Here is a 56,504-nt window from a genome sequence, read left to right on the forward strand (position 1 = left end):
CCGATGCCGTTGGGCATCACGACGGCGCCACGGACGACCTGGTCCGACTTCTTGGCGTCGACACCCAGCTGGATCGACACGTCGATGGCTTCATCGAACTTGGCGGTGGCGCATTCCTTGACCAGGTTGAGCGCGTCGGACAACGCGTACAGCTTGGTCGATTCCACCTTGCCCTGCAGGGCTTGTTGACGCTTGGTCAGCTTGGCCATGTCAGACACCTTCCACGATGATGCCCATCGAGCGGGCGGAGCCGGCGATGGTACGGACTGCGGCATCCATGTCGGCGGCCGTCAGGTCCTTCTGCTTGGTCTTGGCGATCTCTTCCAGCTGGGCGCGGGTCAGCTTGCCGACCTTGTCCAGATGGGGGCGCTGCGAGCCCTTGTCGATCTTGGCTGCCTTCTTGATCAGCACGGTCGCCGGGGGCGACTTGATGATGAAGGTGAAGCTCTTGTCCGCGAAGGCGGTGATCACGACGGGCAGCTTGAGGCCCGGCTCATAGCTCTGCGTCTGGGCGTTGAACGCCTTGCAGAATTCCATGATGTTCAGACCACGCTGACCCAGCGCGGGACCGACCGGCGGCGACGGGTTCGCCTTGCCAGCCGGGATTTGCAGCTTGATGTAGCCGACAATCTTCTTGGCCATGTTTTCTCCTGATGGCAACGCGACGGCCTCGCCGCATCGCCTGAGTGCTAACGCAAGGGGCTGGTCAGAGACTTACCCTTGCTCCTCTTGTCCGCCTCTCGTTGCGGACTGGTCACGGAAGGTTGTGCCGGCTTGCGCCGCCGAGCACCTTCAAGCTCATATTCCTGAAACGACCGATGGCGGCCGAGGCCGCCATGACGCTTCTTGCGCGATCAGACCTTCTCGACCTGGGCAAAGTCCAGTTCGACGGGGGTCGCACGGCCGAAGATCGTGACCGAGACGCGCAGCTTCGACTTGTCGTAATTGACTTCCTCGATGCTGCCGTTGAAGTCGGTGAACGGGCCTTCCTTGACGCGGACAACCTCGCCGACGATCCACTCGACCTTGGGACGCGGCTTGTCCACGCCCTCTTGCATCTGGTTGACGATCTTCATGACCTCGGCTTCCGAGATCGGCGCCGGGCGGTTCTTCGCGCCACCGACGAAGCCGGTGACCTTGGACGTGTGCTTGACCAGATGCCAGCTGTCGTCGTCCATGAACATCTCGACCAGCACGTAGCCGGGGAAGAAGCGGCGCTCGGTCACGGCCTTCTTGCCGTTCTTCAGCTCGACGACTTCTTCGGTCGGCACCAGGATGCGGCCGAACTTGTCCTGCATGCCGGCACGATCGATGCGTTCACGCAGATTGCGCTCCACTGCCTTTTCCATGCCGGAATAGGCGTGGACGACGTACCAGCGCTTGGCCGGGCCAGCGGGCGCGGTCGACTCGGTCGCAACGACGTTTTGATCTTCGCTCATCTTGGTCCCTATCCGTTCTCGCTCAGCGCTTCCAACCCAGGATCAGGTCGTAGAACACCCACTCCAGCGTCTTGTCGGTGAGCCACAGGAACAGCGCCATCACCACGACGAACACGAACACGTACAACGTCATCTGGCCGGCTTCCTTGCGGGTCGGCCAGACCACCTTGCCCACTTCCTTGATCGAATCCTGCCCGTAGGCGATCAGCGACTTGCCGGACTCCGACGTGAAGAACGCGGCCACTGCCGCAGCCAGCAACGCCAGCAGGGCGCCCCACTGCACCCACGGACCTTGCTTGCTCAGCACGTAGAACGCCACGATCGCCGCGATCAGCAGCACCACGGCGCCGGCCAGCTTGACCTTGTCGGCGCCCGTCGTGACGGTTTCGACTTGAGGATTGGACATTGAACTCACTTCCGTGCCACGACCCGCGTCGCGGCATTCATCCACCCAAACATTTGAGCGGATCCACCAGCACCAAAGCCCGCCGAGATGACTCCCGCGGGCTTGGCTTGACCACTAGGACCAACGTTCGCTTATCGCTGATCGTTGGCAGGGGCAGAGGGTCTCGAACCCCCAACCTTCGGTTTTGGAGACCGACGCTCTGCCAATTGAGCTATGCCCCTGTGGCCTCTAACTGAATTACTCGATGATCGTCGCCACGACGCCCGAGCCGACGGTACGACCGCCTTCACGGATGGCGAAGCGCAGACCCTGCTCCATGGCGATCGGAGCGATCAGCTTCACGGTGATGCTGACGTTGTCGCCAGGCATGACCATTTCCTTGTCCTTCGGCAGCTCCACGGCACCGGTCACGTCCGTCGTGCGGAAGTAGAACTGGGGACGGTAGTTGTTGAAGAACGGGGTGTGACGGCCGCCCTCTTCCTTGCTCAGAACATAGATCTCAGCGGTGAAGTGGGTGTGCGGCTTGATCGAGCCGGGCTTGGCCAGCACTTGGCCGCGCTCGACGTCTTCACGCTTGGTGCCGCGCAGCAGGATACCGACGTTGTCGCCAGCCTGACCCTGATCCAGCAGCTTGCGGAACATTTCCACGCCGGTCACGGTCGTCTTCTGGACTTCGCGGATACCGACGATCTCGATTTCCTCGCCGACCTTGATGATGCCGCGCTCGACACGACCCGTCACCACGGTGCCGCGGCCCGAGATCGAGAACACGTCTTCCACCGGCAGCAGGAACGCGCCGTCAACGGCACGGTCAGGCTGGGGGATGTAGGTGTCCAGCGCGTCAGCCAGGCGCATGATGGCCTGCTCGCCCAGGTCGCCCGTGTCGCCTTCCAGCGCCAGCTTGGCCGAACCCTTGATGATCGGGGTGTCGTCGCCGGGGAAGTCGTACTTGCTCAGCAGCTCGCGGACTTCCATTTCCACCAGCTCCAGCAGCTCGGCGTCGTCCACCATGTCGCACTTGTTCAGGAAGACGATGATGAACTTCACACCGACCTGACGTGCCAGCAGGATGTGCTCGCGGGTCTGGGGCATCGGGCCGTCAGCGGCCGAGCACACCAGGATCGCGCCGTCCATCTGTGCCGCGCCCGTGATCATGTTCTTCACATAGTCAGCGTGGCCCGGGCAGTCAACGTGCGCGTAGTGGCGGTTGGCCGTCTCGTACTCGACGTGCGCGGTGTTGATCGTGATGCCACGCGCCTTTTCTTCCGGCGCCGCGTCGATCTGGTCGTACGCCTTCGCTTCGCCGCCGAACTTCTTCGACAGCACGGTCGCGATCGCGGCCGTCAGCGTGGTCTTGCCATGGTCAACGTGGCCAATCGTGCCCACGTTCACGTGCGGCTTGGTACGTTCAAACTTGCCTTTTGCCATCATGCGCTCCTGGCGATCAGATCAATCAAGAAACGGGATAGAAGAGAGGTGGTGCCCATGGCGCGGATCGAACGCGCGACCTCTCCCTTACCAAGGGAGTGCTCTACCACTGAGCCACATGGGCATCGACACAGGATTGATGACCTTATCAGCAAACCTGTGTCGATCTCTCGACACAACACCTTCAACTTCCGATGGAGCGGGAAACGGGAATCGAACCCGTGTCATTAGCTTGGAAGGCTAAGGTTCTACCATTGAACTACTCCCGCCCGGGAGTTTTCCAATCCCAACCGCTCGAACCGCGAAGCGGGTGACGATCACCCGCTTCGTTGCTCTTGCATTGGTCTGCCTTGGTGGAGGAGGCTGGATTCGAACCAGCGTACGCGTTAGCGGGCAGATTTACAGTCTGCTGCCTTTAACCACTCGGCCACCCCTCCAAGGCAAGCCCACGACTATAGCACCGTTATTTTTTGGCGCAAACAAAAATTGCTCCGAAAACGGTCTGCGTGCGATTGACGCCCTCTCCAGCCGGCGCAGACACATCGCCACCAGATAGAGACGCATCGCCACGGAATGTGCCCCAGCGCACGCACAACCGCAGGGTGGCGCGGACCACTCTTAATACCAATCTGTGACCAAGTGGTCTCATCCACCCACCCAGCCAGCGGGGGCACCACTCGGATGGATACACACCCGGACACCGCTGTCCATGCGGGTCGCGGCGATGCCACAGCAGGGAAAACACCGGCGTCGAACTGGTAGCAAAGTGGCTTTACCGCTCGTTATAGTGGCATGGCATTGGTTGCATTGAGGTGTATCGGGGGCGCCAGCTGCATGCCACTCCGCCGAAGGGTGTCGTGATTTCAGGTGCCAAGTCTTCATCACGGCCACAACTCCCTGGCCACTCGAGGAGCAGTTCATCATGAAGGTCAACAAGACCCCAATCGCGGCGGCGGTGACGCTGGCGCTGCTTGGCGCGGCGTTTGCCGTGCAGGCGCAAGAACAGAAAAAAGACGAGAAGAGCGACAAGAAGGCGGACAGCCAACTGGAACAGGTGATCGTCACCGGCATCCGCGCCTCCGTCCAGCAGTCGCTGAATCAGAAGCGCAATGCCGAATCGCTGGTGGAAGTGATCACCGCCGAGGACGTGGGCAAGATGCCCGACAAGAACATCGCCGATTCGCTGCAGCGCGTGCCTGGCGTGTCGACGACCAGCGCCGGCTCGAACGAAGGCTCCTTCGGCGAGAACGAGCACGTGCAGATGCGCGGCATCCACTCGCAGTACACGCTGACGACGTTGAACGGCCACCTGGTCTCGACAGGCGACTGGTACGGCCCGAACATCTCGGCCGGCGGCCGCAGCGTCACGTTCACGCTGCTGCCCTCCGACCTGATCGGCCGCGTGATCGTTCACAAGTCTTCCCAGGCTGATCTGCCGGAAGGCGGCGCCGCGGGCACGGTGGACATCCAGACCCGTCACCCGCTGGACTTCAAGGAAAGCTTCGGTGGCGTGGTGTCGGCGGAAGTGGCCCGCTCCGACGCGGCCAAGAAGAACGATCCGGCCCTGAGCGCCCTGCTCCACTGGAAGAACGAGTCCAACACCTTCGGCATCATGGGCCAGGTGTTCTCGCAGGAGCGCCATCTGCAGCGCGCCGGCTCCGAAGGTGTCTGGTGGGACAAGTACCCCGCCAACTATCCGGATCCCGCGCTGGCCGGCAAGAACGTCAGCTACCTGAGCGGCGCCGTGCTGTTCGAACAGGAACGCAAACGCCAGGGCGGCTACATCGAGGCCGAACTGCGCCCGACGAACACGTTGAGCTTCAACCTGTCGGGCTTCTACTCGAAGCTGGACGCCAAGAACTACAACACCAACTTCATGGCCGGGCTGACGAACGCGGCCAATGGCGCGGGCTGGAGCGGCAACTATCCGCTGCCACAGGCCGGGTACACGGTCTCGGGCAATACGGTCACCTCGATCTTCTACCCGGGCAACGCGTTCAACGGTCTGCCGGGCGGCACGGCCGGCGCGTATTCGGCGGTCGAGGACGTCGCGGCTCGTCCTGACGCCAAGACGGACTCCAAGTTCGTCAACCTGGACGGCAAGTGGGTCGTCAACGACGATCTGACCGTCACCGGGAAGATCGGCCACACGCAAGGCAGCGGCCGCACGACCGACGTCGGCTTCGAGCTGCTGAGCGGCTGGGACCAGGGTGCCGGCTACACGCTGCGTCCGGACGGCATCTTCGTGCTGAACGTGCCCGGCGGCAGCAAGTTCACCCCGGCCGGCTTCGGCATCGGTGGCTGGGGCAGCAAGACCAAGTCGGTCGACAAGGAAACCTACGGCCAGTTCGACGCCGACCTGAAGCTGAACAACGAGTACGTCCCGTCGATCCGTTTCGGCGCCCGTGCCACGGACCACCAGCGCAAGGTCGATCGTCTGCTGATGACACTCGCCGCCGGCGCGTCCGACGAGTCGCAGATCCCCAGCAGCGCGATCGGCAACTTCCCGTCGGACTGGTACGGCAGCCTGCCGGCCAACCCCACGCCGGGCTTCTCGCCGTTCAAGGTCAGCAATGCCTACGTCGCGCAATGGGTGGCCAAATACGCCCAGTTCAACACGCCGGCCACGCAGCTGAACTACGACATCAAAGAGGACACGCAAGCGGGCTACGTCATGGCCAACCTGCAGCCCACGGATGCAGTCAGCGGCAACATCGGCGTGCGCATCGTGCGCACCAAGGACGACATCACCGCCTTCCTGCCCGGCGGCCTGCCGCGCTACCAGCAGAGCTTCACCGACGTGCTGCCCAGCCTGAACCTGCGCGGCGAGTTCTCGCGGGACGTGATCGGCCGGTTCTCGATCAACCGTTCGATGTCGCGTCCGGACTACGGCCAGATGGCCGGCAGCGAACTGCGCGACCTGCAGCATGACGGCTCGGCCAGCAACCCGTTCCTGAAGCCGACCAAGGCCACCAACATCGACCTGTCGCTGGAGTGGTACTTCCAGCCCAAGTCGCTGCTGTCTGTTGGCGCCTTCGCCAGCCAGCTCAACGGCGTGATCGGCTACGGCTCGAGCACGATGATGTATGCCAACAACTCCAAGCCGGGCAGCCCGGTGGAGGCCTACAAGGTGTCGACCCCGCTCAACACCAATGGCCGCCTGACGGGGCTGGAGGCGCAGTACCAGCAAGCGCTGTTCGGCGGATTCGGCCTGGACGTGAACCTCACGCACACCAACGGCCGCATCACCCGCAAGGACATGGCGGGCACCTGCAACGGCACCGTGGCCGAGGACTGCTCGCTGTACGGCACCTCGAAGGACGTCTACAACCTGGGCGCCTACTTCGAGAACGACCTGCTGAGCGCCCGCCTGGCCTACAGCCACCGGTCGGCCTACAAGCTGGGCAACCGCGGCGGCGCGGACTACTTCCAGAGCGCGGCCGGTCAGCTGAACTTCGCGCTGAACGTCAATTTCTGGAAGGACGCCACCTTCACCTTCGAAGCCCAGAACCTGACCGACCCGCTGCTGACCGTCTACAAGACGGACCGGTCGCAGGTGTCGGGCGTGTACAAGGCCGGCAAGATGTACTACGCCGGCCTGCGCTACAAGTTCTGATCTCAGCCTCGCCGAAACGGAGCTCCCGACAACGGAGCTCCGTTTTTTTCGCCCGCGTCTGGCGATACGCGGGATTTCAACCTCAGGGAAAAGAAGTGAATCCAATGAAGATGAACTTGAAGAAGACGCTGTGCGTCGCGATCGGCGCGATGGCACTTGCCGGCGCGGTCGTGCCGGCACAAGCGCAGTGGACGGAGAAATATCCTGTGACGCCGATCCCGGAGCAGGACGTGATCACGGCATATCTGAAGGCCAACTTCGGGAAGATCGGCGAGATGGCCGGCCAGGCCATCATGAATGCGCTGAAGGATCCCAAGATGCAGGCCAAGATGGCGCAGACGGCCATCACCTACCTGGAAGGGCTGGGCAAGGACAACAGTCGCAGCCAGGACGATCGCGCAAGGGAACTCATCGCCCGCATCGAGGCGGAGATCGCGATCCTGAAGTCGCAAGGCTACGTCAGTGCACCGACCGGTCCGCTGAATACCACCGTCGCCTTCTCTCCAAGCTACAACACCGCCAAGTTGAGCTGGCAGGCGGACCGTCCGGCCCCCTTCACCTGCCAGCTCTTCGATGGTCGGAACATCCAGTTCATCGACGTGCTGCAGGAGGCCGACTACAGGATCTATCGCAACGGCAAACTGATCGCCACCCTCGCCGGGACCAACAACGGCCGCGGGTCGGACCTGCTGAAGGTGCCCACGATCAAGACCAACGGCTTCGCGATCACGCTCTCGTATTCGATGCCCGTCAAGCCTGAGCCCGGCGAGGTCGTCTTCTACGACTACGACCCCTACCAGGGTCAGGTCGGCACGCCCGTGAGCTACCGCGTCGAGGCGCAGCGCCAGGGTTGCGGTGGGTTCTACAACGCGGTCGGCACGATCTACATCGGCGTCAACACCTTCACCACACAGGTCCCGTTCGACGCCGACGGCAACTCGATCCCCGACTTCATTCCCGAGTCCGTGGTTCAGGCCTACCGCATGGGCCCGCCGACACCTGGCAATCCGCCGACGCAACCACCCGTGGGTGGACTGCCCGGCACCGGCAACTACAGTCTGCTGGGCGGCCAGGCGTGCGCCTGCGCCGGAAATCCCAATATCGCGAAGAGCGGCGGATGGAGCGCCTTTGTCAGGGCGGTGAACGCAGATCTGGTGGCCAAGACCGGAGTGGATTCGACCGGATGGCCGCAGATTGCCGCGGCACTGTCGCAATGCAATTCGACTGAAGGCACGTGCACGGTCGGCGGCGTGACGATCAAGCGGGACTTTTCCGTCCCCATCAGCGACGGATTCCGCTACGTGTGGCTCCTGACCAATTGATCGCCGTCCCGGCATGAGATCGGCCGACGCCCTCTGTGCAGGGCGTCGGCCGACGGCGAGGTCCCAGGTCGAGTCTCACACCTTGATGTAGACCCTGCGTGCATCCATCACCCGCACGATCGCCCACCACACGGCGACAAAGACCAGCGCGAAGGCCAGCGAGCGGCCATACGGTCCGACGATCGGCTCCAGCCAGCCGAACCCGCGCTCATAGAGCGGTGCCATCCACCCGAAACCCGCGAGGAACACCGTGCACATCCACGCGCCGGCGTAGGCGGCGATCGCATTGACCCCGAAGCTACGGAACAGCGGCGGCCAGCCGAGTCGATCGATCAGCGCATGCGCGCCGAGCAAGGCCAGCGCGGCGAGGCCACCGGTGAACAGCACGAACGATGGTGTCCACAGGTTCTTGTTGATCGGCATCAGGCCGATCGCGTCGAGCGCGAAGCCCGCGGCGGCGGCCGTGAGCCCGATCGTCGCGAGTTGCTTCAACGCGCCGCTGCGCAGCGCTTCGCCGCAGCGCCAGCCGAGCAACGTCGTTGCGAGCGCGCCCAACGTGGCAACGATGCCTTCCGGGTCATGGCCGAGACCGGTGACCGGATCCCACTCATACCCATGAGGCCCCAGCAGCCACGCATCGACGCGGCTGGCGATGTTGCCGACCTTGTCGAGGGGGCCGCCCCACAGCAGCAGGGCGCCGTAGCCGAGGAGCAGCACGGCCAGCCACAACCGCTGACCGGTCGCCCGCCATCGAATCGCGATCAGTCCGGTGAAGGCGAAGCAGAGACCGATCCGCTGCAGCACGCCGGGAATGCGCAGGGCCGGCTTGTCCATCAACCACCAGGCGAGCGCATGCAGCACCAGGCCGAGCACGAGGATGCGCAGGCCGCGCTTGACCACGGTGCCGCGGAGCGCATCGCCGCCACCCGCCTCGATCCGCGCGCCCATCGCGAGCGACAGCGACACCCCCACGATGAACAGGAAGAACGGGAACACCAGGTCCGTCGGCGTCCAGCCGTTCCAGGCCGCATGCTCCAACGGCGCGTAGACGTAGCCCCAGTCGCCGGGGTTGTTGACCAGCAGCATCGCGGCCACGGCCAGACCACGCAGCGCGTCGACCGACGCGATGCGTTTCGAGGGAGCATTCATGGGAAGCAGGTCGGAAGGATCAGAAGTCGCAGCGGCTCTCGAGCGCCGGCTCGGCGGCCTGCACCTGGTCCAGTCGCGCAACGCCGCCGGCACGCCAGCGCTTCACCTGCGCGTCCACCGCGGCTGGGCTCAGCACCGCGTCCTTCGCATGGAAGACCCAGTCGACGTCCTCTTCGTACACGCGCGGCGGGCCGCCCGCCGGCCCCTGCGGCAGCGGGCCCTCGGGAGAGAACCACAGGTTGAAGTTGATCGACATCGGCACCACCGGATAGTTCCGGCCGCCGTGTTGGTCGACCTTGCGGCCGTCGATGAACCAGTGCGTGCGGCCGTCGGCGACCTGCATCACCAGCGTGTGCCAGTCCTTGCCCGGCGCGCCCAATGGACCGAATTCCTCATGCTGCTGGTTGAAGGCAAGCCAGGGGTCCAACCGCACCGTCTGCCAGGTGATGCCGTAGATCCGCGTCTTCTCGCTGCCCCAGCCACCGTTGGGCAGGTATTCCCAATCCAGCTCGCTGAACTCGGGATCGAAATCGTGCTTCAGCGGGCTCACCACGTAGAAGGTCTGGATCACCGGATCACCGTCGGCGCCGCTCACCGGCTGATCGCTGAAGCGCACACGCGCGGCGTAGGTGCCGCCCAGGTACTTGCGCTGGTGACAGACCTGCACCTGCGTCGTGCCCGCACCGGTGCCGTCGGTCGTGCCGCGCAGGCGAAGCTTGCCGTCGACGAGGCTCAGCGCCTCCGGCGCCCAGCGTGCACCCGGCAGCCCCGGATGGCCAGCCGCGCTGCGCGCCGTCCACCCTTGCTGGAACATTGCCGCCGTGTCGGCGTAGCTGAAGTCGTCGAAGAAGAACTGCGGCGCCGCTGCTTGAGCGCCCGTTGCGGCGACAAGCATCGCCGCGGCCGCCCACCTGCGCAGGCCTGGGCGTTGGCCGCCAAGGCATGGGGCCCCGGCGGCAAGCGCCGAAACCCCACGCCTTGCCGTCCCCCACCACTGCCGCCCTTCGACGGATTTGCTACCGAGGACTTCGGACGGGTTCATGTCGCGCTTTCTATCGGGGTCGGCGCACTGCCGTTGCTCTTGCCATCGCGGGGGTCGTTGCTCTTGTCCTTGGCCTTGCCAGGCATGCGGACGAAGAGCAGCAGGATCAGCGCCGGAGCCCCGCAGCCGATCGTCCACAGGAAGAAGTGCTCGTAACCCATCGCGATCTGGATGTCGCCGCTGATCGTCTTCGACAGGATGAAGCCCAGCTGCATCACGCCCGAACCCAGCGCGTAATGCGCCGTCTGGTACTTGCCCGGCGCGACGGCCTGCATGATGAACAGGATCATGCCGACGAAGCCGAAGCCGTAGCCCAGCATCTCGACCGCGACGGCCAAGCCCACGTGCCACAGGTCCGCCGGCATCGTGACGGCGAGGTAGTAGAAGGTCGCGTTCGGGACCGCCATCGCCACGATCAGGAAGGGCATGGCGCGACGCAGGCTCAGCCAGCTCGTGAAGTACCCGCCGACGATGCTGCCGACCAGGAAGGCCGCCGTGCCCACGGTGCCGTAGATCCCGCCGACCTGCTCCGTCGTCAGGCCCAGTCCGCCCTTCTCGCGCGGCTCGATCAGGAACAGCGGCCCGATCGTCTGCACCTGCCCTTCGGCGAAACGGAACATCACGATGAACAGGATCATCAGCCAGATGCCGGGCTTCTTCAGGAAATCGGCGATCACCTCGCGCAAGGTCTGCCAGACACCCTCGACCGTGAGATCACCGTGATCGGTGTTGAGCGCGCCCGGCAAGGCATAGGCGTTGTAGCTGGCCAGCACGAACAGCAGCACGGCCAGCATCGCAAAGATCACCGACCACGCGTTCATCACGCCGATGCCGCGCTCCAGATGTCCGGCCAGCACGAGCAGCCCGCCGAGCGTCAAGAACTTCGACGCGTTGAAGAACGCGCCCTGCCAGCCGGCGTAGGCCGCCTGCTGCCTGTCGTCGAGCGAAGCCATGTAGAGCCCGTCGCAGGCGATGTCATGCGTCGCCGACGCATAGGCCAGCAGGAACAGCACCGCGATGCTGGCCGCGAACCACATCGGCAGCTGCAGTGCCACCGCCATCAGGCCCAGCCCCACCGCACCGGTGTACTGCCCGGCGACGACGATCAGCTTCTTGCTGCGCGCCAGTTCCAGGAAAGGACTCCACAGCGGCTTGAACGCCCAGGCCAGGCCGAGCAGGCCGGTCCAGCGCGCGATCTGGTCATTCGCGACACCCATGTTCTTGAACATCAGGCCGGCGATCAGCATGACGACGAAGAACTGCATGCCCTGCACGAAGTACAGGCTGGACACCCAGCGGATGGGGCTGCGGTCGCCGCGCGCTCCGGCGGCGGGAGGAATCTTCGAAGAGCTCATGGGGGAGGACCTCGGTGCGGTGCTGTGCGGGGCGGCCTGAGCCGGCTTCAATCCAGCGTGACCGGCGACTGGCCGCCGGCCTCGCCGCGGCCTTGCAGCCAGGCGCCGAGCGCGCCCAGCGCGCCGTCGGCGTAGCCCCAGCTGATCACCGTCGGCGCCGAGACATCCAGCGCCTGGAACGGGTTCCACAGCACCAGATGCAGATCCGGGCGCCACGCGGCGGCGTTGGCGCCGTAACGCGCCCGATGCGTCGAGGCCACGATCGTGAAGCGCCCGTCGGCAGGGACGGCAGCCCAGTCGAGCGCCGCGATGTCGCCGAGCGAGACGAACTCGACGTCGCCGTAGCCTTCGAACAGCGCGCGCACCTGGGCGCCGGTCGGGCCGGCCTCGGACACGCCGTCGGTCGGCACCTCGTCCTGCACCAGCACGCGGATCGGCCGGGCGATCGCCGGCGGCGTCGCACCGCGCAGCGCGCTCAGGCCCGCGGCCCAGGCGCGGCGCATCAGCACGTCGTCGGCCTCGCGCTGCGCGCCCTGGTAGTCATCGAAGCGGACCGGGAAATCGCGCGCCAGCTTGTCCAGCCGCGCTTCGGCCTGGCGACCGCGCTCGACGCTCAAGCCGCCGCGCGACAGCGCGTCCTGCAGCGCATGGATCGCCTGCGCCTGCTCGTCGAGCGAGCCCTGCGCCAGGATCATGTCGGCGCCGGCGTTGATCGCCAGCACCGCCGCCTTCGCATAGCCGTAGCGCTCGGCGATGGCCTTCATCATCAGCGCGTCGGTGATGACGACGCCGTCGTAGCCGTACTCGTCGCGCAGGATGCCGCCCAGGATCGTCTTCGACAGCGTCGCCGGGTACTGCGGGTCGATCTTCGGATAGACGATGTGCGCCGTCATGATCGACGGCGCCACGTCGCGCAGCGCCTGGAAGGGCTTGAGTTCGAGCGCGTCCAGTTCGGCGCGGGACTTCTCGACCGTCGGCAGGTCCAGGTGCGAATCGACGTGCGTGTCGCCGTGCCCCGGGAAGTGCTTGATGCAGCAGGCCACGCCCGCCGCCATCGAGCCCTTCATCCACGCGCCGGCCAGGCGCGTGACGGTGTCCGCGGTCTCGCCGAAGCTGCGCTCGGCGATCACCGGGTTGGCCGGGTTGTTGTTGATGTCGGTGACCGGCGCGAAGTTCCAGTTGATGCCGATGCCGCGCAGGCCGCGCGCCACCGCCGCGCCGACCTGCTCGGCCAGCCCTTCGTCGCCCGCCGCGCCCAGCGCCATCGCCGACGGCGGCTGCGGCAGGAAGGTCGCGCGCACGACGGAGCCGCCCTCCTGGTCGAGTCCGATCAGCGCATCCGCGCCCATCGCTTCGCGCAGATCCCGCGTGAGTTGACGGACCTCCGCCTCGGTACCCAGGTTCTTGCGGAACAGGCACACCGCCCGGATCTTGTTGTCGCGGAGGAAGGCCGCGGTCGTCGCATCCAGCGTCTTGCCCTGGATGTCCACCATCACCAGCCGGCCCGGATGGAATGCTGTCTCGCTCATGTCGCTCTCTTCTGCCTGGCCCGCGGGTCGACGGCTGGGGATGGGGAAATCAACTTGCAATCGATGCGCCGGGGCAGGGATGCGCAGGAGCGCGGCCATGGCCCCGGGCATGCGCCCTCAATGCGTCTTGGTGACCTTGGCCAGATGGCGCGGCTGGTCGGGGTTCAGACCCCGCGCCTGCGCCAGCGCCTCGACCATCGGATAGAAGCTCTGCACCGCCGCGATCGGGTCGAGGTCCTCGTTGCCGGTGCAGGTCAGCGGCAACTCGGCGCCCGGCGTGCCTTCCGGCGCCGCCAGCAGCACGCGCGCACCGCGGCCGCGCATCTCCTCGGCCAGCGCCAGCAGACCCGCCTGCGCGGGACCGCGCGGCGCGAAAACCAGCAGCGGATAGCCCTCCTCCACCAGCGCCATCGGTCCGTGCTTCACTTCCGCGCCGGAGAAGGCCTCGGCCTGGATGCCGCAGGTCTCCTTGAACTTCAGCGCCGCTTCCAGCGCGATCGGCAGCGAGGTACCGCGACCGATGACGAACAGCTTGTCCGCACCCTGGAGCACATCGACCGCCACGTCCCAGCGTTGCTTGGCGGCCTGCTCCATCGCCTGCGGCAAGGTCTGCAACGCGGCCGACAGGTGCTCGTCGCCCTGCCAGGCCGCGACGACGCGCGCACCCGCCACCAATTGCGCGATGTAGCTCTTGGTCGCGGCGACGCTCTGCTCGACGCCGGCATGCAGGCGGAACACGTGCTCGGCCGCGGCCTCCAGCGGCGAGCCGTCGGCGTTCACGAAGGCGACCGTGCGCGCGCCGTTGGCGCGGAAGTACTGCGTCGGCGAGACCAGGTCCGGGCTCTGGCCCGATTGCGAGAACGCGAAGGACACCAGCCCCTGGCTCTGGATCTTGCTCTGGTAGAGCGTGATCAGCGACATCGGCAGCGAGGTCACGAGCCGGCCCAGCCGCGCCATCAGCAGGTAAGCCAGGTAGTGCGACGCGTGGTCCGAGCTGCCGCGCGCGATCGTCAGCAGCGAGGTCGGCGGCTGCTCGCGCAGCGCGTCGCCCAGGGCGGCATAGGCGTTCTGATCGGCGGCCAGTTGACGGGCCACCACCTGCGGCGCGCTCAGCGCCTCATCCAGCATTCGCGAGGTCAATTGCTTCTCCTTCAACGACCACGCACTGCAACTGCAAGCCACGGTCCATCACTACGAAATCCGCCCAGGCGCCCGGAGCCAGACGGCCCCGGTCGTCCAGACCCAAATAGTCCGCCGCGTTCGTCGACACGCGCCGCGACGCGTCCTCGATCGGGAGGCCCAGTTTCAGCACCAGGTTGCGCAGCGCCTGGTCCATCGTCAGCGTCGATCCGGCCAGCGTGCCGTCAGGCAGACGCACGCCGCCCAGGCACTTGGTGACGCGGTGCCGGCCCAGGCTGTACTCGCCGTCGGGCATGCCGGCCGCGGCCGTCGAATCGGTGACGCAGAACAGGTGCGGGATGCTGCGCAGCGCGACGCGGATCGCGCCGGGGTGCACATGCAGCAGGTCCGGAATGACCTCGGCATACTGCGCGTGCGCCAGCGCGGCCCCGACCATGCCGGGCTCGCGGTGGTGCAGGCCCGTCATCGCGTTGAACAGGTGGGTGAAGCCGCCGGCGCCGCGGCCGAGCGCGGCGACGCCGTCTTCATAGGTGCCCAGCGAGTGGCCGATCTGGACCTGGAAGCCGGCCTCGCGCAACTGCGTGACGAGGTCGAGGTGGCCCGGCAGCTCCGGCGCCAGCGTGATCAGGCGGATCGGCGCGATCGCGTGCAGGTCGCGGATCTCGGCGATCGACGCGGCCTTGGCGAAGTCCGGCTGCGCGCCGAGCTTGCCGGGATTGATGTACGGCCCTTCGAGGTGCACGCCCAGCACGCGCGCGCCGCCCTCGGGGCGCACGACGCAGAGCTCGGCCAGGCCGCGCATCGCGTGCCGGATCTCGTCCAGCGGCGCGGTCATCGTCGTCGCGAGCAGCGACGTGGTGCCGTGTTTCGCATGCAGCTTGGCGAGCTGCGCGGCGGCGTCGCCGCCTTCCATCGTGTCGCGGCCGGCGCCGCCGTGGACGTGCGTGTCGATGAAGCCCGGCAGGACGATCGGCAGGTCCTGCGCGCCGTGGCGCACGTCGTACTCCGGCACGGCGGTCCCGTCGATGCGGGTCACTCGGCCTTCTTGATGTTCCAGCACACCGCGGATGAACCCGTCAGGTGTCAGTATGAATCCGTCGATGTGCTGGGTCGTCATCCGTCTCGCCTCATCTCCGCGACGAAGTCGTAGTAGTCGCTGCGGCAGTAGGAATGGGTGAGCTCCACAGCCTGACCCTGGTCGAGGTAGCCCACGCGGGTGATGAAGAGCACCGCCTGCCCCACCGGCACCTGCAGCAGACCCGCCAGGCGCGAGTCGGCATTGATGGCGCGGATGTGCTGCAGCGCGCGCACCGGCGCGCCGCCGTGCTGGGCGAGGTGCTCGTACAGCGAGGACTCGACCTTCTGCGGATCGGGCAGCACGGCCTCGGGCAGGATCGAGAGCTCATAGGCCATGACCACGGCGTCCGCCAGGCGCAGGCGCTCCAGGCGCGCGACGCGCTGGCCGGTCGTCAGGCCGAGCGACAGCTGCTCGTCCGGCGCCGCCATGGCGAAGCCGCGCGTCAGCCAACGGCTGCTGGGCTTGAAGCCGCGCTGGTGGAGTTCCTCCGAGAAGCTGGTCAGGCGCGACAGCGGCTGCTCGAGCTTGGGCGCGATGTAGTTGCCGGAGCCGCGCTTGCGCACGATCAGGCCCTGCTCGACGAGGCGGTCGATCGCCTTGCGGGCGGTGACGCGCGAGAGGTCGAGCGACTCCGAGAGCACGCGCTCCGACGGCAGGGCCTCGTCGGCCTGGTACTGGCCTTCGCGGATCGCCTGTGCCAGCTTGTGGGCCAGCTGCATGTACAGCGGCGACGCGGCGGCGGGATCGGGCTTGAACTGGAAGGGCAGCTTGGTGCTCATCGGGCTTCTCATCTTCAACGGGGGTCGGAGAGAGCGCCGCGGACCAGCCGCAGCGCGCCGTCGGCCGAGTCGCCCTGGGGCGACACGCAACGGGCCCGAATGTTGCCTGAGAAAAGCGCGGCGAGCCGCTGTGCCACGCTGCCCGCGAGCGACAGCGGCAGCTGCCGCGTCGGATCGAGCGCGAGCGCGAGCAGCTCCAGCTCCGCGACGGCCTGCGCGACGAGCGCCGCGGCGGCCGGATCGGATTCCGATTGTTCGAACACGAGCGGCGCCAGTTGCGCGTAGGCATGCTGGCCGGCCTGGGCGACCCAGGCGTTGATGGCGTCGCGGTCCTGGTCGTCCTGGCAGCCGGCGGCGGCCCACACGGCGCGGGCCAGCGCTCCGGCCTCCACGCGACCGTCCATCGCCTTCTGTGCGAGGCGCATCGCCTGGATGCCGAGCCACGCGCCGCTGCCTTCGTCGCCGCCGATCCAGCCCCAGCCGCTGACACAGACCATCGAACCATCGGCGCGCAGCGCCTCGCCCACCGTGCCGGTGCCGGCCGCGATCACGCCGCCGGGCCGGCCCGCATGCGCACCGATGACGGACGTGGTGCCGTCGTTCACGAGTTCGATGTGGGCGTAGCCGGGCTGCTGTGCGACGAAGGCCTGCGCCTGTGAGGCGACGCCGGCGCCGGAGAGGCCGAGACCGATGGCGGTCTCGCCGAGCGGCAGGCGCTCGATGCCCGCCTTGGCGGCGGCTTCCTGCACGGCCATCTGGATGTGGCGCCAGGCCTGGGCGATGCCCTGCCCCAATGCCGACGGCCCCGCCCAGCCCTGTCCGAGCAGCTGTCCGTGGACATCGCTCAGCCGGACCCGCGTGCCGGTGCCACCGCCATCCACTCCCACCAGGAAGCGGACGCCCGCGAAGTGCGGCTGCAGAGGAGCGGACCAGGCGTCCGCCAGGGGGTGGCTTGTCATGATTAATACCAGTTTAGTACCAAAAAACGCAGAGCGTCAATTGGTAGCGCACTGGACTTAACCCTGATGCCGGAGCCCCTTTCAAAGGGGTTACGTGGTTATGACCACCAACGTACCAGTTATGGCTCTGCAGGAAATCGGGAGGAGCACTTAGCCGGTAGCCTGCCAAGGCCGCTGCAGGACGGTCAATCCAGGGACCAGCCCAGCTCGACGCCCTGCCCTTTGAGCCAGTCGCGCGCAGCTGAGAAGTGTCCGCAGCCGATGAAGGGCGCGGGACCTCGCGTGGCGGACAACGGCGACGGATGGTTGGCCTGCAGCACGAGATGCCGATGGCCGGCCGCCTCGATCAACGGCGCCTTCGCCTGCGCATGGGCGCCCCACAGCAGATAGACCTTGGGGGCCGGGTCTTGCGCGGTGGCCGCGATGAGCGCATCCGTCAGCGATTCCCAGCCCTTCTTCGCATGCGAGGCGGCGGCGCCGTCCTCGACGGTGAGGCTGGTGTTGAGCAGCAGCACGCCGCGCCGCGCCCATTCACCGAGGTGCCCGGACATCGCCGGCTGCTGCCCCAGGTCGCGCTGCAGCTCCTTGAAGATGTTGCGCAGCGAGGGCGGCAGCTTCTCCCCCACCGGCACGGAGAACGACAGCCCCTCCGCCTGCCCCGGCCCGTGATACGGGTCCTGGCCGACGATGACGACCTTCACGTTCGTCAGCGGCGTGAGGCGCAGCGCGCGCAGCGGGTCGGGCGGGTAGATCACCGCGCCTTCAGCAAGCCGCGTCTTCAGCAGCGCCTCGATGCGCTGACCATCGGCGCTCGCGCGCCACGCGTCGATGAGCGGCTGCCAGCCATCGCCAGCCGACCAGTCGAGGGACTTGAGCGTCGCGGACATCAGCGGAACAGCGCCGACAACGCCGCACCCGGATCGGGGGCGCGCATGAAGGCCTCGCCGACGAGGAAGGCGTTGACCTGCGCGTCGCGCATGCGCTGCACGTCGGCCGGGCCGAGGATGCCGGACTCGGTCACCAGGAGACGATCCGCCGGCACGTTTTTCAGCAGCCCGAGCGTCGTGTCCAGCGTGACCTCGAAGGTCTTCAGGTTGCGGTTGTTGATGCCGACCATCGGTGTCTTCAAACGCAGCGCGCGCTCCAGTTCCGCGCCGTCGTGCACCTCGACCAGCACGTCCAGGCCGAGGCCCAGCGCGCAGTCCTCGAGCTCGGCCATCAGACCGTCGTCCAGGCTTGCCGCGATCAGCAGGATGCAATCCGCGCCCATCGCGCGCGCTTCGTAGACCTGGTACGGATCGATCATGAAGTCCTTGCGCAGCACCGGCAGCGCGCAGGCCGCGCGGGCCTGCTTCAAGAACTCGACCGAGCCCTGGAAGTGCGGTGCGTCGGTCAGCACGCTCAGGCAGGCCGCGCCGTGCTGCTCGTAGCTGCGGGCGATGTCGGCGGGACGGAAGTCCTCGCGCAGCACGCCCTTGCTCGGACTGGCCTTCTTCACCTCGGCGATGACGCCGCTGTGGCCGGCGTCGATCTTGGCGCGCAGCGCGTCCACGAAACCGCGCGTCGGCTCGGTCCGCGATTCGGCTTCAGCACGCAGCGCGGTCAACGGCACGCGGGCCGACGCGGCGGCGACTTCCTCGCGCTTGACGGCGTTGATGCGATCCAGGATGTCAGACATACGACTTTCTTTTCAGGCGTTCGCGGCGGCCTGCCGCTGCGTCTCGGCGACGAACTGGTCCAGCTTCGCACGCGCGGCACCGGACTCGATCGCCACGCGCGCCTTCGCGATGCCGTCGGCGATCGACTCGACCACGTTGGCCGCATACAGCGTCGCGCCGGCGTTCAGCAGCACGATGTCGCGCGCCGCGCCGGGATCGTTGCCGAGCACGCCCAGCAGCACCTGCCGGCTCTCCTCCGGACCGCTGACGCGCAGGTTGCGGCTCGCGACCATCGGCATGCCGAAGTCCTCGGGGTGGATCTCGTACTCGCGGATCTCGCCGTTCCTGAGTTCGCCGACCAGCGTCGCCGCGCCCAGCGAGATCTCGTCCATGTTGTCCTTGCCGTAGACGACCACGGCGTGCTGAGCGCCGAGGCGCTGCATCACGCGGACCTGGATGCCGACGAGGTCCGGATGGAACACGCCCATCAGGATGTTGGGCGCGTCGGCCGGGTTGGTCAGCGGCCCCAGGATGTTGAAGATCGTGCGCACGCCCAGCTCCTTGCGGACGGGCGCGATGTTCTTCATCGCCGGATGGTGGTTGGGCGCGAACATGAAACCGATGCCGGTCTGGCGCACGCACTCGGCGACCGCCTGCGGCGGTAGCGACAGCGTCACGCCGAGCGCCTCCAGCACGTCCGCACTGCCGGTCTTGGACGACACGCTGCGGTTGCCGTGCTTGGCGACCTGCGCGCCCGCCGCGGCCGCGACGAACATCGAGCAGGTCGAGATGTTGAAGGTGTGCGCGCCGTCGCCGCCGGTGCCGACGACGTCGACCAGATGCGGGCCCGGCTCGATCGGCACCTTGACGGAGAACTCGCGCATCACCTGCGCGGCGGCGGTGATCTCGCCGATGGTCTCCTTCTTGACGCGAAGACCGATCAGGATCGCCGCGGCGGTGACCGGCGAGATGTCGCCGCTCATGATGCGGCGCATCAGCGACAGCATCTCGTCGTGGAAGATCTCGCGGTGCTCGATGACGCGGGTCAGCGCCTCGTTGTCGGTGATGGGCATGAGGATCTCCCGCTCAGGCGTTGAAGAACCGGCACGTGGCCGCGACGGCGCGGTCGACGCCCGCAGCGTCCACGTCGAGGTGGGTCACGAAGCGCAGCTTGTACAGCCCGGTCGTGAGCACGCCTTCGGTCTTCAGATGCTCGACCAGCTTCGCCGCGATGCCCTTGTCGACGTCGCAGAAGACGATGTTGGTCTGCGGCGCCTCGACCGTCAGACCCGGCAGGCCCTGCAGTCCTTCGGCGAGGCGCTTGGCCAGCGCGTGGTCTTCGCCCAGGCGCTTCACCTGGTGGTCGAGCGCGTAGTGCGCCGCCGACGCGAGCAGCCCGGCCTGGCGCATGCCGCCGCCGAGCATCTTGCGCCAGCGGTGGGCGCTCTTGATGAGCTCGCGCGTGCCGCACAGCACCGAGCCGACCGGCGCGCCCAGTCCCTTGGAGAAGCAGACTGACACGCTGTCGAAGTGCGAGCAGATGCGTCTGGCGGCGTCGTACGGATCGCTCCCGTCGCGCGCGGCGACCGCGACCGCCGCATTGAACAGGCGCGCGCCGTCGAGGTGGCGCGACAGGCCGTGGCGCTTCGCCAGCTCCGAGGCGGCCGCGAGGTAGTCCATCGGCAGCACCTTGCCGCCGATCGTGTTCTCCAGCGCCAGCAGCCGCGTGCGCGCGAAGTGCGCGTCGTCGGGCTTGATGTTGGCTTCGATGTCGGCCAGCGGCAGCGAGCCGTCCGGCGCGTGGTTCAGCGGCTGCGGCTGGATGGAGCCCAGCACTGCGGCGCCGCCGCCTTCCCAGCGGTAGGTGTGCGCGAACTGGCCGACGATGTATTCGTCGCCGCGCTGGCAGTGCGCCATCAGCGCGCAGAGGTTGCTCTGCGTGCCGGTGGGCATGAAGAGCGCCGCCTCGAAGCCGAGCCGCTCCGCCAGCGCCACCTGCAGCGCATTGACGCTCGGGTCGTCGCCGAAGACGTCGTCGCCCAGCGGCGCGGACGCCATGGCGGCGCGCATGCCCGCGGTCGGCTGGGTGACGGTATCGCTGCGCAGATCGACGATCGCGCCGATGTTGCCGCCGCTCTGACCTGCTGCCTTGCTGCCTTCGTTCATCGTGCCAACTCCAGGAAGTTCTTGAGCATCGCGTGACCGTGCTCCGAGAGGATGGATTCGGGATGGAACTGGACGCCTTCCAGCGGCGTCGCGGTGCCGGCGAGCGCGCGATGACGCACGCCCATGATCTCGCCGTCCTCGCTGCGGGCGCTGATCTCCAGCTCCGGGGGAATCGTCGATTCCTCGATCGCCAGCGAGTGGTAGCGGATCACGTCGAAGCGGTCGGGCAGACCGCTGAAGACGCCCTGCGTGTCGGTCGTGATCGTCGAGGACTTGCCGTGCATCTGCACCCTCGCGCGGACGATGTGGCCGCCCAGCGCGGCACCGATGCTCTGGTGCCCGAGGCACACGCCCAGGATCGGCAGCTTGCCGATGAAGCGCTGGATCGCCGGCACGCAGACGCCGGCTTCCTTGGGCGTGCACGGTCCGGGCGAGAGCACCAGATGCGTCGGGTTGAGCGCGGCGATCTCGTCGAGCGTGATCTGGTCGTTGCGGACCGTCTTCACCTCGGCGCCGAGCTCGGCGAAGTACTGCACCAGGTTGAAGGTGAAGCTGTCGTAGTTGTCGATCATCAGCAGCATGTTCTTGCTCCTTCGTTCACTTCAGCTTCAGAAACCTTCTTCGACCAGTTCCGCAGCGCGCAGCAGCGCGCGCGCCTTGGCCTCGGTCTCCTTCCATTCGAGCTCGGGGACCGAGTCCGCCACGATGCCCGCCGCCGCCTGCACGTACAGCACCTGGTCCATGACGATGCCGGTGCGGATCGCGATGGCCAGGTCCATGTCGCCGCCGAAGCTCAGGTAGCCGCAGGCGCCGCCGTAGATGCCGCGCTTGACGGGCTCGAGCTCGTCGATGATCTCCATCGCGCGGATCTTGGGCGCGCCCGACAGCGTGCCGGCCGGGAAGCTGGCGCGGAACACGTCCATGTTGCCGACGCCGGGTTTCAGGATGCCCTCGACGTTGCTGACGATGTGCATCACGTGCGAGTAGCGTTCGACGGCGAAGGCGTCCGTCACCTTCACGCTGCCGGTATGCGCGATGCGGCCGGTGTCGTTGCGGGCCAGGTCGATCAGCATCAGGTGCTCGGCGCGCTCCTTCGGATCGGCCTTGAGCTCGACCTCGAGCGCCTGGTCCTGCTCCGGCGTGCCACCGCGCGGACGCGTGCCGGCCAGCGGGCGGATCGTGACCTTGCGGCCCTCGGGCGTCTGCTCCTGGCGCACCAGGATCTCCGGCGAGGCGCCGACGATCTGGAAGTCCCCCATGTCGTAGAAGTACATGTAAGGGCTGGGATTCAGCGAACGCAGCGCGCGGTAGAGGCTCAGCGGCGACTCGGTGTAGCGCTTCTTCAGCCGCTGGCCGAAGACGATCTGCATGCAGTCGCCGGCGGCGATGTAGGCCTTGGCCTTGTCGACCGAGGCCAGGAAGTCGGCCTTCGCGAACTCGCGCTCGACCGGATGCGCCTGGGCGCGCGCGACGCGCGGCGCGGCGACCGAGTAGCCCAGCTTGTCCTTCAGCTCGGTGAGGCGCTTCTTCGCCTTGAAGTAGGCCTCGGGCTGGCCGGGGTCGGCGTAGACGATCAGGTAGAGCTTGCCCGACAGGTTGTCGATGACGGCCAGTTCCTCGCACTGCAGCAGCATCACGTCGGGCGTCGGCAGGCCGCCCTGCGGCGTGGAGTCGGCCAGGCGCGGCTCGATGTAGCGGACCGCGTCGTAGCCGAAGTAGCCCGCCAGCCCGCCGCAGAAACGCGGCATGCCGGGTCGCAGCGCGACCTTGAAGCGCTGCTGGTAGGCCTCGATGAAGGCGAGCGGATCGCCCTCGTGGGTCTCGACCACGGCGCCGTCGCGGATCACGCGGGTGACGGGGCCTTCGCTCTTCAGCACGGTGCGCGCGGGCAGGCCGATGAAGGAGTAGCGGCCGAAGCGCTCGCCGCCGACCACCGACTCCAGCAGGAAGCTGTGGCGGCCCGGGCCGTTGCCGGCGCAGAGCTTCAGGTAGAGCGAGAGCGGGGTCTCGAGATCCGCGAAGGCCTCGCTGATCAGCGGGATGCGGTTGTAGCCGTCTGCGGCCAGGCTTTGGAATTCCAGTTCGGTGATCACGTCGTCAAACCTCTTGTCGAATGCGGCGTGTCGTTCCGGTGATGCAAGGCATCACGACGCGCGCGCAAGCGCTAACTCAGGTCGCCTGTTGGACCTGCCCCGTACGGTAGGGTGCAGAGGAAGTGTGACGGTCCCGCGTCCGGGGATAGGGGTGGACGGCGGGCGGCAAGCAGCAGGCGGCTTCAGGTGAAGTCGAACCAGGATCGCCAGGGCCAGGCTCCCCGGTCGTTCGACCCCTTGATGTGCTTGCGCGTGATAAACATGGTGCGGACCAGTGTAGCAGGCGACATGGGCAGGAGGATTCCCGGAGGCCCGGCTTCGCATGGCTGTCGGATACTTCGCATCAGAGTCGACCGTGGAGTCGGCCGATCCTTCCGGAGGGAATGGAGACACATGTCCAAGCGCAATGTCCTGATGACCGCGGGTCTGCTCGCGGCCGCGATGCTGATGCCGATCGCGGCGTCGGCCCAGTCCACGCCTCCGGCGGCGTCTGCGGCCGCCGCTGCGGCCACCACGGCCCCGGTCGAGCTGGCCGGCGTCAAGTACGACGGCACCGCCGAGGTGGCCGGCCAGAAGCTGCAGCTCAATGGCGCGGGGATCCGCTACAAGGCGATCTTCAAGGTCTACACGGCCGGCCTGTACATGAACGCGAAGGCGACGACGCCCGAGGCGGTGCTGGCCAACACCGGCCCGAAGCGCATGCACATCCAGATGCTGCGCGACATCGACGGCGAGGAACTGGGCAAGCTCTTCACCAAGGGCATGGAGCAGAACGCGACGCGCGAGGAATTCGGGCGCTCCATCGTCGGCGTGCTGCGCATGTCGGAGATCTTCGTGCAGAAGAAGAAGCTCAAGACGGGCGAGAGCTTCGGCGTGGACTACATCCCCGGGACGGGCACGGTGGTCTTCGTCAACGGCCAGTTGATCCCCGGCGAGCCCATCAAGGGCGAGGACTTCTTCAACGTGCTGCTGAAGATCTGGCTGGGCAGGTCGCCGGCGGACAGCGACCTGAAGGTCGCGCTGCTGGGCGGCGGCAAGGCGGCGGCAGCGACCAGCAACCGCAACGCGGCGGGCAGCAGCCGCTGAGTCCCCGGGGGCCGGCACCCGCCGATGCGCCGTTCCGCGTGATGCGGACGGCGCATCGTCGTTTTCAGCCGAGCAGTTCGTCGAGCCGGTCGATGTGGCGTTCCGCGGGCACGTCGCGGATCGGCTGCCCGTGGTTGTAGCCGTAGCTGACGAGCGCGATCGGGCAGCCGGCGGCGTGCGCGGCGCGGGCGTCGTTGCTGGAGTCGCCGATCATCCACGTCGTCGCGGGCGCCGAACCGAGCGCTTCGCAGGTCTTGAGCAGCGGCATCGGATCGGGTTTCTTGCGCTCGAAATCGTCTCCGCCGAAGACCCGGTCGAAGTAGCGGTCCAAGCCCTTGCGCTTGAGCAGCTCGCGCGCGAACGCGGCAGGCTTGTTGGTCAGGCAGGCCATCGGCAGGCCGAGCGCCTTCAACGCATCCAAGCCTTCGATCACGCCGGGGAACACGTCGGCGTGCTCGCCGTTGAGCACCTCGTAGTGGCGCTGGTACAGCGCCCACGCCTGCTCGTAGCGGTCCTGAGGCGCACCGACTTCAGTGAGCACGCTGCGGATCAAATGCTCGCTGCCCTGCCCGATCGTGTGCTCGACGAAGTCGCGCTGGACCGCGGGCAAGGCCATGTCGGCCATCACGCGGTTCAGCACCGCGACGAAGTCGCCCAGGGTGTCGACGAGCGTGCCGTCGAGGTCGAGCATGAAGGCGGTGGGAGTCGGAACGAGTGCGGGCATGCCGGCATCCTAGCCGCGGCTCAGGCCTTCTTCGGCGAAGGGATCTCGCCTTGCGCCGCAACCTCCGCGGCGACTTCCGACACCAGCGCCCTGAGCCACCGATGCGCCGGATCGTCCCGGTACCTGACGTGCCACGCGATCTCCACCGGGAAGGTCCCCAGGTCCACCGGCGACGGCAGCACCTTCAAACGCTTGTCCGACGCCAGCTTGCGGCAGATCTGCGCCGGCAGCGTCGCGCAGTAGTCGGTCACCGCGACCACTTCCGGCACCGACAGGAAGTGCGTCACCGACACCGCCACCTCGCGCTTCAGCCCCTGCTTCTCCAGCGCCTGGAACAGGCCCACGCGCAGCCGGCCCGGCGGCAGCATGTTCACGTGCTTGAGCTGCTCGTACTGCTTGCGCGTCATCTTGCGGTCCACCGTCGGATGCCCGCGCCGCACGATGCAGGCGAGGCCGTCGTCCATCACGTGCTGCACCACGAGGTTGTCCGGCGGATCGACTACCCGTCCCAGCACCATCGCCGTCGAGCCTGAGATCACGCCCGTCTCCGCCAGGTCGGTGCCGAACGGCGTCAGCCGCACCGCCATGTTCGGCGCCTGCTCCCGCAGCCGTGCGACGATCGTCGGCACCAGCACCAGCTCGACGTAGCTGTTCGGCGCCAGCGTCACCAGCTGCGTCGACTTCGACGGATCGAAGTCCTGCTGCCCGAGGATCGCCCCATCCAGGCTTGCCAGCGCGGCGGCGATGATCGGCGCCAGCTCCTCCGCCTTCTGCGTCGGCTGCATGCCGTAGCGCTCACGGATGAAGAGCGGATCCATCAGTATCGCCCGCAATCGCGTCAGCGCGTTGGAGAGCGCCGGCTGCGTGATGCCCAGCCGCTGCGCCGCGCGGGTCACGCTGCGCTCCTCCATCACCGCCAGGAAGACCGGCAGCAGGTTCAGGTCGTATCGCATCCAGCCATGTTGCCCGACGAATATCTGTTGTTCAACGGATAAAACGGATGAATGCCCGCGCCGCTCCAAAAACGACAAGAGCCTGGCGATCCATCGATCCCAGGCCCTTGTCACGGAAGCGTCGCCGCAGCGACGCTGCGTTCAGGAGAACACGCCGACGGCCGTCACCAGCACCCGCGACTGCTGCTCCAGCGATTCCGCCGCGGCGGACGCCTGCTCCACCAGCGCGGCGTTCTGCTGCGTCGCCTGGTCCATCTGCGCGATGGCCTGGTTGATCTGCTCGATGCCAGCCGTCTGCTCCTGGCTGGCGCTGGAGATCTCGCCGACGATGTCGGTGACCCGCTTCACGCTGCCGACGATCTGCGACATGGTCGCGCCCGCCTGGCCCACCAGCGCGCCGCCGGCCTCGACCTTCTGCACCGAGTCGCCGATCAGCGCCTTGATCTCCTTGGCCGCCGTCGCGCTGCGCTGCGCCAGCGTGCGCACTTCCGAGGCCACCACCGCGAAGCCGCGACCCTGCTCGCCGGCACGGGCCGCTTCGACGGCCGCGTTCAGCGCGAGGATGTTGGTCTGGAACGCGATCCCGTCGATCGTGCCGATGATGTCGACGATCTTGTTGGACGAGCTGCTGATCGACGCCATCGTCGCCACCACCTCGTCGACGACCTTGCCGCCCTGCACCGCGATCTCGGACGCGGACATCGCCAGCTGGTTGGCCTGGCGCGCGTTGTCGGCGCTCTGCTTGACCGTGGCGGTCAGCTCTTCCATCGAGGCGGCCGTCTCCTCCAGCGCGCTGGCCTGCGATTCGGTGCGCGACGACAGGTCTCGGTTGCCGGCGGCGATCTCGCCGGCGGCCGTCGCGATCGTGTCGGTGGAGCCGCGGATCTGGCCCACGGTCGTCGACAGGCTGCGCTGCATCCGGTCCATCGCGGAGAGCAGGCTGTCGGCATGCGCGCCGCGCAGGTCGACCGCCACGTTCAGGTCGCCGCCGCCGATGCGATGGACGATGTCCGAGGCATAGGCCGGTTCTCCGCCCAGCTGCCGGTAGATGCTGCCGGCCAGGCGCCAGCCCAGCACGCCGACCACCGCCATCAGCGCCAGGCCGATGGACAGCAGCACCACGGCGCTGCGCCAGAAGGCGTTGTCGATGTCGTCGATGTAGTCGCCGAAGCCGATGATCCAGTCCCAGGGCTCGAAGCGGACCACCGCATAGAGCTTCTCGACCTCGTCCTTCGTGTTCGGACGCGTGCCCAGCGCGATCACGGTGCCGACCTTCTTGCCTTCGAGCGCGGTGCGATAGCGCACACCGGCCTCCTTGCCCCCTTGGCGTCGACGATGCCGACGCGCTTCGGGTTCGGATGCACGAGGTTGACGTCGTCGCTGTAGCCGCGGACGAAGAAGTAGAGCTCGTCCTTGCGGAAGCTGCCGATGATCAGCTTGCCCTGCTTCTGCGCTTCCTCGCGGGTGATCTTGCCCGCCGCCTCCTGCTCGTGCAGCTTCTCCAGCGCCGACTGCGCCAGCACGACCAGGGTCGACAGCTGCGCGGTGCGCTCCTTCATCATCGTCTGGCGCAGGGTCGTCAGCGACACCGCGGCCAGGACCACCATGCCGGTCAGCGCGGCAAGACACAGGAAGAGGATTCGGGTTCGGAGTTTCATCGGGGGCGTGTGGAAGGCTGGCGGGCCGCGCACGGCGGGCAGGATGGCCCGGATGGGCCAATCCGGGTTTATCGGCCAGTTCCCCCTCGGGATGAACCCTGAAACGCGCTAACGCACAGCGTTATCCGTCACAACCGCACGCATCGGGGTCCGGAGCGTGAAACCGATTTCGGTCCTGCCACCCGCCGAGTCGACGAAGGTCTCGCCCCCATGCATGCGCGCGACCGCGCGCACGATGGCCAGTCCGAGGCCGAAACGGTCCCCCGCCTTGGAACGCGACGACTCGCCGCGCCAGAAGCGGTCGAACATGCGCCGGCGGATGTCCTCCGGGATCGGATCGCCGGGGTTGACCACGACGATCCGTGCGCCATCGCCGACACCGTCGGCATCCGCCATCCGCTCGATGCGCACCGTCAACGTCGCTTCCTCGGGCGCATGCCGCGACGCATTGGTCAGCAGATTCACCAATGCGCGGCGCAGCAGCGCGCGGTTGACGGGCAGCCGGTGCTCGCCCTCGACCGAGAGCCGCTGGTGCTTCTCCTCTAGCAGGACCTCGACGAACTCGCCCACGCCCAAGGCCTCGTCGCGCAGCGACAGCTCGATGAGGTCCGCCGCCGCGTCGCCCTGGTCGGCGCGCGCGAGGAACAGCATGTCGTTGATCATCGACGCCATGCCGCGCAATTCCTCCAGGTGGGACTCCAGCACGTCACGCATCTCGGCCTCCGGCCGGTCGCGCGACAGCACCACCTCCGCGCCGTTGATCATGATCGCCAGCGGCGTGCGCAGCTCATGCGCCACGTTCGCGTTGAAGCCTTCGAGCTGGTGCCACGCCTCCTCCATCCGCGACAGCACCTCGTTGAAGCGCTGCGCAAGCGGCATCAGCTCGGCGCTGTCCTCGGGCAGCGTGAGCCGGCGCGACAGCGCGCCGGGCTGGATCACCTCGGCCTCACGCGACAGCGCCGACAGCGCGCGCAGTCCACGACGCGTCGCCAGCCAGGCCAGCGCGATCGTGCACAGCACACCGGCCACGCCGACCATCACCCCGGCGTCGTCATAGGTCGAGAGCATCCGCTGACGCGGCCGGGGATCCATGCCGATCAGCACCTGCGCATCCGGGAACACCGCATGGTCCGCCAGGAGGAAATGCGCGCCGCGCAGCTCGACGCCGTCCTTCCGACGCAGCCAGACCTTGTCGCCGTCGCGCTGCACCGACGGCGGCATCGGCTCCGCGCCGTACAGCAGCGTGCCGTCGCGCCCGACCAGCCACACGTTCCAGCGGAAACGTCCGCCGACACTCGTCGCCGAGAGATGACGGCGCAGCATCGGAAGGTCGTCCATCGAGCGCGCCTCGGCGATGAAGTGCTTCACCACCTCCGTCTTGCCGAGCAGGTCGGCGCGCTCATCGGCGATCAACACCTGCTCCAGCGCCTTGTGCAGCAGGAAGCCCGCGGCGGAGAACACGACCACCGCCACCAACGCCAGCATCAGCACCAGCCTCGCGGAGATCGATCCCAGCCGGCCCGCGCTCATGACGACGGCGCCTCCAGCACGTAACCCATGCCGCGCACGGTGCGCAGCATCTTGGTCTCGAACGGGTCGTCGACCTTCGCGCGCAGCCGCCGCACCGCGACGTCGACGACGTTGGTGTCGCTGTCGAAGTTCATGTCCCAGACCTGCTCGGCGAGCACGGTGCGCGACAGCACTTCGCCGCGACGGCGCATCAGCAGCGCGAGCAGCTGGAACTCCTTGTTGGTGAGCGCTATCGACTGCCCGCCGCGGAACGCCTTCCGCCGCGCGAGGTCGAGCTGCAGGTCGCCGAGCGTCAGCATCGTTTCCGAGGCGCCGCCGGATCCGGCGCCCGCTCCTGATCCCGACCGCACGCCGCGGCGTCGCAGCGCGGTCAAGCGCGCGAGCAGTTCCGAGAACGCGAAGGGCTTGACGAGGTAATCGTCCGCGCCCTCCTGAAGCCCGTGCACGCGGTCCTCGACGCCGTCGCGCGCCGTCAGCATCAGCACGGCGACGTCCTTCTCGGCCTTGATCGCCTTCAGCACGCTGAAGCCGTCGATCCCCGGCAGCATCACGTCGAGCACAATCAGGTCGTACTCGCCGTTCAGCGCCAGATGGCGGCCGTCGATGCCGTCGGCGGCCACGTCGACGACGTAGCCGTTCTCCGTCAGCCCCTTGCGGAGGTAGCCGGCGAGCTTCGGTTCATCTTCGACGACGAGGACACGCATCCCTGCTCCTTGGGCGCCGCCGGGCCCACGGTCCCGCGGCGGCGCAGACATCACGTGGCGGATTATCGGCAGCAACTCAGCGCTGGCCCTGCGCGGCCCTGACGATCAGGTCGGCGACCGCCTGCGGCTGCGACAGCAGCGAGACGTGGCTGGCGTTCAGCTCGACCGTGGCGGCGCCCATGCGCTGCGCCAGGAAGCGCTGCAGCTCGGGGTTGATGGTGCGGTCCTGCGTCGAGACGGCGTACCAGCTCGGCTTCACGCGCCACGCGGCGGCCGTCGTCTTGCCGCTGGCCACGGCGCGGGCGAAAGGCTGCTGCACGGCGAAGTAGGTCAGCGCCTCGGCAGGGGACAGGTCGCCGGCGAAGTCCTTCAGGAAGGCCTCCTGCGACAGGCTGCCCCAGTCGCCATTCCACTTCAGGCCGGCGGCGGCGGGCGCGGTCGGGAACTTGCGGGTCAGCGCGGGGTAGTCCTCGCCGGCGTCGGGTGCACGGGCCGCGATGTAGACCAGGCCGCTGACCTTGGGATCGGTGCCGGCCTCGGAGATCACCATGCCGGCGTAGGAGTGACCGACCAGCAGCGTCGGGCCGTCCTGCTGCGCCAGCGCGCGCTTCACGGCGTCGGCGTCGTCCTGCAGGCTGGTCAGCGGGTTCTGCACCGAGGTCACGTGCAGGCCCTTGGCCTGCAGCAGCGGGATCACCTTGCCCCAGCTGGAGCCGTCGGCGTACAGGCCGTGCACCAGCACGACGTTGTGGACGGCGACCGGCGCGGACTTGGCCGACGCGGCGGTCGACTGCGGGGCGGACGGCGCGGCATCGGTCGCGGCGTGCGCGATGCCGAAGGAGGCCGTGGCGACGAAGGCGGTGGCCATCAGCTGGCCGAGGAAGGTCTTGCGGTTCATGAGGCTCTTTCGCGTGGATCGGGCGCCGCCGTCGGCGTCCTGGAGAAGTGGGGAGATTCGCAGCAGCCCTGTGCCGACTGCCTGGCATGCACTGTAGGAATCGGGCGCCCACGCGAAACGCACGGCCACATTACAAGTTTGAAATCTTCGCGAGGCGTCCCCTTCATTTCCTCAGTCATCCCCAACTTGACAGATTGCGGCACGTGCCCGCCGAGCCTAGGCTGAGCGCTCCACACTGCGGGGGACCCGCCATGCCCTTCGACCAGAACGCGCGCAGCAGCGGCATCGCGCTGGCACTCTCGGGCGGCGGCTTCCGCGCCGTGCTGTTCCACGTCGGCGTGCTGTGGCGGCTCAACGAACTCGGCGCGCTGGGCAAGCTCGCCCGGATCTCCAGCGTGTCCGGCGGCTCGATCACCTCGGGGCTGCTGGCCGTGCGCTGGCCGCGGCTGGCCTTCGGCGCGGACGGTCACTCCGCGCTGTTCGAGGCCGAGGTCGCCGCACCGCTGCGCGAGTTCTGCGCGCGCAACATCGACGTCGCCTCGGTGCTGTCGGGCGCGTTCAATCCCTTCCGATCCGCCGGCGAGGCCGTCGCCGACGAATACCGCAAGCGCCTGGGTCTCGACGCCTCGCTGCAGTCGCTGCCGGACGAGCCGCGCTTCGTGTTCAACGCGACCAACTACGCGACCGGCGTCAGCTTCCGCTTCTCCAAGCCCTACGCCGGCGACTACCGCATCGGCCTGATCCCGAAGCCGCGCTTCGACGTGGCGACGGCGGTCGCCTGCTCCAGCGCATTCCCGCCGGTGCTCGCGCCGATCGAGCTGGACGTCCGGCCCGAGGACTTCACCAAGGTCGACGGCGCCGACCTCCACGATCAGGTCGACTACCGCCGCCGCCTGATGCTGGCCGACGGCGGCGTCTACGACAACCTGGGGCTGGAGACGGTCTGGGGCCGCTACGAGACGGTGCTCGTCAGCGACGCCGGCAAGCCCTTCGACATCGACGCGGGCATCGGCACGATGGCGCCGCGCCAGTTGATGCGCACGATGGACATCGGCCTGAACCAGGCGCTGGCGCTGCGCAAGCGCATGCTGATCTCCGCCTACGCGCGCGGCGACGCGAAGGGCGCGTTCTGGGCCATCGATACCGACATGGCCGACTACCCGGCGACCGAAGAACCGACACTGCCCGTCGCCCCGGCGCGCGTCGCGGACCTGGCGGCGATCCGCACGCGGCTCGATCGCTTCAAGGAGCAGGAGCAATGCGAGCTCATCAACTGGGGCTACGCCGTCAGCGATGCCGCGGTGCGCTCGCGCGCGCCGCACGTGGCGACGCGGCACCAGTCGCCCGCATGGCCCTATCCGAAGCACGCGCTGAACTGAAGCCGCTCAACGGACATCGCTCCCGAAACGCCCTGCGATGCCCGACATCTTCCGCATCGAACTGCTGCCGGCCCGCCACGGCGATTGCCTCCTGCTCGAGTACGGCGACGCCGCCCGCCCGCATCGAGTCCTGATCGACGGCGGCCCGATCGGCGCCTACGGCGCCTTGTCGCGACGGCTGGCCGCGCTGCCCGCCGACCAGCGCGAACTGGAGCTGCTCGTCATCACGCATGTCGACGGCGATCACATCGAGGGCTGCCTCAAGCTGCTGAACCACCGCGAGCTGGCGACCTTCCGCGACATCTGGTTCAACGGCTGGCCGCACATCGCGCAGCCGCTGAAGGAGCCGCCACCGCCCCGGCCCGGCACGAACAGCGCGACCGGAGCGGCCGGCGCATCAGGTGGTCCGGGCCCGGACGTGAACGCCCAACGCAGCGCGTTGCAGGGCTCGATGATCAGCGTCCGCATCGAGGACCGGCAGTGGAACGCGGCCTTCCAGGGCGCGCCGATCTTCGTGCCGGCGATCGGCCCGCTGCCGGTGCGCGAGCTGCCCGGCGGACTGCGCCTGACGCTGCTGTCGCCGACGCTGGAGAAACTCGAGAAGCTGCGCGCCGCGTGGGATCGCGCGCTGGAACGCGCCGAACTGGATGCCACCGATGAAGCCACCCTCGGCGCCCGCCTCGAAGGCCGCGCCGCGTTCCGTTCCGGCGGACTGCGCCGGCGACCGAGGCCCGAGGAGATGCTCTCCTCGACCGCGCTGGCGCTCGGACCGATCGACAACGCGGTGGCCAACGGCTCCAGCATCGCCGTGATCGCGGAATACCAAGGCCGCCGCATCGCATTGCTCGGCGATGCGCATGCGCCGACGCTGACCGCCGCGCTGCGACGCCTCGCGGGCGCGGCGGGCGAGCCGCGCCTGCGGCTCGACGCGGTGAAGATGGCCCACCACGGTTCCGCCGCCAACCTGAGCGAGGACTTCCTGAGCCGGATCGACTGCGCGACCTGGCTGGTCTCGACCGACGGCAGCATCTTCAACCACCCCGACGACGAGGCGATCCACACCGTCGTGCGCCACGTGCCGGGCGCGCGGCTGCTCTTCAACTACCGCTCGGCGCGCACGGCGCCGTGGGACGACCCGGCCCTGCGCGCCGCGCACGGTCATCAGGCCTTCTATCCGACCGACGCCGCGGCGGGTCTTTCGCTCGACCTCATGACGGGACGCCCGACGTGACCAGCATCGCCGAGGCCCAGGCGTTGTCCAGGCCTTCGTAGCGCCGGTAGAGGCGCCGCCGCGCGTGACCGAAGGCGGCATCCAGCGAGCGGCTGCGCTGCAGCATCCGGTAGAAGAGCAGCGCCTGCACCGCCGCCGTCCGGTCGTTCACCCGGCAGCGATAACCGAGCACGGCATGGATGCCAGCCTCGGCGGCCAGCGTCGCGAAGCCGGAGTTGCCGCTCTCGCAGCTGCTCAGGTAGACGAAGCGCGTGTCGCGCAGATAACTGAGGATGTCGCCGAAGTCGACGCACTGCGGCTCCTCCTTCGGCCCGACGAACAGGAAGCCCGTGCCACCCAGCTGCCGCGCGCCGGCCGGCTGGAAGCAGGTGTGGCCGGCGAAGTGGATCAGGTCCCAGCCGCCGTCGCCCAGCGCCGCCACGAGGCTTTCCCGGCTGAGCGGTCCGTCGAGGCCGATGACGGTGACGTTGCGCTCGTGGAAGAGCGGCTGGCCGCTGCGCGGATCGGGCCGCGTCAGCAGCTTCTTCACGCGCGAGCATTCGCGCCGCACCGCGGTGAGCGGCGCCAGCTGCAGCGCACCGCCCTTGAGCTGGTCGTCGTAGGCGGTGCCATGCGTGTCGGCGCAGATCAGCAGCGCGCGACGGGCCGCCACCGGGCCGGCGAACAGGCTGCTCTGGCTCTCCTTGGATGCGGCGAGCCGTCGCGACATCGAGGCCGCCTTCGCCAGCCACGGCACTTCCTGTGAGGGTTCGAACATCGCCTCGAGCAGCAGCGGATAGCAGTCCTCCGACACCTCGAAGGTGATGCGGTCCGTCACGTCCTTGCCGGCGTCGCCGAGCTGCTGGAAGGCCTTGAGCCGCGCGTTCTCGCGCTGCAGGCGGAAGCTCTCCTGGTCCTCGCAGAGCGCGATGCGGATGCTCTTGCCGATGCGCGAGAACTCCTTGTACCAGTCGGGCTCGTGCATGTACTGCGCCTGCCAGTCGAGCCGCGCCGACTTGCTCACCGTCAGGGGCCCCGCGCCCTGGAACTGGAAGTCGATGCCGTGCATCTCGAAGCGCCAGTTGTCCGCGATCGCGGAGACGCGGATGTCGAGGCAGGGATTCGGCGCCGCGACGCGGGCCCGGCCGCCGCGCACCGCAAGCGCGCCGTTCCCGGCGCCGCCCGCGCCGCCGCCCACGTCGGCACCGTCCGCGCCGGGCGACTCCAGTCCGAGCAGCTCCAGCGCGAAGCTGCCCGCCGACGCCGGATCCGCATGCAGCGTCACCCGGAGCCGGATGCAGGCCATGTTCAGCTCGGTGGTCATCGCGGGCGCCAGCAGCATCATCGGCGTGGGGCCGAGCACGCGGACCTCGCGACAGAACGCCAGCCCACCGTCCTCGGCGACGACCGCGCCCGCGTCGTCGGCGAGTTGACTGCCCACGATGATGTAGTCGAAGGGCTGGGCGGTCAGCAGCTCCAGCCCGGTCTCGCGGTTGGTCTCTTCCTGGATCGTGTGGCGGCCGAGCTGCCGCAGCTGCTTCTTGATCTGCGGTCCGAGGCTGCCCTGCTGCTGCGGGCTGAGCACGAGGAGGATGTCAGCCATGGGCCCTCCGGCGCGGGAAGCTCAGCACGAATTCGGTATCGCCGTCCGGCAGCACGCCCGCCTTGAGCGCGCCGCCCTGGTTCTTCATCAGTTTGCCGAGCAGCGGATTGGCCAGTCGCAGGTCCGCCTGGGCGGCCTCCGGCGCGGAGAAGCGCTCGCCGTGCCGGCGCGCCGGCGGCAGCCGGCCGCGCAGGCGCAGGAAGACCAGTTCGTCGTCCGGCACCAGCGTGAGCCGCACCATCGCCGTCTCCGGGGCCGCGCGCAGCAGGACGGACAGCAGGCTCTCCACGACGATGTGCATCTGCATGTGGTCGGCCTCCACCTCGACCTTGCGCGCTGCCGTCTCGAACACGACCTTGCGACGCTCCGACGCCGCCAGGCTGGCCAGCAGTGCGTCGATCTCGCAATCGATCCGGATCGTGCTCGCGACGCGCGAGGCGACCCGCGCCTCGCGGTTGTACATGGCGAGCCGCGTGAACGCGTGCTTCACGCGGCCCAGTTGCCGGAGCACCGTCTGCAGCTCCCGGCCGCGCGCCTGCTCGCGGGCCGTCTCGGAGGCGAACGCGGCTTCGAGCTGATCCTCCAGGCACGACATCGCCATGCCCAGCGGCGCCTGCGTCTCGACGGCGAGTTCGTAGGCGGTCTCCTCGAGGAACTCCAGCTGCACCGAGCGACGGATCGGCCGCAGGTCGCGTGCGATGAAGACATGGCCCCCGAGCTTGCCGGGGAAGTCGCGCCGCGTGATGAAGACCGGAAGCCCGCCCGCGTCGGCGCCGGACGACGCCGCATCGGACGCGGCGTTGAATCCCCCGCTGGACAGGACGCCGTACGCGGCATCCGGCGCCTCATCGATGGCGGCGCTCCGGCGGCACACCCGCATCTCGCCGATGCGATCGCCCGCCTCGGTGCCGTCGAGCAGCGCCGCCAGCGGCTCCGGGTTCTGGAACAGCGCCAGCAGGCTGCGCCCTTCCAGCGCCTTGCGCGTCACGCCGAACAGCGCCTCCGCCGCCGGATTGACGCGGCGGATCCGCAGCTTCGCGTCGGTCGCGATGATCGGGTCGGAGACGTTGTTGACGCACTCCGTCATCAGCGTGAGGTCGCTGATGCGCTCCATCGCGCCGGCCACCTCGTGCGCGATGTCGGCGAGCTGCCGCACATGCTCCCGCGAGAACGCGTTCACCCGCGGATCGTCCACATTGACGATGAAGCGCACCCGCTCGCCCTCCGAGAACAGGATGGGGACCGCCAGCTCCGAGCGGATGGGCTCACCGTCCGGCGTCGGGAGGTACTCGGCGTCCCTCGTCACATCGGGGATCTTCTGCGGCGCCATGGTCCGCACGACCCGGCCGAGGATCCCTTGCCCGATGCCTTGCGAGTAGTCGCCCCACGAGACGCCGGTGTCCACGGCCAGGCCGTCGTCGCCGCGCCGGGCCGAAGCGACGCGCACGATCGCATCCCGTGCGCTGTCGATCCGGAACAGCGACACGTGCTGCCAGCCGAAGATCTCGACCAGCGCATCGGACAGGCACCGGCACGCGCCCTGGATGTCGACGCAGCGGTTGAGCTCGCGGAACATCCGCAGCTGCCGGCGGTCGCGCTCGCGATCCGCGTGGTCCAGGCTGCACAGCACCGCCTCGATCAGCGGCAGCTGGTTGAACAGGGCCAGGTGCTGCTCGTCGTAGGCGCCACGCTCGCGGCTGAGCAGCGTCATGATCGCGACGGTCCGCTCGTCCCCGCCCTCGCCGCGCGTGATGCGCCGCCACATGCTGGACTTGAGGTCCATCGCGTGCATCTGCCGGCTCATCGGCTCGTCGGCCATGTCGGACCACGGCGGCTCGCTCATCACCGTCTCGAAGTCGTGGACGCCGCCGCACTGGCTCTCCATGAACGCACGCTGCGCGGCGTTCAGCTCGTACCAGGCCGTCGGCACGTCCTGCCGGAAGGGCGGATGGTTGAAGACGATCTCCGACTCCCAGGCGCTGTCGTCCTCGACGACGCGCGACACCAGCATCAGGTCGAAGGGCAGCTCACGGCGCAGCGCCTCGGCCACCAGCGGCAGCAGGTCGGCGCGACCGGCGTGGCTCAGCGTGAGCGCCCGCACCTGGTCGGTCAGCACCTGGTGCTGCAGGCTGCGGAAGAAACCCAGCGATCCCACGACGGTGCCCTGGTCGTCCATCAGGGGCAGGCCGGTGACCTCGACGGCCACCTGCCGCTCCGGGTCGTCCTGGCAGGTCAGCGTGACGCGGTAGGCGCCGAGTTCGCGGTTGCGGCGTCCGCGCGTCTCCTCGTCGAGCACGCGGCCGGCCTCGCCGGCGAAGAGCCGGTCCAGGCGCAGCTGGTCGACCCGCGCCACGCCGCTCATCGTCAGCGCGGCCGCATTGGCGTAGAGCACGTTGTTCTGGAGGTCCCGCTGGATCACCGCGATCCGCGAGTCGTCGAAGACCGCCCGCTTCATCTGTCCCAGCATCGCGGCGGCCGCCGCCGAGGTGGGTCGCTGCGCGGAGTCTTGTCCGGAGTCATCCATGAGGCCGCCTCCTGGCCATCCCTGGCCATCAATCCCTTGCCGACATCCCTTGCCAACGGCACGAAGGCTACGCCGATCGGCCGGTCGGCGCGCCTGACAACATAGGGGTCCGAGGGCCCGGAGGGGCCGATTTCATCGATCGTTCCCCCGGATTTCTGTCGTGCGCGGCGATCGATCGCGGCGTTGAGATCGTCCACCGCAGGTATCGGTGGGTGCGCTAGTGCATGAGCGGCATCGGCGCTTGAAAGTCCACCAGTTCGAGCGCGCGCCGATGCTGGCTTTGCGACTTCCGCCCCCGTAGAGTGACTGCCCTCCCCGCGAAATCCCGCAGTGGAGCAGGCGCCGGCAGCCAGGGCCCGGCGATGTCGGACACCGCTTTGCCAGGACGTTCTTCAGCTCATGAATCCCGACCCCATTCCGCCCGAAATGGGCCTCCGCATCGTGTGGTGGAACACCAAACTCTCTCCAGCGGGAGTGACCTCCAAGACCAGCAACGAGATCATCTCAGCGGCGGCTGAAGTGCTGCTTCGGCTGATGGATGTCGTCAGGGCGGACATCATCGTCCTGGGCGAGATGTCGGATGAGAGCATTGCCGCCTTGCGAGACAAGTGCCCGAAAGGCGTCGCCCGCTACACATGGCTCCCCGCCTGCCATCGGGCGGGCAAGAGCCGCTTTTCGTTCTGCGTCCTGAGTCGCAAGGACTACGTTCATGTGCAGTTCCAGGATTCCATCCTGCTCGAAGACGGGAAGTCGGTGACCAAGGTGGGGCTGTGTTTCGAGGTCCGCCTGTGGGACAACAGCCAGTGGATCCAACTCATCGTCTCTCACTGGCCCAGCCGCCTCCATCTGGATCGCCAGGACAGCGGACGAACCCACATCGCGGCTTTCCTCCGCCACTGGATCGAGGACCACATCTTCCGAGGCGATCCGCAACCCAACATCGTGCTCGTGGGCGACTTCAACGACGAGCCCTTCGATGAAGGCTTGGAGCGTTATCTACGCGCCACAAGGGATCACGACAAGATCCAGCGCAATCCGAAGCTCTTCTACAACCCGTTCTGGCGACACCTGAGCTCGTTCGAACATCGGCTGCGCGAGCGCCACGCTGCAGACCCGGGCACCTACTTCCATCGTCGTGGCCGGGACACCAGGTGGAGGACCTTCGATCAATTGATCGTCTCTTCCGCGGTGCTCTTCGGCAAGTCCGGCTGGCGCCTTGACGAAGCGTCCACCCGCGTCGTCTCCGAATCGGAGGCCGGCATTGAGATCCGCTCGATGCAACGCACCTTCGATCACCTTCCCATCATTGGACACATTGAAAGGCAGTACCCATGATCGACTTCGACAGGCACATCCGATCCGGTATCGACAATGCCACCACAGCCGATGGAGAGCGCGCGGAGATCGAGCGCATCCTGGGCGAGCTGGACAATGCCATCCGTCGTTGCACGTCCGGCAAGGGCAAGCTGTTCGTCGGCAAGTTCCACAATGCCGACGAAGATGAGGCGATGCGCCTTGCAAGCGTTCCGCTCCGTCTCGTCATCCAGAGCACAGAGGACGAACGCGAGGGACGAGTCATCGCGGGTTGGGAGCCCGGCTCGAACGGTGGATATGCCGCGCACTTGGTCTACGAGTTCCAAAGTCTTTATTGCGGGGATGGCGACGAGTTGCTGGAGGAGTTGGCCAACCTGCTAGAAACAGCTCGCGTGGGCCGCGCGATCCAATACTTTGCCAACCGGTGACCCCAAAAGACGAAGGCGGACATCCTTTCGAATGTCCGCCTTACCCATTGACGTCCGGCTTGCGCCTCTGCGTATCCACCACCAAAACCCTGGACCGCATGAACGAAAGAATACGGACCCCCTCTGGATCCAGAAAGGCGGGTTCTCCCCATCGCGACTTCGGCGGATCGCTGATGTGCGCGTGAGGGATTGCCCTACGCGTCGGGCTGCGCGTCGGGCGATGCGTCAGTCGTCTTGAGCAGGCGGTACAGCGTGTTGCGACCGATGCCCAGTCGCCGGGCCGCGGCGGAGTGGTTGCCCTCGCACGCCTCCAGGATGCTGCGCGCATGCGCCCGGGACTGGTCGCGCAGCATCGTCGGCGCGGTGTCCGTCGAGGCCGCCTTCTGCGCCGGAGTCCGCTGACGAGTGGCCGCCGGTGCGTGCGCCGGAACGAGCACCGGGATCGACATGGGCTCGTCCAGGCGCTGGTCCTGGTCCAGCTCCTCCACGAGATCGTCCGGCAGATGCCCGCGCCGGATCATCGACTCGCCGGGCTCCATCAACGCGCAGGCGATGCGCAGCGCCTGCTCCAGCTGACGCACGTTGCCGGGCCAGCGGTAGGCGCTCAGCTCCCTCGCCAGCGTCGGATCGAGCACCACGCGCCGGGTCGGTTCCAACGCCGCCAGCAGGCGCGCCACCAGCACGGGCAAGTCCTGGCGCTCGCGCAGCGGCGGCAGGCACAGCGTCAGTCCGTTGAGCCGGTAGTACAGATCCTCGCGGAACAGCCCCTGCGCGACCAGCGGTCGCAGCGGACGGTGGCTCGCGCCGATCAGCTGGAAATCGACGGGCACCGTCGGTCCACCGCCCAGAGGCTGCACCAGGCGGTCCTGCAGCACCCTCAGCAGCCTCGCCTGCAGCGCCAGCGGCATGTCGCCGATCTCGTCGAGGAACAAGGTCCCGCCGTGCGCCTCGCGCAGCCGCCCTTGCGCGCCCTCGCGCGACGCCCCGGTGAACGCACCGGGCCGGTAACCGAAGAGCTCCGCCTCGATCAGCGTCTCCGGCAGCGCGGCGCAGTTCACCGCCACGTAGGGACGATCACGACGCGATCCGCTGTCGTGCACCGCGCGCGCGAACAGGTCCTTGCCGACCCCCGACTCGCCCTGCAGCAGCAGCGGAATCGGCTTGTCCAGAACGCGACGCGCACGCAGCACCGCCTGATGCATCGCGGCGTCGCCGAGGTCCAGCGCCCCCAGGGCGTCGTCCGCCGCCAAGTCTCGCGGGGCGTGCTCCCGATCCAGGTGCCGCTCCGCGCGCTCATCGCGCTCGGCGAGCGTCGACACCGGCGAGACGATTTCCGCATCGGTGATCGCCGGGATCACGCTCGTGCTGGAGCCCGTGCTTGCCCCCGAGTCTGCGCCGGGCAAGGCCGGACGTCGCCAACCGCGCGGCGCATCGAGCCTCAGCCACAGCGGTGGCGCATCCTCCCGATGCAGCAGCCGAGCGCCTTCGCCGCCCTGTCGCGCCCAGTCCATCAGCTCGGCCCACCGCACCGGCAGCACCGACTCCAACGGACTCGGCCGCGCCGCGTCCGTCCCGAGCCACGCCTGCGCCGCCGCGTTGCAGCCGAGGATCCAGCCGTCCTCGCTCAGCGCGAGCAAGCCCTCGGTCGGCGTGCCCAGTCCTTCCGACTGGACGTGGACCTGCAGCCGAAGCCCGTCCGCGTGTCGTGTCTGGAACAGGCGGTGCTCCACCATCCGCGCCGCCGAGCGCACCAACGCCAGCGTGTGCCGCTGGAATCCGCGCTGCTCGCCGGAGATGTCCAGCACGCCCAGCACCCGTCCTTGCGGATCGCGGATCGGCGCCGCCGTGCAGCTGAGGAAAGCGTTGCGCTCCAGGAAGTGCTCGCCGCCGAGCACCGCCACCGGCCGCTGCTCCGCGAGCGCCGTGCCGATCGCGTTGGTGCCCCGCCAGCGCTCGTCCCAGATCGCGCCGGGCCGCAGCGCCACGCGTTGCGCGCGGTCGACGAAACGCCCGTCGCCGAGCGCGCCCAGCAACAGTCCCTGCGCGTCGGCCAGGATCACGAGGCCGTCGCCATCGCCGGTCTGCTCGAAGAGGTCCTCCATCACCGGCCGCGCATGGGCGACCAGCTCATGCTGGCGCTCCAGCGCGCGTCGCAGCTGCGCGCCGGACGCATGCGGCGCGCCGGGCGGTCGCCCCACCGGACTCAAGCCGAAATCGCGGCTGCGCAGCCAGCTGCGGCTCAGCCCTTCGTCCAGTGCCTCGACGCTGAGCCGGCCCGTGTCCAGCAGCTCGCGCCGCGCTGCGCGCAGCAGTCGCGGCGCCACTGCGGCGCCGCTCGGGGTTTTCACCATGCCGTTGTCTCCTTGGACGCTTCGCTCGCGCTCATCGGGTCGCACCCGCCGGTTTGAACCGGTCTTGACGCTCAGGGAGGCTCCGGTGTTCCATTCCGGAACACCTGTGCCGCCGATGCCGTGCCTGCGCCACCTTGGACCGATCCTGACCAGATTGGACCGCGATGGGAAGAGGCTTTCCGCCCGGCAAGCAGGGTCTTGCGCGCGAAGCCGGCGCTGGCACGGCCCATGCAATGAAGCCGTCGGCGTCCTTCGCCTCAACAAACCACGGAGACAACACCATGATCTACGCCAAGCCCAACGCGGCCGGCGCGCCGCTGGAGTTCAAGAAGCGCTACGACAACTTCATCGGCGGCCAGTGGACGGCGCCGCGCGACGGCCAGTACTTCGACGTGATCACGCCCATCACCGGGCAGGTCTTCACGCAGGCGGCGCGATCGACCGCCGCGGACATCGAGCTCGCGCTCGACGCCGCGCATGCCGCCGCGGAAAAGTGGGGCGCCACGTCCGCGGCCGAACGCGCCAACGTGCTGCTGCGCATTGCCGACCGCATCGAGCAGAACCTGGAGCTGCTCGCCTACGCCGAGACCGTCGACAACGGCAAGCCCATGCGCGAGACGCTGAACGCCGATTTGCCGCTAGCGGTCGACCACTTCCGCTACTTCGCCGGCTGCCTGCGGGCGCAGGAAGGCGGGCTCAGCGAGATCGACGCCAACACCATCGCGTACCACTTCCATGAGCCGCTGGGCGTGGTCGGCCAGATCATCCCGTGGAACTTCCCGATCCTGATGGCCGCGTGGAAGCTGGCGCCGGCGCTGGGCGCGGGCAACGCGGTCGTGCTCAAGCCGGCCGAGTCGACGCCGGTCAGCATCCTGGTGCTGGCCGAGCTGGTGGCGGACCTGCTCCCGCCGGGCGTGCTCAACATCGTCAACGGCTACGGCAAGGAAGCGGGCATGCCGCTGGCGCAGAGCAAGCGCATCGGGAAGATCGCGTTCACCGGCTCGACGGCGACGGGCCGCGTCATCGCGCAGGCGGCGGCGACCAACCTGATCCCGGCCACGCTGGAGCTCGGCGGCAAGAGCCCGAACGTCTTCTTCCCCGACATCGCCGCGCAGGACGACGACCTGTTCGACAAGGCGATCGAAGGACTGGTGCTGTTCGCGTTCAACCAGGGCGAGGTCTGCACCTGCCCGTCGCGCGCGCTGATCCATGAATCGATCTACGACAAGTTCATCGCCCGGGCGATCGACCGCGTGAAGGCCATCAAGCAGGGCAACCCGCTGGACACCGACACGATGATGGGCGCGCAGGCCTCGTCGATGCAGCTGGACAAGATCCTGTCCTACCTCGAGATCGGCAAGCAGGAAGGCGCGCAGTGCCTCATCGGCGGCGGACGCGCGCAGCTGGGCGGCGATCTGGCGGGCGGCTATTACATCGAGCCGACGCTGTTCAAGGGCACCAATGACATGCGGATCTTCCGCGAGGAGATCTTCGGGCCCGTGCTCGCGGTGACGACCTTCAAGACAGAGGAGGAGGCGCTGCGCATCGCCAACGACACGCCGTACGGCCTGGGCGCCGGCGTTTGGTCGCGGGACATCAACACGGCCTTCCGCATGGGCAAGGGGATCAAGGCCGGGCGCGTGTGGACCAATTGCTATCACGCGTATCCCGCACATGCGACGTTCGGCGGCTACAAGGAGTCGGGCATCGGTCGCGAGACCCACAAGATGATGCTGGACCACTACCAGCAGACGAAGAATCTGCTGGTCAGCTACTCGCAGAAGAAGCTGGGGTTCTTCTGAGGCTCTCGGCGGCCGTACTTCCGCGGCCGCTGGCCCTCACCCCAACCCTCTCCCGCAAGCTGTATGGACCGAGGACATGGGTAACAGGTGTGCCAGGACATGGGTGACACTTTTCCCGCCTAGTCAGCGGGAGGACGAAGTTGCCCTGGAGCCAAGTCACCGTGAAGGATCAAAGAGAGGAATTCGTTCGGCTGGCCCGACAGCCTGGCGCCAATATCAGCGAGCTATGTCGACGCAGCGGCATCAGCCGTAAGACGGGCTACAAGTGGCTCAGCCGAGTCGATCTTGAGGATCGATCTCGGCGACCACGAACCTCACCGACCCGTACACCCGAACAGCTGCAAGCTCAGGTGCTTGCAGTGCGGGCCGAATGTCCGGCTTGGGGTGCTCGCAAGATCGCGCATGTGCTGGGGCGCGATCATGGCGTGCACATAGCGGCCAGCACGGCCAACTGGGTGCTGCGCCGCAACGGCCTGATCGACCCGGCAGCAAGCCAGGCCGCAACGGCATGGCAGCGCTTCGAGCACGAGACGCCTAATGCGCTGTGGCAAATGGACTTCAAGGGCCACTTCGCCACCGACGCCCAGCGCTGTCACCCGCTGACCGTGCTGGACGATCACTCGCGCTTCAACATCGTCCTGCAAGCGCTGGGCAATGAGCGGCTCGAGTCCGTGCAGCCCGTGCTGCAGCGCGCCTTCGAGCGCTATGGGCTGCCTGAGCGCATCAACGCCGACAACGGCCCGCCCTGGGGTTCGCCTACGCGCGGCGCGCTCACCGAGCTGGAGGTGTGGCTGATTCGGCTGGGCGTGCGCTTGAGCCACAGCCGACCGATGCATCCGCAGACCAACGGCAAAGACGAACGATTCCATCGCACGCTGAAGGCCGAGCTACTAGCCAGTCGGCACTTCAAGGACCTGAGCGATGCCCAGCGCCACTTCAGCCAGTGGCGCCATCTCTACAACTCCAAACGGCCTCATTGCGCACTGGGCATGGGCACGCCAGCCAGCCGCTACGTGGCTAGCCCGCGCTCAATGCCAAGCTCACTGGAGCCCGTCGAATACGGCGATGGCGTCATCGTGCGCCGGGTCGGATACGGTGGACGGATCCAGTTCAAGGGCAATACCTACCGCGTTGGCAGAGGTCTCATCGGCCAACCTGTGGCCCTACGACCTCACTTGGATCTCGATGGCAGCTTCGATGTCTTCTTCTGCCACCAAAAGGTACGCATGATTGAGCTGTGCCAGGCTGACTAACCTGGACCTGACCTGTTACCCATGTCCTGGCACACCTGTCACCCATGTCCTCGGTCCATACAGCAAGCGGGAGAGGGAGCAACGTCTACCGCCGCGTTCGTTTGACACGGTAGCTCTCCCGCACGCGGGAGAGGAGGAACGAGGAGGCGACGCTGCGAGTGGCGCCGGTCGGACTCCCTCTCCCGCTTGCGGGAGAGCAACCGTGTCAAGCGACGGTGGGATTTCTCCAAGGCTCACCGGACTTGAGGATGGCGTTGAGGATGATCAGTAGCTTGCGCATGCACGCGGTCATGGCGACCTTGTAGGGCTTGCCTGAGGCGCGTAGGCGCGAGTACAGCTCCTTGATCGGCCCGTTGCAGCGCCTGGCGGTGAGCGCGGCCATGTACAGCACCGCGCGCACGTCTGCTCGTCCGCCCTGGATGTAGCGCTGGCCGCGCCGCCTGCCGCTGTCGTCGGCCATCGGCGCCAGCCCCACCAGCGCCGCCAGGCGCTTACGGTCCAAGCTGCCCAACTCAGGCAAGCGTCCCAGCAGCATCGAGATCGTGACTCGGCCAATGCCCGGCACGCTGTCCAACAGCTCGTACTTGGGCTGGTAGATCGTCGAGTCCTTCAAGCGACCGTCCAGATCCTTGTCGATCTCCTTGATCCGCTTGTCCAGCCACTCGATGTGATGTCGCACGCTCGTGCGCGCCACGTGCTTTACCGTGGCCAAGCGGTTCTTCTCCTGCGCGCGCATGGTCACCAGCTGCGCTCGTCGGTCCACCAACTCGATGATCTCTTGCTGCGTCTCGTCAGGCAGCGCGTACACCTGGGGGCGCATGCGATGGGCAAACTCAGCCAACACCTGAGCGTCCAGCCGGTCCGTCTTGGCAAGGACGCCGGCCGCCCGAGCGAAGTCGCGCACCCGCTTGGGATTGACCACGGCCACCGCGATGCCTGCTGCGCACAACTCGCTGGCCAGCGCTGCCTCGAAGCCACCGGTGGCCTCCAGCACCACCAGCGTCGGCGACAGTCGCTTGAGCTGATTCACCACCTCCGCCCGCCCGGCCTCATCGTTGTTCACCCGCGCAGTCAACTCGCCTGGCGCGGCTGTGGTTGAACTGCAGACCTGGGCCGTATCCAGCCAAGCCTTGCAAACGTCGACGCCAACAAAGATCTCGTCGCTCATGACGGTGCCCTTCCTTGTGTTCGATACGGCCTCGATGGACCTCACAACCGTTCGGGCTATCCGTCACGGCGACCGAAGTAGGCCGCCACGACCCTCGCTCTCCCTCGGCATCGCGCCTTAGCGCCTACCCTGGGCGGATCGGCCTGTGGCGGCCTGGGCGTACTTTGCTACATACAAGGGCGGGGGTGAGGGCCAGCGGACTCCTGCAGTCCTCAGCTCATCCTGAAGACCGCAACGGCCTGAACGAGCTGCGTCGCCTGTTTCTCGAGTGAATCGCTCGCCCCGGCCGAGCGCTGCACCAGTGCCGCGTTCTGCTGGGTCGTCCGATCGAGTTCGCTCACTGCCTGACTGACCTGGGCGATGCCCGTCGCCTGCTCGCGCGTCGCATTGCCGATCGTCGAGATCAGCGCCGAGACGCTCCGCACCTGCTGGACGATCTCGTGCATCGCCTTGCTGGCCTCGTCGACCTGACGGCCGCCGGCTTCCACGCGTTCGACGCTTTCCCCGATCAGCTGCTTGATCTCCTTGGCCGCCGCCGCGCTGCGCTGCGCCAGCGAGCGCACCTCGCTCGCGACGACCGCAAACCCGCGTCCCTGCTCGCCGGCCCGCGCGGCCTCCACCGCCGCGTTCAGCGCCAGGATGTTGGTCTGGAACGCGATCCCGTCGATGACGCCGATGATGTCGCCGATCCGCTTGCTGGACGTCGTGATGCCGACCATGGTCTCGTTGACGTTGCGGACCACCTCGCCGCCCTGGGCCGCCGCCACGCTCGCGCCCTGCGCGAGATCCTCGGCCTGCCGCGCCGCGTCGGCGTTGCTGCGCACGGTGGCGCTCATCTCCTCCATCGACGCGGCCGTCTGCTGCAGGCTGGCCGAGGCCTGCTCGGTCCGCGCGCTGATCTCGTTGTTGCCGCTGAGGATGTCCCCGCTGGACGACCGCACCGTCACCACCTGCGCCGCCACGTCGTCGATGACCCAGCGGAACATCAGCCCCAGCTGGTTGAGCGAGCGCAGCGCCATGCCGATCTCGTCGACCCGGTCCATCTGCAGCGGGTCGCGGGTGTCGCCGCTGGCGACGCGCTTCGCGTGCCGCGCGAGCGATTCCATCGGCGCCACGACCTGCGCCTCCAGGAACCACATCGCCAGCAGCGACACGACCACGAAGGCACCGATCCACATCGCCGCGGCGGCGAGCGTCGCGGCGCTCATCCACGCCGACACGATCGCCGCGACCGTCAACGCGAGCAGAGGCAGCCGCACGCGCCAGCGCACCGGCATCGTCTTCAGCATCGAGGTCCAGGCCATCGCGCCGGTGCGCACCAGCACGCCCTTGTGGATGCGCAGGTGCTTCGCGCGTCCCTCGCGCATGTCGGCGTACAGGCGCTCCGCGCCGGCGATCTCCTCGGCCGACGGCCGCGTGCGCACCGACATGTAGGCCACCGGCTGGCCGTTGCGCATCACCGGGGTCGCGTTCGCGCGGACCCAGTAATGGTCGCCGTTCTTGCGCCGGTTCTTCACCAGCCCGGTCCAGGACTCGCCGCCCTGCAGCGTCTGCCACATGTCGCCGAAGGCCTCGGGCGGCATGTCGGGATGACGGACGATGTTGTGGGGCTGGCCGAGCAGCTCCTCCGTCGTGAAGCCGCTGGCCTCGACGAAGGCCTCATTGGCATAGGTGACCCGGCTCTTGGTGTCCGTCGTGGACATCAGCGTCGCGTCGGCAGGGAAGTCGTATTGGCGCTGGGTGACGGGCAAGTTCTTCCGCATGGCGTCCTCCTTGACTGTTTGATGCGGTGCACTCCCCGCCGTTGTGGTCTGTGGGAGCGATTGAAGGGTATGCAAAGTTCGCCTGTCGCGCGAGTCCCTGGCATCCTTCGCGACGAGGATAAACAAATGTCTGCTTCAAAGACATATGTTTGCATCAAGGTTTGAAGCTCCCTAGAATCCGCCGCCATGACGCCCCCCAAGGAACGCTCCTCCAAGGAACAGCTGCTGGCGCTGGTCGAGGCCAACCCCTTCATCGGCCAGCAGGAACTGGCGGACCGGCTGGGGCTGTCGCGCTCCGCGGTGGCGGGCCATCTGGGGCAGCTGACGCGCGAGGGCCGCCTCCTCGGCCGCGCCTACGTGCTGCCGCAGCGCCAGCCCATCGTCTGCATCGGCGGCACGAACCTGGATCGCAAGCTGCGCGCCGTCGGTGCGCTGCGGATGGGCAGTTCGAATCCGGCCCGGCAGCATGAATCGGCGGGCGGCGTCGCACGCAACATCGCGGAGAACCTCGCGCGGCTCGGCCTGCCGGTGCACCTGCTGACGGCCGTCGGTCGCGATGCCGCCGGGCAGACGCTGCTGGCACAGTTGCAGGGCCTGGGCGTCGATTGCGGAGGCTGTCTGCAGGCCGCGGACGCGGCGACAGGCAGCTACACGGCGGTGCTCGATCCCGAGGGGAGCTGGTACTCGCGCTCGCGCACATGGAACTGACCGATCGGCTGGATCCCGCCTTCCTGCGCCAGACCGCGCCGCAGCGCGCGCCGGCCCGCTGGCTGGTCGCCGATCTCAACCTGCCGCGAGAGACGCTCGACGAGCTGCGCGCCGAAGCACGCCTGCGCGATCAGCGCCTGCTGCTGGTCGCCGTGTCGGAACCGAAGATGGCACGCCTCGGCACCGACCTGCGCGGCGTCGAGCTGCTGGTGCTGAACCGCGGCGAGCTGCAGGCGCTCGTGGGTCGGGCCTTGCCCGATGACGCCGCCTTGCGCGACGCCTGGCGATCGCTGCACGAAGCGGGGCTGCAACGGCTCGTGATGAGCGACGGCGCGGCGGGCGTCCGTTTCTCCGAGGGCGAGGACCTCGTCCTGATCCCTCCTCCGCGGCTGGACCCGGCCTCGATCCGCGAGGTCACCGGCGCCGGCGATGCGATGACCGCCGGCATCGCCGCCGCGCTGCATCGCGACCCCGACGACCTGCGGGGCGCCTGCGCGCTCGGCCTCCAGCTGGCGGCGCTGACGCTGCAGAGCGACGCCACCGTCAGCGAGGCGCTGAGCCCGGCGCTGCTTGTCTGACCGACACCTTCGAACTTGAAAGAACCCTCATGACCACGCAAGACCTGATCGACCAGAACCTCATCGACTTCTCGCCCGAAGTGGCCGCCGCGCGCGCCGAGGGTCGTCCGCTGGTGGCGTTGGAGTCCACGATCATTTCGCACGGCATGCCTTATCCGCAGAACGTGCAGACGGCGCGCGAGGTCGAAGCCATCGTGCGCGAGCACGGCGCCGTGCCCGCGACGATCGCGGTGCTGGACGGGAAGATCCGCGTCGGGCTGAATGATGCGCAGCTGGAGCTGCTCGGGCAGTCCCCCGATGCGATGAAGCTGAGCCGTCGCGACCTGCCCTTCGCGCTGGCGACGGGCCGCGTCGGTGCCACCACCGTGGCCGCGACGATGATCTGCGCACGGCTGGCCGGGATCGAGGTCTTCGTCACCGGTGGCATCGGCGGCGTGCACCGCGGTGCGGAGACTTCGTTCGACATCTCCGCCGATCTGCAGGAACTGGCCCGCACGCCCGTGGCCGTGGTCTGCGCGGGCGCGAAGAGCATCCTCGACCTGGCGCTGACGCTGGAGTACCTGGAGACACACGGCGTGCCGGTGCTGTCGGTGGGGCAGGAGAACTTCGCCGCGTTCTATACGCGCGACAGCGGGTTGAAGGCGGACTTCCGCATCGACGCGCCGGCGGACCAGGCGCGGTTCCTGCGCACGAAATGGGCGCTCGGATTGAGCGGCGGCGCGGTGATCAGCAATCCGGTGCCCGCTGAACACGAGATGCCCCAGACCGTCATCGACGGCTTCGTCGAGCAGGCCCTCCGGGAAGCCGCCGCGCAGGGCATCAGCGGCAAGGCGGTGACGCCCTATCTGCTCGCCCGGATCAAGGACCTCAGCGGCGGCGCCAGCCTCGTCACCAACATCGCGCTGGTGAAGCACAACGCCGTCGTCGGCGCGGCGCTCGCCAAGGCACTCGCACGCTGACGGCCTCTGGCCCTCACCCCCACCCTCTCCCGCAAGCGGGAGAGGCAGTCCGGCCGGCGCCCTGCCCCCTCCTCTTCCTTCTCCCGGAAACGCTCGTTCACGCTCCAATCGCACAGGTTTTCCTCCCGCTCGCGCAGGATTAACCTGAACGAAACAATCATCGAAAGAGCCGGACTTAACCTTCCGCGCCCTTGGGGAGCTTTGCAGAGCGCCCCTCGAAGACTGTCCGTTGGAGAACGTGTTCATGCGCCGCAAGCCCTCGTCCTGTCCTTGATCGTCGTCCTGCTCCTCGCGGGCGGGGATGGTGGTGGAAGTCGCGAGCCGCGACCCGTGACGGCGGCGAGGCTGGCCCGGCCGCCGCCGCGCGCGGCGCTTCTGGTGCTTCAGGCCCCGCCGGCACCCAGACCGTCGGCGTCGTCACCGCGCAGCGCCGCGACGTCCCGGTGACGGTCGAAGCCTCCGGCACCGTCACCCCGATCAACCAGGTCGACCTGCGCGCCCAGACCACCTCGACCATCCGCGACGTGCTGGTCCACGACGGCCAGACGGTCACCAAGGGTCAGGTCCTGTTCCGCTTCGACGAACGCGCGGACCGCGCCAACCTCGACAAGGCGAAGGCCCAGCTCGCCCGCGACAAGGCCGCCCTCGGTGACCTGCAGCGCCAGTACGAACGCGCCAAGGACCTGCTCGCCCAGAACTTCGTCGCGCAGAGCGCCGTCGACACCGCGCTGGCCAGCCTGCAGGGCGGCCGCAGCCTCGTCGACGCGGACGCCGCCGCCATCGACTCCGCGTCCGTCGCGCTCAGCTACAACGAGATCCGCGCGCCCTTCGCCGGCCGCGCCGGCGCCGTCAACGTCTGGCCGGGCAGCCTGGTCCAGGCCAGCGCCACCGGCACGCCGCTGGTCAACATCGTCCAGATCGATCCGATCGCGATCAGCTTCAACCTGCCCGAGACCGAGCTCGCGCCCGTGCTCGACGCGATGCGCCCCGGCGCCACCGGCGCGCAGGTCACGCCGCCCGAGGTGCAGGTCGTCCTGCCGACGATCGAAGGCGGTCCCTCCCGGAAAGACAGCAAGGGCGGCAAGTCCGTCGAATCCGTCGCCCGCGGCAAGCTGACCTTCGTCGACAACCTCGTCGACGCGACCACCGGCACGATCAAGCTGAAGGCCGAGTTCACCAACGACGCGCAGAAGCTCTGGCCCGGCCAGTACCTGCGCGTGCGCATGACGCTGCGCAGCATGAAGGACGCGATCGTGATCCCGCAGGCCGCGATCATCCTGCGCGGCAGCGACCGTCAGGTCTACGTCGTCGGCCCCGACAAGACGGCCCAGCTCAAGCCGGTGAAGCTGCGCTACACCTTCGGCGAGATGGCCGTCGTCGACGGCGTCGACGCAGGTGCGACCGTGGTGCTGGACGGCAAGCAGAACCTGCGCCCCGGCACGCCGCTGCGCACGCAGCCCGCCGCCGTCGATCCGGCCGCCGCCGCGCGCCTGGCCGCGGCCTCGGCGGCCGCGGGTGGCGGGGCCTCCGCCACCGACGTCGCCGCGCCCTGATCCCGGCCGCCCCGCCCACGCCTTCGACGTCTCGTCGCCCTTGACGTCCCAAAGCCTTCAGCCACCGCGGAAGCTGCCATGAATCTCACCGAACTCTTCATCCGCCGGCCGGTCATGACCGTGCTGCTGAACGTGGCGCTGGTCGTCGCCGGCATCGCCGCGTGGAGCCGCATCCCGGTCGCCGCGCTGCCCAGCTTCAACACGCCGGTCATCAATGTGCAGGCGACCCTGCCCGGCGCCAGCCCCGAGACGATGGCCTCGTCCGTCGCGCTGCCGCTGGAGAAGCAGTTCTCCACCATCGCCGGCATCACGACGATCTCCTCGACCAACACGCTGGGCAACAGCTCGCTGACGCTGGAGTTCGACTCCGCGCGCGACATCGATGCCGCCGCGGTCGACGTGCAGGCCGCCCTGTTCCGCTCGCTGCGCGCGCTGCCCGTCGAGATGACCACGCCGCCGTCCTACCGCAAGGTCAACCCGGCCGACGCGCCGGTGCTGCTGGTGGCGCTGACCTCGCCGTCGATCAACCTGTCCGAGCTCAACGACTACGCCGAGAACCTGATCACCCCCAGCCTGTCGACCATCGACGGCGTGGCGCAGGTCTCCATCTACGGCCAGAAGCGTTTCGCGGTGCGCATCAAGGCGCGCAACGAGCTGCTCCAGCAGCGCAACATCACGCTCGACGAGCTGCAGGCCGCCGTCAAGGGCGCCAACGCCAACACGCCGGTGGGCACGCTGGACGGCGCGCGCCAGACGCTGACCATCCAGGCCAACAAGCAGCTGCGCGACGCCAACGCCTTCGGCGGCATCGTCGTGGCCACGCGCAACGGCGCGCCGGTGTTCCTGCGCGAGGTCGCCGACGTCGAGGACAGCTACGAGACCGTCAAGTCCTTCTCCAACTTCAACGGCGAGCGCTCCATCGTGCTGGCCGTGCAGCGCCAGCCCGACGCCAACACGGTGAAGGTCGTCGACGCGGTGAAGGCGATGCTGCCGCGCTTCGCCGCGCAGCTGCCGGCCTCGGTGCAGATGAGCACGCTCAACGACCGCTCGGTGTCCATCCGCGAAGGCCTGCACGACGTCTACTTCACCCTCGCCCTGACGGTGGCGCTGGTCGTGATGGTGATCTTCCTGTTCCTGCGCCGCATGGTCGCGACGCTGATCCCGACGCTGTCGCTGCCGATCTCGCTGATCGGCGCGGTGACGCTGCTGTTCGCGCTGGGCTACAGCCTGGACAACATCTCGCTGCTCGGCATCACGCTGGCCGTCGGCCTGGTGGTCGACGACGCGATCGTGATGCTGGAGAACATCTACCGCCACGTCGAGGACGGCATGGCGCCCTTCGACGCCGCCATCCGCGGCGCGCGCGAGATGGCCTTCACCATCATGTCGATCTCGATCTCGCTGATCGCCGTGCTGATCCCGATCTTCTTCATGCCCGGCGTGATCGGGCTGCTGTTCCACGAATTCGCCGTCGTCGTGTCGCTGGCGATCGGCGTGTCGGCAGGCGTTTCGCTGACGCTGGTGCCAATGCTGTGCAGCCGCTTCCTGAGCAGTCACCACGAGGTCGAGGAGAACGCCCTCGGACGCACCTTCGAAGCCGGCTTCAGCTGGGTGCTGAACAAGTACACGACATCGCTGGACTGGGCGCTGGCCCGCCGCTGGGTCGTGGGCGTGGTGGCGCTGGCCACCTTCATCGCCAGCGCGTGGCTCTGGATCGTCATCCCCAAGGGCTTCTTCCCGGAAGAGGACATCGGCCAGATCCAGGCCAGCACCGAAGCGGCCGAGGACATCTCCTTCGCCGCGATGACGGTGCTGCAGGAACGCGTCGCGCAGATCGTGCAGGACGATCCGTCGGTGTCGTCGGTGTCCGCCGCGGTGGGCGGCGGCGGGGGCGGCGGCAACGTCAACACGGGGCGCCTCTTCATCAACCTGAAGTCGCGCGGTGAACGTCCGCCGATGCCCCAGGTGCTGGAGCAGCTGCGCAAGAAGCTGCGCGGCGTGCCCGGCATCGCGGTCTACCTGCGGCCGGTGCAGAACCTGCAGCTCGGCGGCCGGCAGTCCAAGAGCCGCTACCAGTTCACGCTGCAGTCGGTCAGCACCGGCGAGCTCAACACCTGGGCCGTGAAGCTGCAGGACAAGCTGCGCAACGACCCGGTGTTCCGCGACGTCACCAGCGACTCGCAGCTGCGCGGGCTGCAGGCCAACCTCGTCATCGACCGCGAGCGCGCCACGCTGCTGGGCGTGCAGATGCAGGACCTGCGCAACGCGCTGTACTCGGCCTTCGGCGAGCGCCAGGTCTCCAGCATCTACGCCGAGAGCAACACCTACCAGGTGATCATGGAGGCGACCGACAGCGACCGCCTCAGCGAGGACGCCTTCGACAAGATCTACCTGCGCGGCAGGAACAGCACGATGGTGCCGCTGACGGCCTTCGCGAGCGTGAAGCGCGAGCTCGGTCCGACGGCGGTCAACCACCAGGGCCAGCTGCAGGCGATCACGCTGAGCTTCAACCTCGCGCCCGACGTGCCGCTGGGCAACGCCACGGCCAAGATCGACCAGTTCACCAAGGAGATCGGCCTGCCGCCGTCCATCATCACCAGCTACGGCGGCGACGCAGCGGTGTTCAAGGACTCGCAGGGCGGACAGCTGCTGCTGATCGTGCTGGCGATCGCGGTGATCTACGTGCTGCTGGGCGTGCTCTACGAGAGCTACATCCATCCGCTGACCATCCTGGCGGGGCTGCCGTCGGCGGCGGTGGGCGCGCTGCTGACGCTGCAGCTCGCGGGCATGGAGCTGACCATCATCGCGACCATCGGCATCCTGATGCTGGTGGGCATTGTGAAGAAGAACGCGATCATGATGATCGACTTCGCGCTCGATGCGCAACGCAACGGCGGCATGACGCCGCAGCAGGCGATCCGCGAGGCCTGCATCCTGCGTTTCCGCCCGATCATGATGACGACGCTGGCCGCGCTGATGGGCGCGCTGCCGATCGCACTGGGCCTGGGCGCCGGCGCGGAGCTGCGCCAGCCGCTGGGCCTGGCGGTGGTCGGCGGGCTGATCCTGTCGCAGGCGGTGACGCTGTACATCACGCCGGTGATCTACCTGGCGCTGGACCGGTTCAGCGGGAAGGGACCGGACACGCGGGAGGTGGCGCAGACGCGGTTGACCGAGCATCCGGCGCAGCCGGTCCCCGGCCACGCGGACTGATCAACGCGGCGGCTTGAACTTCTTGCGCTCCTGCGCCGCGGCCGCGCGTCCGATGCACCCGGGCGCGTGGTCGTTGATCAGCCCCATCGCCTGCATGAACGCGTAGACCGTCGTCGGTCCGACAAACTTCCAGCCGCGCTTCTTCAGTTCCTTGGAGAGCTTCACCGACGTCTCCGACGTCGGCCGCACATCGCCGCCCTCTTCCGGATCCTCGAAGCGCCAGAAGAACGCGGCCAGCGAGCCGGCTTCCTTCTGAAGCTCCAGCGCGCAGGACGCGTTGTGGATCGCCGCCTCGATCTTGCCGCGATGGCGCACGATGCCCTCGTCCGCGAGCAGCCGCGTCACGTCGGCCTCGCCGAACTTCGCAACCTTGGCGATCTCGAACTGCTTGAAGGCTTTCCGGAAGTTCTCGCGCTTGGCCAGGATCGTCCGCCACGACAGACCCGACTGGAATCCTTCCAGGCAGAGCTTCTCGAACAGCCGCCGGTCCTCGTGGACGGGGTAGCCCCACTCGTTGTCGTGATAGTCGCGGTACATGTCGAAGCCGGGGGCTTCGCACCACTTGCATCGCCACTGGCCGTCCGGCCCTTGCGCCAACCGATCGCTCATCGCCGCCTCTCCAGGTCTGGACTCAACCCGTCTTGTGGAAGACCGCCTCGTCGGCCGGCCACGTGTGCACGCGCGCCTCGATCAGGTCGAGCACCTGCACGAAGGCGCTGCCCGTGCCGTAGTACGGGTCGGGCACCTCGTCCAGGCCCAGCCCCGTCATGCCGGCGAGGAACAGGCCCAGCTTCGCCGGCGCGACCGCCGGCTTTGCCGCCTTCAGGCCGCGCAGCACGCTGCGGTCCATCGCCAGGATCAGGTCGTAGCGGTCGAAGTCCTCGGTCTTGAGCTTGCGCGAGCGCCAGCGCCGGTCCATGCCGTAGCCGCGCTGCTCCAGCACGGCCAGCGCGCGCTTGTCGACGACCTGCGCGCGCGACGACGCGAACACGCCGGCCGAGTGCACCTCCGTCAGGCCGAGCTCGCCGGCGCGCAGGCGCAGCACCGCCTCGGCCATCGGGGAGCGGCACAGGTTGGCCGCACAGACCAGCAGCAGTCGGGTCACCGGGTCGACGCTTCCGGGCTCAGAGCGCCAGCTCGGCGCGCATCGCGTCGATGACGCCCTTGTAGTCGGGCTTGCCGAAGATCGCCGAGCCCGCGACGAAGGTGTCCGCGCCGGCGGCCGCGATCTCGCGGATGTTGTCGACCTTCACGCCGCCGTCGATCTCCAGGCGGATGTCGCGGCCGCTGGCCAGGATCATCGCCTTGGCCTGCTGCAGCTTCTTCAGCGCGCCGGGGATGAAGCTCTGGCCGCCGAAGCCCGGGTTGACGCTCATGATCAGCACCAGGTCGACCTTGTCGATGACCCACTCCAGCACGTCCAGCGGCGTGGCCGGGTTGAACACCAGGCCGGCCTGCGCGCCTTCGGACTTGATCAGCTGGATCGTGCGGTCCACGTGCTGGCTGGCCTCGGGGTGGAAGCTCACCAGGTTCGCGCCCGCGCGGCAGAAGGCCTGCGCCAGGCTGTCCACCGGCTGCACCATCAGGTGGACGTCGATGGGCGCCGGCGTGCCGTCGGGCTTCACCGAATGCTTCTTCAGCGCCTCGCAGACCATCGGGCCGAAGGTCAGGTTGGGCACGTAATGGTTGTCCATCACGTCGAAGTGGATCCAGTCCGCGCCGGCGGCCAGCACGTTGCGGACTTCCTCGCCCAGGTTGGCGAAATCGGCGGACAGGATGCTCGGGGCGATGCGGTAGGTGGGCGGGTTCATGGCGGGGCGGGCGCGGAGCCGCTGGCGGGGAAAGTCGACGATTGTAGAAAGGCTGGCGCGCGCCCGGTCGACGACCGGCCGCGACACCCGCGTCCGGGGCTCACCGGTAGCGTTCCGCGAGCCGGGCGATCTCCCCGGTCGCGCTGAGCTGGCGCAGCCGGTCGGTCAGGCGTTCCAC

General features: G+C 68.0%; 49 protein-coding genes and 4 tRNA genes (2 of these 53 only partly in view). 14 read left to right on the top strand and 39 right to left on the bottom strand.

The genetic code is table 11. From position 1 onward, the window contains the following. The 9 genes from rplA to ACQ86G_RS04775 form a co-directional block, all read right to left on the bottom strand. A protein-coding gene (gene rplA, locus ACQ86G_RS04735) for a 50S ribosomal protein L1 (protein WP_431259530.1) crosses the window boundary here: on the bottom strand, positions 1–209 show its 5' end (the start). The gene continues 499 nt to the left of window position 1, outside the view; 209 of the gene's 708 nt are visible here — the first part of the coding sequence; the start codon lies at positions 207–209; its stop codon lies off the left edge, out of view. A 1-nt stretch (position 210) separates the two neighbouring features. Further along, positions 211–642: a 50S ribosomal protein L11 gene (rplK, locus tag ACQ86G_RS04740; protein ID WP_088409117.1), complete on the bottom strand. Its 432-nt coding sequence runs from the start codon at positions 640–642 to the stop codon at positions 211–213. 212 nt (positions 643–854) lie between these two features. Continuing rightward, on the bottom strand, positions 855–1,439 hold the full coding sequence (gene nusG / locus ACQ86G_RS04745; RefSeq protein WP_088409116.1) for a transcription termination/antitermination protein NusG: 585 nt from the start codon (positions 1,437–1,439) through the stop codon (positions 855–857). 22 nt (positions 1,440–1,461) lie between these two features. Beyond that, entirely contained in the window at positions 1,462–1,845 is a 384-nt protein-coding gene (gene secE / locus ACQ86G_RS04750) for a preprotein translocase subunit SecE (RefSeq protein WP_431259531.1), read from the bottom strand. Positions 1,846–1,990: 145 nt separating this feature from the next. Next, positions 1,991–2,066: transfer RNA gene (locus tag ACQ86G_RS04755), tRNA-Trp, on the bottom strand. 16 nt (positions 2,067–2,082) lie between these two features. Further along, positions 2,083–3,273: an elongation factor Tu gene (gene tuf, locus ACQ86G_RS04760; protein WP_377158110.1), complete on the bottom strand. Its 1,191-nt coding sequence runs from the start codon at positions 3,271–3,273 to the stop codon at positions 2,083–2,085. Between the two features lie 49 nt (positions 3,274–3,322). Further along, a tRNA-Thr gene (locus tag ACQ86G_RS04765) sits at positions 3,323–3,397 on the bottom strand. Between the two features lie 71 nt (positions 3,398–3,468). Continuing rightward, a tRNA-Gly gene (locus ACQ86G_RS04770) sits at positions 3,469–3,542 on the bottom strand. Between the two features lie 82 nt (positions 3,543–3,624). Continuing rightward, a tRNA-Tyr gene (locus ACQ86G_RS04775) sits at positions 3,625–3,710 on the bottom strand. A 485-nt stretch (positions 3,711–4,195) separates the two neighbouring features. Here ACQ86G_RS04775 and ACQ86G_RS04780 point away from each other — a divergent pair. Together ACQ86G_RS04780 and ACQ86G_RS04785 are read left to right on the top strand one after the other, a co-directional pair. Further along, complete coding sequence (locus ACQ86G_RS04780; RefSeq protein ID WP_431259532.1) at positions 4,196–6,889, top strand: TonB-dependent receptor; 2,694 nt, start codon at positions 4,196–4,198, stop codon at positions 6,887–6,889. A gap of 104 nt (positions 6,890–6,993) precedes the next feature. Then, entirely contained in the window at positions 6,994–8,211 is a 1,218-nt protein-coding gene (locus ACQ86G_RS04785) for a hypothetical protein (RefSeq protein ID WP_431259533.1), read from the top strand. 75 nt (positions 8,212–8,286) lie between these two features. Here ACQ86G_RS04785 and ACQ86G_RS04790 read toward each other — a convergent pair whose 3' ends face one another. The 14 genes from ACQ86G_RS04790 to trpE form a co-directional block, all read right to left on the bottom strand. Beyond that, positions 8,287–9,360 carry an acyltransferase family protein gene (locus ACQ86G_RS04790; protein WP_431259534.1) on the bottom strand — a complete coding sequence of 358 codons (1,074 nt, stop codon included), beginning with the start codon at positions 9,358–9,360 and terminating at the stop codon, positions 8,287–8,289. 19 nt (positions 9,361–9,379) lie between these two features. Beyond that, a complete protein-coding gene (locus ACQ86G_RS04795) occupies positions 9,380–10,255 on the bottom strand; it encodes a glycoside hydrolase family 16 protein (protein WP_431259535.1) in 876 nt (291 codons plus the stop codon). A 143-nt stretch (positions 10,256–10,398) separates the two neighbouring features. Further along, on the bottom strand, positions 10,399–11,757 hold the full coding sequence (locus ACQ86G_RS04800; protein ID WP_431259536.1) for an MFS transporter: 1,359 nt from the start codon (positions 11,755–11,757) through the stop codon (positions 10,399–10,401). A gap of 47 nt (positions 11,758–11,804) precedes the next feature. Continuing rightward, the gene (gene nagZ, locus ACQ86G_RS04805) at positions 11,805–13,286 is read right to left on the bottom strand and encodes a beta-N-acetylhexosaminidase (protein ID WP_431259537.1); all 1,482 of its coding nucleotides are present in this window, start codon (positions 13,284–13,286) and stop codon (positions 11,805–11,807) included. Between the two features lie 117 nt (positions 13,287–13,403). Further along, entirely contained in the window at positions 13,404–14,414 is a 1,011-nt protein-coding gene (locus ACQ86G_RS04810) for an SIS domain-containing protein (protein WP_431261335.1), read from the bottom strand. Continuing rightward, positions 14,404–15,543, bottom strand: a complete 1,140-nt coding sequence (nagA, locus tag ACQ86G_RS04815; protein WP_431259538.1) for an N-acetylglucosamine-6-phosphate deacetylase — start codon at positions 15,541–15,543, stop codon at positions 14,404–14,406. The genes ACQ86G_RS04810 and nagA overlap by 11 nt, the downstream gene beginning before the upstream one ends. After that, positions 15,540–16,283, bottom strand: coding sequence for a GntR family transcriptional regulator (locus tag ACQ86G_RS04820; protein WP_088405999.1), 744 nt, complete (start codon positions 16,281–16,283; stop codon positions 15,540–15,542). The genes nagA and ACQ86G_RS04820 overlap by 4 nt, the downstream gene beginning before the upstream one ends. A 14-nt stretch (positions 16,284–16,297) precedes the next feature. Next, a complete protein-coding gene (locus ACQ86G_RS04825) occupies positions 16,298–17,242 on the bottom strand; it encodes a BadF/BadG/BcrA/BcrD ATPase family protein (RefSeq protein ID WP_431259539.1) in 945 nt (314 codons plus the stop codon). A 185-nt stretch (positions 17,243–17,427) separates the two neighbouring features. Continuing rightward, a complete protein-coding gene (locus tag ACQ86G_RS04830) occupies positions 17,428–18,129 on the bottom strand; it encodes a uracil-DNA glycosylase (protein WP_431259540.1) in 702 nt (233 codons plus the stop codon). Then, positions 18,129–18,920, bottom strand: coding sequence for an indole-3-glycerol phosphate synthase TrpC (gene trpC, locus ACQ86G_RS04835; RefSeq protein WP_431259541.1), 792 nt, complete (start codon positions 18,918–18,920; stop codon positions 18,129–18,131). The genes ACQ86G_RS04830 and trpC overlap by 1 nt, the downstream gene beginning before the upstream one ends. A 12-nt stretch (positions 18,921–18,932) precedes the next feature. Further along, entirely contained in the window at positions 18,933–19,973 is a 1,041-nt protein-coding gene (gene trpD / locus ACQ86G_RS04840) for an anthranilate phosphoribosyltransferase (RefSeq protein WP_431259542.1), read from the bottom strand. 13 nt (positions 19,974–19,986) lie between these two features. Further along, positions 19,987–21,066: a low-specificity L-threonine aldolase gene (ltaE, locus tag ACQ86G_RS04845; protein WP_431259543.1), complete on the bottom strand. Its 1,080-nt coding sequence runs from the start codon at positions 21,064–21,066 to the stop codon at positions 19,987–19,989. Continuing rightward, on the bottom strand, positions 21,063–21,647 hold the full coding sequence (locus tag ACQ86G_RS04850) for an anthranilate synthase component II (protein ID WP_431259544.1): 585 nt from the start codon (positions 21,645–21,647) through the stop codon (positions 21,063–21,065). The genes ltaE and ACQ86G_RS04850 overlap by 4 nt, the downstream gene beginning before the upstream one ends. Positions 21,648–21,674: 27 nt before the next feature. Further along, positions 21,675–23,159: an anthranilate synthase component I gene (gene trpE / locus ACQ86G_RS04855; RefSeq protein ID WP_431259545.1), complete on the bottom strand. Its 1,485-nt coding sequence runs from the start codon at positions 23,157–23,159 to the stop codon at positions 21,675–21,677. Positions 23,160–23,600: 441 nt separating this feature from the next. On the opposite strand from trpE, the gene ACQ86G_RS04860 reads away from it, so the two are divergent. Next, positions 23,601–24,245 (top strand): chalcone isomerase family protein, encoded by a 645-nt coding sequence (locus ACQ86G_RS04860; RefSeq protein WP_431261336.1) that lies wholly within the window; start codon positions 23,601–23,603, stop codon positions 24,243–24,245. 64 nt (positions 24,246–24,309) lie between these two features. On the opposite strand, the gene gph is transcribed toward ACQ86G_RS04860, so the two are convergent. The 7 genes from gph to ACQ86G_RS04895 form a co-directional block, all read right to left on the bottom strand. Beyond that, on the bottom strand, positions 24,310–24,969 hold the full coding sequence (gene gph / locus ACQ86G_RS04865; protein WP_431259546.1) for a phosphoglycolate phosphatase: 660 nt from the start codon (positions 24,967–24,969) through the stop codon (positions 24,310–24,312). 20 nt (positions 24,970–24,989) lie between these two features. Further along, positions 24,990–25,922, bottom strand: coding sequence for a LysR substrate-binding domain-containing protein (locus ACQ86G_RS04870; protein ID WP_431259547.1), 933 nt, complete (start codon positions 25,920–25,922; stop codon positions 24,990–24,992). Positions 25,923–26,063: 141 nt separating this feature from the next. Beyond that, positions 26,064–27,185: a methyl-accepting chemotaxis protein gene (locus tag ACQ86G_RS04875; RefSeq protein WP_431261337.1), complete on the bottom strand. Its 1,122-nt coding sequence runs from the start codon at positions 27,183–27,185 to the stop codon at positions 26,064–26,066. Next, a complete protein-coding gene (locus ACQ86G_RS04880) occupies positions 27,182–27,580 on the bottom strand; it encodes a cache domain-containing protein (protein WP_431259548.1) in 399 nt (132 codons plus the stop codon). The genes ACQ86G_RS04875 and ACQ86G_RS04880 overlap by 4 nt, the downstream gene beginning before the upstream one ends. A gap of 108 nt (positions 27,581–27,688) precedes the next feature. After that, positions 27,689–29,110: a heavy metal sensor histidine kinase gene (locus tag ACQ86G_RS04885; RefSeq protein WP_431259549.1), complete on the bottom strand. Its 1,422-nt coding sequence runs from the start codon at positions 29,108–29,110 to the stop codon at positions 27,689–27,691. Then, on the bottom strand, positions 29,107–29,814 hold the full coding sequence (locus ACQ86G_RS04890; protein WP_431259550.1) for a heavy metal response regulator transcription factor: 708 nt from the start codon (positions 29,812–29,814) through the stop codon (positions 29,107–29,109). Before ACQ86G_RS04890 ends, ACQ86G_RS04885 begins: the two co-directional genes overlap by 4 nt. A gap of 76 nt (positions 29,815–29,890) precedes the next feature. Then, positions 29,891–30,712, bottom strand: coding sequence for an alpha/beta fold hydrolase (locus tag ACQ86G_RS04895; protein ID WP_431259551.1), 822 nt, complete (start codon positions 30,710–30,712; stop codon positions 29,891–29,893). Between the two features lie 251 nt (positions 30,713–30,963). On the opposite strand from ACQ86G_RS04895, the gene ACQ86G_RS04900 reads away from it, so the two are divergent. Both ACQ86G_RS04900 and ACQ86G_RS04905 read left to right on the top strand, forming a co-directional pair. Next, positions 30,964–32,091 (top strand): patatin-like phospholipase family protein, encoded by a 1,128-nt coding sequence (locus ACQ86G_RS04900; RefSeq protein WP_431259552.1) that lies wholly within the window; start codon positions 30,964–30,966, stop codon positions 32,089–32,091. Positions 32,092–32,128: 37 nt separating this feature from the next. Continuing rightward, complete coding sequence (locus ACQ86G_RS04905) at positions 32,129–33,322, top strand: hypothetical protein (RefSeq protein ID WP_431259553.1); 1,194 nt, start codon at positions 32,129–32,131, stop codon at positions 33,320–33,322. Here the strand turns inward: ACQ86G_RS04905 and ACQ86G_RS04910 are convergent. Continuing rightward, entirely contained in the window at positions 33,300–34,904 is a 1,605-nt protein-coding gene (locus ACQ86G_RS04910; protein ID WP_431259554.1) for a CHAT domain-containing protein, read from the bottom strand. The genes ACQ86G_RS04905 and ACQ86G_RS04910 overlap by 23 nt on opposite strands. Then, on the bottom strand, positions 34,897–37,428 hold the full coding sequence (locus ACQ86G_RS04915; protein ID WP_431259555.1) for a PAS domain-containing protein: 2,532 nt from the start codon (positions 37,426–37,428) through the stop codon (positions 34,897–34,899). Before ACQ86G_RS04915 ends, ACQ86G_RS04910 begins: the two co-directional genes overlap by 8 nt. 399 nt (positions 37,429–37,827) lie before the next feature. On the opposite strand from ACQ86G_RS04915, the gene ACQ86G_RS04920 reads away from it, so the two are divergent. Both ACQ86G_RS04920 and ACQ86G_RS04925 read left to right on the top strand, forming a co-directional pair. Further along, positions 37,828–38,763: an endonuclease/exonuclease/phosphatase family protein gene (locus ACQ86G_RS04920; protein WP_431259556.1), complete on the top strand. Its 936-nt coding sequence runs from the start codon at positions 37,828–37,830 to the stop codon at positions 38,761–38,763. Then, positions 38,760–39,170 (top strand): hypothetical protein, encoded by a 411-nt coding sequence (locus ACQ86G_RS04925; protein WP_431259557.1) that lies wholly within the window; start codon positions 38,760–38,762, stop codon positions 39,168–39,170. Before ACQ86G_RS04920 ends, ACQ86G_RS04925 begins: the two co-directional genes overlap by 4 nt. A 194-nt stretch (positions 39,171–39,364) precedes the next feature. Here ACQ86G_RS04925 and ACQ86G_RS04930 read toward each other — a convergent pair whose 3' ends face one another. Further along, positions 39,365–41,521 (bottom strand): sigma-54-dependent Fis family transcriptional regulator, encoded by a 2,157-nt coding sequence (locus ACQ86G_RS04930; protein WP_431259558.1) that lies wholly within the window; start codon positions 41,519–41,521, stop codon positions 39,365–39,367. Positions 41,522–41,802: 281 nt separating this feature from the next. On the opposite strand from ACQ86G_RS04930, the gene adh reads away from it, so the two are divergent. Both adh and ACQ86G_RS04940 read left to right on the top strand, forming a co-directional pair. Beyond that, positions 41,803–43,323, top strand: coding sequence for an aldehyde dehydrogenase (adh, locus tag ACQ86G_RS04935; protein ID WP_431259559.1), 1,521 nt, complete (start codon positions 41,803–41,805; stop codon positions 43,321–43,323). Positions 43,324–43,463: 140 nt separating this feature from the next. Continuing rightward, the gene (locus tag ACQ86G_RS04940) at positions 43,464–44,576 is read left to right on the top strand and encodes an IS481 family transposase (RefSeq protein WP_431257046.1); all 1,113 of its coding nucleotides are present in this window, start codon (positions 43,464–43,466) and stop codon (positions 44,574–44,576) included. Between the two features lie 205 nt (positions 44,577–44,781). Here ACQ86G_RS04940 and ACQ86G_RS04945 read toward each other — a convergent pair whose 3' ends face one another. Together ACQ86G_RS04945 and ACQ86G_RS04950 are read right to left on the bottom strand one after the other, a co-directional pair. Continuing rightward, the gene (locus tag ACQ86G_RS04945; protein WP_431259560.1) at positions 44,782–45,744 is read right to left on the bottom strand and encodes an IS110 family transposase; all 963 of its coding nucleotides are present in this window, start codon (positions 45,742–45,744) and stop codon (positions 44,782–44,784) included. Between the two features lie 212 nt (positions 45,745–45,956). After that, positions 45,957–47,507, bottom strand: a complete 1,551-nt coding sequence (locus tag ACQ86G_RS04950; RefSeq protein ID WP_431259561.1) for a methyl-accepting chemotaxis protein — start codon at positions 47,505–47,507, stop codon at positions 45,957–45,959. A 186-nt stretch (positions 47,508–47,693) separates the two neighbouring features. On the opposite strand from ACQ86G_RS04950, the gene ACQ86G_RS04955 reads away from it, so the two are divergent. The 5 genes from ACQ86G_RS04955 (at position 47,694) to ACQ86G_RS04975 (ending at position 54,515) form a co-directional block, all read left to right on the top strand. Further along, positions 47,694–48,215: a PfkB family carbohydrate kinase gene (locus tag ACQ86G_RS04955; RefSeq protein ID WP_431259562.1), complete on the top strand. Its 522-nt coding sequence runs from the start codon at positions 47,694–47,696 to the stop codon at positions 48,213–48,215. Next, positions 48,206–48,793: a PfkB family carbohydrate kinase gene (locus ACQ86G_RS04960; protein WP_431259563.1), complete on the top strand. Its 588-nt coding sequence runs from the start codon at positions 48,206–48,208 to the stop codon at positions 48,791–48,793. Before ACQ86G_RS04955 ends, ACQ86G_RS04960 begins: the two co-directional genes overlap by 10 nt. A gap of 29 nt (positions 48,794–48,822) precedes the next feature. Beyond that, positions 48,823–49,752 carry a pseudouridine-5'-phosphate glycosidase gene (locus ACQ86G_RS04965; RefSeq protein WP_431259564.1) on the top strand — a complete coding sequence of 310 codons (930 nt, stop codon included), beginning with the start codon at positions 48,823–48,825 and terminating at the stop codon, positions 49,750–49,752. A gap of 191 nt (positions 49,753–49,943) precedes the next feature. Next, a complete protein-coding gene (locus ACQ86G_RS04970) occupies positions 49,944–51,305 on the top strand; it encodes an efflux RND transporter periplasmic adaptor subunit (RefSeq protein WP_431259565.1) in 1,362 nt (453 codons plus the stop codon). Positions 51,306–51,383: 78 nt separating this feature from the next. Then, entirely contained in the window at positions 51,384–54,515 is a 3,132-nt protein-coding gene (locus ACQ86G_RS04975) for an efflux RND transporter permease subunit (protein ID WP_431259566.1), read from the top strand. Here ACQ86G_RS04975 and ACQ86G_RS04980 read toward each other — a convergent pair whose 3' ends face one another. The 4 genes from ACQ86G_RS04980 to ACQ86G_RS04995 all read right to left on the bottom strand — a co-directional run. Beyond that, the gene (locus tag ACQ86G_RS04980; protein ID WP_431259567.1) at positions 54,516–55,124 is read right to left on the bottom strand and encodes a DNA-3-methyladenine glycosylase I; all 609 of its coding nucleotides are present in this window, start codon (positions 55,122–55,124) and stop codon (positions 54,516–54,518) included. 22 nt (positions 55,125–55,146) lie between these two features. Continuing rightward, a complete protein-coding gene (locus tag ACQ86G_RS04985; protein ID WP_431259568.1) occupies positions 55,147–55,620 on the bottom strand; it encodes a low molecular weight phosphotyrosine protein phosphatase in 474 nt (157 codons plus the stop codon). Positions 55,621–55,639: 19 nt separating this feature from the next. Beyond that, positions 55,640–56,326, bottom strand: a complete 687-nt coding sequence (rpe, locus tag ACQ86G_RS04990) for a ribulose-phosphate 3-epimerase (RefSeq protein ID WP_431259569.1) — start codon at positions 56,324–56,326, stop codon at positions 55,640–55,642. A gap of 100 nt (positions 56,327–56,426) precedes the next feature. After that, positions 56,427–56,504, bottom strand: the 3' portion of a protein-coding gene (locus tag ACQ86G_RS04995) for a substrate-binding periplasmic protein (protein WP_431259570.1). It continues 780 nt past the right edge of the window; 78 of the gene's 858 nt are visible here — the last part of the coding sequence; its start codon lies beyond the right edge, outside the window; the stop codon is at positions 56,427–56,429.

It is taken from the genome of Roseateles chitinivorans (genome assembly GCF_050632145.1).
In the GTDB taxonomy this organism is placed as follows: Bacteria; Pseudomonadota; Gammaproteobacteria; order Burkholderiales; family Burkholderiaceae_C; genus Roseateles; species Roseateles chitinivorans_B.

What these genes read in the sequence shown, in the direction of transcription:
- rplK (WP_088409117.1), bottom strand. Translation starts at nt 642, where the DNA reads ATGGCCAAGAAGATTGTCGGCTACATCAAGCTGCAAATCCCGGCTGGC.
- nusG (WP_088409116.1), bottom strand. Translation starts at nt 1,439, where the DNA reads ATGAGCGAAGATCAAAACGTCGTTGCGACCGAGTCGACCGCGCCCGCT.
- secE (WP_431259531.1), bottom strand. Translation starts at nt 1,845, where the DNA reads ATGTCCAATCCTCAAGTCGAAACCGTCACGACGGGCGCCGACAAGGTC.
- tuf (WP_377158110.1), bottom strand. Translation starts at nt 3,273, where the DNA reads ATGGCAAAAGGCAAGTTTGAACGTACCAAGCCGCACGTGAACGTGGGC.
- ACQ86G_RS04780 (WP_431259532.1), top strand. Translation starts at nt 4,196, where the DNA reads ATGAAGGTCAACAAGACCCCAATCGCGGCGGCGGTGACGCTGGCGCTG.
- ACQ86G_RS04785 (WP_431259533.1), top strand. Translation starts at nt 6,994, where the DNA reads ATGAAGATGAACTTGAAGAAGACGCTGTGCGTCGCGATCGGCGCGATG.
- ACQ86G_RS04790 (WP_431259534.1), bottom strand. Translation starts at nt 9,360, where the DNA reads ATGAATGCTCCCTCGAAACGCATCGCGTCGGTCGACGCGCTGCGTGGT.
- ACQ86G_RS04795 (WP_431259535.1), bottom strand. Translation starts at nt 10,255, where the DNA reads ATGCTTGTCGCCGCAACGGGCGCTCAAGCAGCGGCGCCGCAGTTCTTC.
- ACQ86G_RS04800 (WP_431259536.1), bottom strand. Translation starts at nt 11,757, where the DNA reads ATGAGCTCTTCGAAGATTCCTCCCGCCGCCGGAGCGCGCGGCGACCGC.
- nagZ (WP_431259537.1), bottom strand. Translation starts at nt 13,286, where the DNA reads ATGAGCGAGACAGCATTCCATCCGGGCCGGCTGGTGATGGTGGACATC.
- ACQ86G_RS04810 (WP_431261335.1), bottom strand. Translation starts at nt 14,414, where the DNA reads ATGCTGGATGAGGCGCTGAGCGCGCCGCAGGTGGTGGCCCGTCAACTG.
- nagA (WP_431259538.1), bottom strand. Translation starts at nt 15,543, where the DNA reads ATGACGACCCAGCACATCGACGGATTCATACTGACACCTGACGGGTTC.
- ACQ86G_RS04820 (WP_088405999.1), bottom strand. Translation starts at nt 16,283, where the DNA reads ATGAGCACCAAGCTGCCCTTCCAGTTCAAGCCCGATCCCGCCGCCGCG.
- ACQ86G_RS04825 (WP_431259539.1), bottom strand. Translation starts at nt 17,242, where the DNA reads ATGACAAGCCACCCCCTGGCGGACGCCTGGTCCGCTCCTCTGCAGCCG.
- ACQ86G_RS04830 (WP_431259540.1), bottom strand. Translation starts at nt 18,129, where the DNA reads ATGTCCGCGACGCTCAAGTCCCTCGACTGGTCGGCTGGCGATGGCTGG.
- trpC (WP_431259541.1), bottom strand. Translation starts at nt 18,920, where the DNA reads ATGTCTGACATCCTGGATCGCATCAACGCCGTCAAGCGCGAGGAAGTC.
- trpD (WP_431259542.1), bottom strand. Translation starts at nt 19,973, where the DNA reads ATGCCCATCACCGACAACGAGGCGCTGACCCGCGTCATCGAGCACCGC.
- ltaE (WP_431259543.1), bottom strand. Translation starts at nt 21,066, where the DNA reads ATGAACGAAGGCAGCAAGGCAGCAGGTCAGAGCGGCGGCAACATCGGC.
- ACQ86G_RS04850 (WP_431259544.1), bottom strand. Translation starts at nt 21,647, where the DNA reads ATGCTGCTGATGATCGACAACTACGACAGCTTCACCTTCAACCTGGTG.
- ACQ86G_RS04860 (WP_431261336.1), top strand. Translation starts at nt 23,601, where the DNA reads ATGCTGATGCCGATCGCGGCGTCGGCCCAGTCCACGCCTCCGGCGGCG.
- gph (WP_431259546.1), bottom strand. Translation starts at nt 24,969, where the DNA reads ATGCCCGCACTCGTTCCGACTCCCACCGCCTTCATGCTCGACCTCGAC.
- ACQ86G_RS04870 (WP_431259547.1), bottom strand. Translation starts at nt 25,922, where the DNA reads ATGCGATACGACCTGAACCTGCTGCCGGTCTTCCTGGCGGTGATGGAG.
- ACQ86G_RS04880 (WP_431259548.1), bottom strand. Translation starts at nt 27,580, where the DNA reads ATGAAACTCCGAACCCGAATCCTCTTCCTGTGTCTTGCCGCGCTGACC.
- ACQ86G_RS04885 (WP_431259549.1), bottom strand. Translation starts at nt 29,110, where the DNA reads ATGAGCGCGGGCCGGCTGGGATCGATCTCCGCGAGGCTGGTGCTGATG.
- ACQ86G_RS04890 (WP_431259550.1), bottom strand. Translation starts at nt 29,814, where the DNA reads ATGCGTGTCCTCGTCGTCGAAGATGAACCGAAGCTCGCCGGCTACCTC.
- ACQ86G_RS04895 (WP_431259551.1), bottom strand. Translation starts at nt 30,712, where the DNA reads ATGAACCGCAAGACCTTCCTCGGCCAGCTGATGGCCACCGCCTTCGTC.
- ACQ86G_RS04900 (WP_431259552.1), top strand. Translation starts at nt 30,964, where the DNA reads ATGCCCTTCGACCAGAACGCGCGCAGCAGCGGCATCGCGCTGGCACTC.
- ACQ86G_RS04905 (WP_431259553.1), top strand. Translation starts at nt 32,129, where the DNA reads ATGCCCGACATCTTCCGCATCGAACTGCTGCCGGCCCGCCACGGCGAT.
- ACQ86G_RS04910 (WP_431259554.1), bottom strand. Translation starts at nt 34,904, where the DNA reads ATGGCTGACATCCTCCTCGTGCTCAGCCCGCAGCAGCAGGGCAGCCTC.
- ACQ86G_RS04915 (WP_431259555.1), bottom strand. Translation starts at nt 37,428, where the DNA reads ATGGATGACTCCGGACAAGACTCCGCGCAGCGACCCACCTCGGCGGCG.
- ACQ86G_RS04920 (WP_431259556.1), top strand. Translation starts at nt 37,828, where the DNA reads ATGAATCCCGACCCCATTCCGCCCGAAATGGGCCTCCGCATCGTGTGG.
- ACQ86G_RS04925 (WP_431259557.1), top strand. Translation starts at nt 38,760, where the DNA reads ATGATCGACTTCGACAGGCACATCCGATCCGGTATCGACAATGCCACC.
- ACQ86G_RS04930 (WP_431259558.1), bottom strand. Translation starts at nt 41,521, where the DNA reads ATGGTGAAAACCCCGAGCGGCGCCGCAGTGGCGCCGCGACTGCTGCGC.
- adh (WP_431259559.1), top strand. Translation starts at nt 41,803, where the DNA reads ATGATCTACGCCAAGCCCAACGCGGCCGGCGCGCCGCTGGAGTTCAAG.
- ACQ86G_RS04945 (WP_431259560.1), bottom strand. Translation starts at nt 45,744, where the DNA reads ATGAGCGACGAGATCTTTGTTGGCGTCGACGTTTGCAAGGCTTGGCTG.
- ACQ86G_RS04950 (WP_431259561.1), bottom strand. Translation starts at nt 47,507, where the DNA reads ATGCGGAAGAACTTGCCCGTCACCCAGCGCCAATACGACTTCCCTGCC.
- ACQ86G_RS04955 (WP_431259562.1), top strand. Translation starts at nt 47,694, where the DNA reads ATGACGCCCCCCAAGGAACGCTCCTCCAAGGAACAGCTGCTGGCGCTG.
- ACQ86G_RS04960 (WP_431259563.1), top strand. Translation starts at nt 48,206, where the DNA reads ATGGAACTGACCGATCGGCTGGATCCCGCCTTCCTGCGCCAGACCGCG.
- ACQ86G_RS04965 (WP_431259564.1), top strand. Translation starts at nt 48,823, where the DNA reads ATGACCACGCAAGACCTGATCGACCAGAACCTCATCGACTTCTCGCCC.
- ACQ86G_RS04975 (WP_431259566.1), top strand. Translation starts at nt 51,384, where the DNA reads ATGAATCTCACCGAACTCTTCATCCGCCGGCCGGTCATGACCGTGCTG.
- ACQ86G_RS04980 (WP_431259567.1), bottom strand. Translation starts at nt 55,124, where the DNA reads ATGAGCGATCGGTTGGCGCAAGGGCCGGACGGCCAGTGGCGATGCAAG.
- rpe (WP_431259569.1), bottom strand. Translation starts at nt 56,326, where the DNA reads ATGAACCCGCCCACCTACCGCATCGCCCCGAGCATCCTGTCCGCCGAT.